The 57,671-nt window shown below is 41.2% G+C and carries 54 protein-coding genes and 1 pseudogene (1 of these 55 running past the window's edge); 36 read left to right on the forward strand and 19 right to left on the reverse strand.

The annotated features are described in order from the left end of the window. The 21 genes from WC743_RS14705 to WC743_RS14805 all read left to right on the forward strand — a co-directional run. Window positions 1-375, forward strand: the 3' end of a protein-coding gene (locus WC743_RS14705; protein WP_373012939.1) for an SDR family NAD(P)-dependent oxidoreductase. Its footprint begins 384 nt before the window's first position; only the last 375 of its 759 coding nucleotides appear in the window; the start codon falls outside the window, past its left edge; it ends in the stop codon at window positions 373-375. A gap of 83 nt (window positions 376-458) precedes the next feature. Further along, window positions 459-908, forward strand: coding sequence for a GatB/YqeY domain-containing protein (locus tag WC743_RS14710; protein ID WP_373012941.1), 450 nt, complete (start codon window positions 459-461; stop codon window positions 906-908). A 119-nt stretch (window positions 909-1,027) separates the two neighbouring features. Then, window positions 1,028-1,789, forward strand: a complete 762-nt coding sequence (locus tag WC743_RS14715; protein WP_373012943.1) for an alpha/beta fold hydrolase — start codon at window positions 1,028-1,030, stop codon at window positions 1,787-1,789. A 2-nt stretch (window positions 1,790-1,791) separates the two neighbouring features. Further along, entirely contained in the window at window positions 1,792-2,454 is a 663-nt protein-coding gene (locus WC743_RS14720; protein WP_373012945.1) for a CBS domain-containing protein, read from the forward strand. A gap of 8 nt (window positions 2,455-2,462) precedes the next feature. After that, complete coding sequence (locus WC743_RS14725) at window positions 2,463-3,344, forward strand: NAD kinase (protein WP_373012947.1); 882 nt, start codon at window positions 2,463-2,465, stop codon at window positions 3,342-3,344. Between the two features lie 10 nt (window positions 3,345-3,354). Further along, window positions 3,355-4,149, forward strand: a complete 795-nt coding sequence (locus WC743_RS14730) for a DUF6089 family protein (RefSeq protein WP_373012949.1) — start codon at window positions 3,355-3,357, stop codon at window positions 4,147-4,149. A 111-nt stretch (window positions 4,150-4,260) separates the two neighbouring features. After that, window positions 4,261-4,782, forward strand: a complete 522-nt coding sequence (locus WC743_RS14735; RefSeq protein WP_373012950.1) for an ExbD/TolR family protein — start codon at window positions 4,261-4,263, stop codon at window positions 4,780-4,782. Window positions 4,783-5,124: 342 nt separating this feature from the next. Then, entirely contained in the window at window positions 5,125-5,865 is a 741-nt protein-coding gene (locus WC743_RS14740; RefSeq protein ID WP_373012952.1) for an isoprenyl transferase, read from the forward strand. A gap of 63 nt (window positions 5,866-5,928) precedes the next feature. Continuing rightward, window positions 5,929-8,481 (forward strand): outer membrane protein assembly factor BamA, encoded by a 2,553-nt coding sequence (bamA, locus tag WC743_RS14745; protein ID WP_373012953.1) that lies wholly within the window; start codon window positions 5,929-5,931, stop codon window positions 8,479-8,481. Between the two features lie 16 nt (window positions 8,482-8,497). Next, window positions 8,498-9,028, forward strand: a complete 531-nt coding sequence (locus WC743_RS14750; protein WP_373012955.1) for an OmpH family outer membrane protein — start codon at window positions 8,498-8,500, stop codon at window positions 9,026-9,028. Between the two features lie 53 nt (window positions 9,029-9,081). Beyond that, window positions 9,082-9,594, forward strand: a complete 513-nt coding sequence (locus WC743_RS14755) for an OmpH family outer membrane protein (RefSeq protein WP_373012957.1) — start codon at window positions 9,082-9,084, stop codon at window positions 9,592-9,594. Between the two features lie 63 nt (window positions 9,595-9,657). After that, complete coding sequence (gene murI, locus WC743_RS14760; protein ID WP_373012959.1) at window positions 9,658-10,500, forward strand: glutamate racemase; 843 nt, start codon at window positions 9,658-9,660, stop codon at window positions 10,498-10,500. Window positions 10,501-10,884: 384 nt separating this feature from the next. Then, window positions 10,885-11,955 (forward strand): NADH-quinone oxidoreductase subunit H, encoded by a 1,071-nt coding sequence (locus WC743_RS14765; RefSeq protein WP_373012961.1) that lies wholly within the window; start codon window positions 10,885-10,887, stop codon window positions 11,953-11,955. A 54-nt stretch (window positions 11,956-12,009) separates the two neighbouring features. Then, complete coding sequence (locus WC743_RS14770; RefSeq protein WP_373012962.1) at window positions 12,010-12,597, forward strand: 4Fe-4S dicluster domain-containing protein; 588 nt, start codon at window positions 12,010-12,012, stop codon at window positions 12,595-12,597. Beyond that, window positions 12,594-13,145 carry an NADH-quinone oxidoreductase subunit J gene (locus WC743_RS14775; RefSeq protein ID WP_373012964.1) on the forward strand — a complete coding sequence of 184 codons (552 nt, stop codon included), beginning with the start codon at window positions 12,594-12,596 and terminating at the stop codon, window positions 13,143-13,145. The genes WC743_RS14770 and WC743_RS14775 overlap by 4 nt, the downstream gene beginning before the upstream one ends. Further along, entirely contained in the window at window positions 13,142-13,447 is a 306-nt protein-coding gene (nuoK, locus tag WC743_RS14780; RefSeq protein ID WP_373012966.1) for an NADH-quinone oxidoreductase subunit NuoK, read from the forward strand. Before WC743_RS14775 ends, nuoK begins: the two co-directional genes overlap by 4 nt. Next, window positions 13,444-15,507 carry an NADH-quinone oxidoreductase subunit L gene (gene nuoL / locus WC743_RS14785; protein WP_373012968.1) on the forward strand — a complete coding sequence of 688 codons (2,064 nt, stop codon included), beginning with the start codon at window positions 13,444-13,446 and terminating at the stop codon, window positions 15,505-15,507. The genes nuoK and nuoL overlap by 4 nt, the downstream gene beginning before the upstream one ends. Continuing rightward, window positions 15,507-17,120, forward strand: coding sequence for a NuoM family protein (locus WC743_RS14790; protein ID WP_373012969.1), 1,614 nt, complete (start codon window positions 15,507-15,509; stop codon window positions 17,118-17,120). The genes nuoL and WC743_RS14790 overlap by 1 nt, the downstream gene beginning before the upstream one ends. A gap of 3 nt (window positions 17,121-17,123) precedes the next feature. Beyond that, the gene (locus WC743_RS14795) at window positions 17,124-18,623 is read left to right on the forward strand and encodes an NADH-quinone oxidoreductase subunit N (RefSeq protein WP_373012971.1); all 1,500 of its coding nucleotides are present in this window, start codon (window positions 17,124-17,126) and stop codon (window positions 18,621-18,623) included. Window positions 18,624-18,710: 87 nt separating this feature from the next. Further along, a complete protein-coding gene (locus WC743_RS14800) occupies window positions 18,711-20,018 on the forward strand; it encodes an ammonium transporter (protein WP_373012973.1) in 1,308 nt (435 codons plus the stop codon). A gap of 92 nt (window positions 20,019-20,110) precedes the next feature. After that, entirely contained in the window at window positions 20,111-22,084 is a 1,974-nt protein-coding gene (locus WC743_RS14805) for an amidohydrolase family protein (protein ID WP_373012974.1), read from the forward strand. A gap of 183 nt (window positions 22,085-22,267) precedes the next feature. Here the strand turns inward: WC743_RS14805 and WC743_RS14810 are convergent, their stop codons facing one another. After that, window positions 22,268-23,056, reverse strand: a complete 789-nt coding sequence (locus tag WC743_RS14810; RefSeq protein ID WP_373012976.1) for a carbon-nitrogen hydrolase family protein — start codon at window positions 23,054-23,056, stop codon at window positions 22,268-22,270. A gap of 5 nt (window positions 23,057-23,061) precedes the next feature. Then, a complete protein-coding gene (locus WC743_RS14815; protein ID WP_373012978.1) occupies window positions 23,062-23,904 on the reverse strand; it encodes a sugar phosphate isomerase/epimerase family protein in 843 nt (280 codons plus the stop codon). A gap of 135 nt (window positions 23,905-24,039) precedes the next feature. Here WC743_RS14815 and WC743_RS14820 point away from each other — a divergent pair, with 135 nt between their 5' ends. Continuing rightward, on the forward strand, window positions 24,040-25,947 hold the full coding sequence (locus WC743_RS14820) for an amidophosphoribosyltransferase (RefSeq protein WP_373012980.1): 1,908 nt from the start codon (window positions 24,040-24,042) through the stop codon (window positions 25,945-25,947). A gap of 193 nt (window positions 25,948-26,140) precedes the next feature. Here the strand turns inward: WC743_RS14820 and WC743_RS14825 are convergent, their stop codons facing one another. Then, window positions 26,141-26,797, reverse strand: coding sequence for a LysE family translocator (locus WC743_RS14825; protein ID WP_373012982.1), 657 nt, complete (start codon window positions 26,795-26,797; stop codon window positions 26,141-26,143). A 187-nt stretch (window positions 26,798-26,984) separates the two neighbouring features. On the opposite strand from WC743_RS14825, the gene WC743_RS14830 reads away from it, so the two are divergent. Together WC743_RS14830 and WC743_RS14835 are read left to right on the forward strand one after the other, a co-directional pair. Next, window positions 26,985-28,595, forward strand: coding sequence for an MFS transporter (locus WC743_RS14830; protein ID WP_373012984.1), 1,611 nt, complete (start codon window positions 26,985-26,987; stop codon window positions 28,593-28,595). A 96-nt stretch (window positions 28,596-28,691) separates the two neighbouring features. After that, window positions 28,692-29,150: a cytidine/deoxycytidylate deaminase family protein gene (locus WC743_RS14835; RefSeq protein WP_373012985.1), complete on the forward strand. Its 459-nt coding sequence runs from the start codon at window positions 28,692-28,694 to the stop codon at window positions 29,148-29,150. A gap of 82 nt (window positions 29,151-29,232) precedes the next feature. Here WC743_RS14835 and cmk read toward each other — a convergent pair whose 3' ends face one another. Beyond that, complete coding sequence (gene cmk, locus WC743_RS14840) at window positions 29,233-29,904, reverse strand: (d)CMP kinase (protein ID WP_373012987.1); 672 nt, start codon at window positions 29,902-29,904, stop codon at window positions 29,233-29,235. Window positions 29,905-30,028: 124 nt separating this feature from the next. Here cmk and arfB point away from each other — a divergent pair, with 124 nt between their 5' ends. Continuing rightward, on the forward strand, window positions 30,029-30,442 hold the full coding sequence (gene arfB, locus WC743_RS14845) for an alternative ribosome rescue aminoacyl-tRNA hydrolase ArfB (RefSeq protein ID WP_373012989.1): 414 nt from the start codon (window positions 30,029-30,031) through the stop codon (window positions 30,440-30,442). On the opposite strand, the gene WC743_RS14850 is transcribed toward arfB, so the two are convergent. The 3 genes from WC743_RS14850 to lon all read right to left on the reverse strand — a co-directional run bounded on the left by WC743_RS14850 (window position 30,435) and on the right by lon (window position 34,783). Continuing rightward, window positions 30,435-31,394, reverse strand: coding sequence for a lipid A deacylase LpxR family protein (locus WC743_RS14850; protein ID WP_373012990.1), 960 nt, complete (start codon window positions 31,392-31,394; stop codon window positions 30,435-30,437). The genes arfB and WC743_RS14850 overlap by 8 nt on opposite strands. 84 nt (window positions 31,395-31,478) lie before the next feature. Further along, on the reverse strand, window positions 31,479-32,225 hold the full coding sequence (locus WC743_RS14855; protein WP_373012992.1) for an ankyrin repeat domain-containing protein: 747 nt from the start codon (window positions 32,223-32,225) through the stop codon (window positions 31,479-31,481). Between the two features lie 77 nt (window positions 32,226-32,302). Then, on the reverse strand, window positions 32,303-34,783 hold the full coding sequence (gene lon, locus WC743_RS14860) for an endopeptidase La (RefSeq protein ID WP_373012994.1): 2,481 nt from the start codon (window positions 34,781-34,783) through the stop codon (window positions 32,303-32,305). Between the two features lie 490 nt (window positions 34,784-35,273). Here lon and WC743_RS14865 point away from each other — a divergent pair, with 490 nt between their 5' ends. Beyond that, window positions 35,274-35,804, forward strand: a complete 531-nt coding sequence (locus WC743_RS14865) for a tetratricopeptide repeat protein (RefSeq protein WP_373012996.1) — start codon at window positions 35,274-35,276, stop codon at window positions 35,802-35,804. Here WC743_RS14865 and WC743_RS14870 read toward each other — a convergent pair whose 3' ends face one another. Both WC743_RS14870 and gpmI read right to left on the reverse strand, forming a co-directional pair. Beyond that, window positions 35,805-36,356 carry a hypothetical protein gene (locus tag WC743_RS14870; RefSeq protein WP_373012998.1) on the reverse strand — a complete coding sequence of 184 codons (552 nt, stop codon included), beginning with the start codon at window positions 36,354-36,356 and terminating at the stop codon, window positions 35,805-35,807. Beyond that, a complete protein-coding gene (gene gpmI / locus WC743_RS14875) occupies window positions 36,343-37,896 on the reverse strand; it encodes a 2,3-bisphosphoglycerate-independent phosphoglycerate mutase (RefSeq protein WP_373013000.1) in 1,554 nt (517 codons plus the stop codon). The genes WC743_RS14870 and gpmI overlap by 14 nt, the downstream gene beginning before the upstream one ends. 63 nt (window positions 37,897-37,959) lie before the next feature. Here gpmI and WC743_RS14880 point away from each other — a divergent pair, with 63 nt between their 5' ends. The 5 genes from WC743_RS14880 (at window position 37,960) to WC743_RS14900 (ending at window position 41,635) form a co-directional block, all read left to right on the forward strand. Next, window positions 37,960-38,373, forward strand: a complete 414-nt coding sequence (locus WC743_RS14880; protein WP_373013002.1) for a DUF4783 domain-containing protein — start codon at window positions 37,960-37,962, stop codon at window positions 38,371-38,373. Window positions 38,374-38,420: 47 nt separating this feature from the next. Continuing rightward, window positions 38,421-39,269 (forward strand): carboxylating nicotinate-nucleotide diphosphorylase, encoded by an 849-nt coding sequence (nadC, locus tag WC743_RS14885; RefSeq protein WP_373013004.1) that lies wholly within the window; start codon window positions 38,421-38,423, stop codon window positions 39,267-39,269. A gap of 46 nt (window positions 39,270-39,315) precedes the next feature. Further along, window positions 39,316-39,966: a glycerol-3-phosphate 1-O-acyltransferase PlsY gene (plsY, locus tag WC743_RS14890; protein ID WP_373013006.1), complete on the forward strand. Its 651-nt coding sequence runs from the start codon at window positions 39,316-39,318 to the stop codon at window positions 39,964-39,966. Window positions 39,967-39,972: 6 nt separating this feature from the next. Next, window positions 39,973-40,773, forward strand: a complete 801-nt coding sequence (locus tag WC743_RS14895) for a M48 family metallopeptidase (RefSeq protein WP_373013008.1) — start codon at window positions 39,973-39,975, stop codon at window positions 40,771-40,773. Window positions 40,774-40,885: 112 nt separating this feature from the next. Further along, the gene (locus WC743_RS14900) at window positions 40,886-41,635 is read left to right on the forward strand and encodes a YqjF family protein (RefSeq protein ID WP_373013010.1); all 750 of its coding nucleotides are present in this window, start codon (window positions 40,886-40,888) and stop codon (window positions 41,633-41,635) included. Here WC743_RS14900 and WC743_RS14905 read toward each other — a convergent pair. The 4 genes from WC743_RS14905 to WC743_RS14920 all read right to left on the reverse strand — a co-directional run bounded on the left by WC743_RS14905 (window position 41,589) and on the right by WC743_RS14920 (window position 47,290). After that, window positions 41,589-42,872: an anthranilate synthase component I family protein gene (locus tag WC743_RS14905; protein WP_373013011.1), complete on the reverse strand. Its 1,284-nt coding sequence runs from the start codon at window positions 42,870-42,872 to the stop codon at window positions 41,589-41,591. The two genes, WC743_RS14900 and WC743_RS14905, sit on opposite strands and share 47 nt — an antisense overlap. Before the next feature lie 279 nt (window positions 42,873-43,151). After that, window positions 43,152-44,429 carry an adenylosuccinate synthase gene (locus tag WC743_RS14910; protein ID WP_373013013.1) on the reverse strand — a complete coding sequence of 426 codons (1,278 nt, stop codon included), beginning with the start codon at window positions 44,427-44,429 and terminating at the stop codon, window positions 43,152-43,154. 50 nt (window positions 44,430-44,479) lie between these two features. Continuing rightward, complete coding sequence (locus tag WC743_RS14915) at window positions 44,480-44,950, reverse strand: Fur family transcriptional regulator (protein ID WP_373013015.1); 471 nt, start codon at window positions 44,948-44,950, stop codon at window positions 44,480-44,482. Window positions 44,951-45,067: 117 nt separating this feature from the next. Then, window positions 45,068-47,290 carry a bifunctional (p)ppGpp synthetase/guanosine-3',5'-bis(diphosphate) 3'-pyrophosphohydrolase gene (locus WC743_RS14920; protein WP_373013017.1) on the reverse strand — a complete coding sequence of 741 codons (2,223 nt, stop codon included), beginning with the start codon at window positions 47,288-47,290 and terminating at the stop codon, window positions 45,068-45,070. Window positions 47,291-47,398: 108 nt separating this feature from the next. On the opposite strand from WC743_RS14920, the gene WC743_RS14925 reads away from it, so the two are divergent. From WC743_RS14925 to bshB1, 3 genes are read left to right on the forward strand one after another with little or no spacing between them, the layout of a single operon-like run. Further along, complete coding sequence (locus tag WC743_RS14925; RefSeq protein ID WP_373013019.1) at window positions 47,399-48,016, forward strand: DUF4294 domain-containing protein; 618 nt, start codon at window positions 47,399-47,401, stop codon at window positions 48,014-48,016. A gap of 2 nt (window positions 48,017-48,018) precedes the next feature. Further along, window positions 48,019-48,519, forward strand: a complete 501-nt coding sequence (locus tag WC743_RS14930; protein ID WP_373013021.1) for a glutathione peroxidase — start codon at window positions 48,019-48,021, stop codon at window positions 48,517-48,519. Between the two features lie 15 nt (window positions 48,520-48,534). Then, complete coding sequence (gene bshB1, locus WC743_RS14935; protein WP_373013022.1) at window positions 48,535-49,260, forward strand: bacillithiol biosynthesis deacetylase BshB1; 726 nt, start codon at window positions 48,535-48,537, stop codon at window positions 49,258-49,260. A gap of 91 nt (window positions 49,261-49,351) precedes the next feature. On the opposite strand, the gene WC743_RS14940 is transcribed toward bshB1, so the two are convergent. From WC743_RS14940 to WC743_RS14950, 3 genes are all read right to left on the reverse strand, one after another. Beyond that, window positions 49,352-49,798, reverse strand: coding sequence for a hypothetical protein (locus WC743_RS14940; RefSeq protein ID WP_373013023.1), 447 nt, complete (start codon window positions 49,796-49,798; stop codon window positions 49,352-49,354). A gap of 188 nt (window positions 49,799-49,986) precedes the next feature. After that, window positions 49,987-51,318 carry an L-lysine 6-transaminase gene (gene lat, locus WC743_RS14945; protein ID WP_373013025.1) on the reverse strand — a complete coding sequence of 444 codons (1,332 nt, stop codon included), beginning with the start codon at window positions 51,316-51,318 and terminating at the stop codon, window positions 49,987-49,989. Between the two features lie 277 nt (window positions 51,319-51,595). Further along, window positions 51,596-52,483, reverse strand: a complete 888-nt coding sequence (locus WC743_RS14950) for a 1-aminocyclopropane-1-carboxylate deaminase/D-cysteine desulfhydrase (protein ID WP_373013026.1) — start codon at window positions 52,481-52,483, stop codon at window positions 51,596-51,598. Window positions 52,484-52,560: 77 nt separating this feature from the next. Between WC743_RS14950 and WC743_RS14955 the strand changes: the two genes are divergently transcribed. Further along, complete coding sequence (locus tag WC743_RS14955) at window positions 52,561-53,616, forward strand: RluA family pseudouridine synthase (protein ID WP_373013028.1); 1,056 nt, start codon at window positions 52,561-52,563, stop codon at window positions 53,614-53,616. Window positions 53,617-53,760: 144 nt separating this feature from the next. Then, the gene (locus WC743_RS14960; RefSeq protein ID WP_373013030.1) at window positions 53,761-54,597 is read left to right on the forward strand and encodes an aminotransferase class IV; all 837 of its coding nucleotides are present in this window, start codon (window positions 53,761-53,763) and stop codon (window positions 54,595-54,597) included. A gap of 829 nt (window positions 54,598-55,426) precedes the next feature. Here WC743_RS14960 and tnpA read toward each other — a convergent pair. The 3 genes and pseudogenes from tnpA to fmt all read right to left on the reverse strand — a co-directional run bounded on the left by tnpA (window position 55,427) and on the right by fmt (window position 57,604). Further along, a pseudogene (gene tnpA, locus WC743_RS14965) lies at window positions 55,427-55,886 on the reverse strand (IS200/IS605 family transposase). Next, complete coding sequence (locus tag WC743_RS14970; protein ID WP_373013032.1) at window positions 55,886-56,680, reverse strand: DUF3050 domain-containing protein; 795 nt, start codon at window positions 56,678-56,680, stop codon at window positions 55,886-55,888. The pseudogene tnpA and the gene WC743_RS14970 overlap by 1 nt, the downstream one beginning before the upstream one ends. A 6-nt stretch (window positions 56,681-56,686) precedes the next feature. After that, window positions 56,687-57,604 (reverse strand): methionyl-tRNA formyltransferase, encoded by a 918-nt coding sequence (gene fmt / locus WC743_RS14975; RefSeq protein WP_373013034.1) that lies wholly within the window; start codon window positions 57,602-57,604, stop codon window positions 56,687-56,689. Window positions 57,605-57,671: the final 67 nt, after the last annotated feature.

The raw sequence follows: 57,671 nt of genomic DNA on the forward strand, positions 1-57,671 counted from the left end.
GCTAATGGATCAGGCCATATTATTAACCTGGGCTCAATTGCCGGTAAAGAGGTTTACCCCAACGGGAATGTATATTGCGCTACCAAGCACGCTGTTGATGCATTAAATAAAGGTATGCGGATGGATCTGTTGCAATACGGTATAAAAGTTACTGCTATACATCCTGGCGCTGTTGAAACAGAATTTTCTGAAGTGCGTTTTAAAGGCGATAAGGACAGGGCAAAAAAGGTTTACGATGGTTTTGACCCGCTGGCTGCACAGGATATTGCCGATACCATTTGGTTTGTAGCATCGCGCCCGGCACACGTTAATATAAACGATCTGGTAATTATGCCAACCGCGCAGGCATCGGCAACAAATATATTTAAGCGGTAGAGGTGCGGATATGCAGATTTCAGATATGCAGATAAAGCTTCAATCACTAATTCATTAAATCAGGAACTCACTAATTCAACAATATGTCACTCATCACACAAATAGACCAGGATATAAAACAGGCCATGCTTTCAAAACAGGCAGATCGTTTACGCGCATTGCGTGCTATTAAATCGGCTTTATTGCTGGCTAAAACCGAAAAAGGAGCGTCTGAAGAATTAACCCAGGAGGCCGAAATTAAAGTGCTTCAAAAACTGATCAAGCAACGAAAAGAATCGGCAGATATATATAAGCAACAAAACCGGGAGGACCTGTACGAGATTGAAATGGCAGAGATGTATGTGATAGAACCATATTTGCCGCAGCAAATGAGCCGGTTTGAGATTGAGGGTTATGTACAGGAATTAATTGAAAGGCTTGGGGTAACCTCCGTTAAAGATATGGGCAGGGTAATGGGTGTGGCCAATAAAGAGCTTGCCGGCCGTGCCGATGGTAAAACCGTATCTGAGATAGTAAAACAATTGTTAGGATAAGTATTAGTTTGCTGAGAAGTAACCCGATGAATTAAATTTAACCTAATTTTGCAATATTTAAACCGATGTTTAAAATGGTCTGCTATATTTACAATAACCAAAACTTATAACAATTATATATGGATTACGTGCTCAAGGAAGAAAACGGTTTTAATTACATCGAAGCTGGTGAAGGTGAAACGCTGTTACTTCTGCATGGTTTAATGGGTGCATTAAGCAACTGGGAAAAGGTTGTTGAGGAGTTTAGCCCTAATTACCGTGTTATATTACCTATTTTGCCTATTTATGATCTGCCGCTGTTAACCACCGGTGTGCGTAGCTTATCTAAATTTATTCATAAATTCATAAAATTTAAAAAGCTAAGTAACGTAGTACTATTAGGTAATTCATTAGGTGGGCACGTGGGGCTAATATATGTACTGGCACATCCGGGTTATGTTAAAGCTTTGGTTTTAACAGGTAGTTCGGGTTTATATGAAAATGCTTTTGGAGGTTCATTTCCGAAAAGAGAAAGTATTGACTTTGTTAGAGAAAAAGTGCAATTTACATTTTATGATCCTAATACAGCGACTGACGAATTGGTTAATGAGGTTTTTCAGACCATTAATGACAGGCATAAAGTTATACGCATACTGGCCATGGCAAAATCGGCCATACGCCACAATATGAAAAAAGATTTGCGTAAAATTACAATGCCGGTATCGTTAATTTGGGGTCGTGATGATAAGATTACACCACCGGAAGTTGCAGTTGAGTTTAACGAATTGTTACCAAATGCCGAACTGCATTGGATAGATAAATGCGGGCATGCGCCTATGATGGAGCAACCTGAAGAATTTAATAAGTATCTTGCAATGTTTTTAAATAAAATCAAAAAATAAATATGCTTGCAGTTGAGTTTATATCTACAGCGATACCACCGGTACACACCTCTGATACTATACAGAAGGTGTATGATCGTATGGCGGAGTTTCGTGTAAGCCATTTGCCAATTGTGAATGAAGAACAATTTCTGGGGTTGCTATCAGAAGATGATTTGATAGAGGAAGCAGACTATACAGTTTCAATTGGGTCGCTGGCTTTATCGCTGGTAAACCCTTATGTGCTCGAAGATCAGCATATATATGATGTTATCCGCCTGTTTTATGAACGCCAGTTAAGTGTTGTACCGGTGCTGAATGCCAAGAAGGATTATTTGGGGCTGATATCTATCAATACCATGAACGAGTATTTTGCTAAGCTGACATCGGTTTCTGACCCGGGTGGCATCATTGTGCTGGAGGTTGATAATAAAAATAATTCGCTGGCACACATGTCTCAGGTGGTAGAGTCAGACAATGCACAGGTGTTGAGCTCCTACACCCGCACTTTTCCTGATTCCACCCGGATGGAGGTTACACTTAAAGTGAATAAGCAGGATATCTCAAACATTACCGCTACCTTTTTGCGTTACGGCTATGACATTAAGGCCACCTTTAACAATACCGACCATAACGATAACTCTATGGATCGTTTTGATTCGTTCATGAATTATTTGAACTTGTAAAAGTACTTATGAACATAGCAGTTTACGGCAGGCAATTTAATGATCCATCGGTGTTTCCATACATCCGCCAGGTATTTGATTCTCTTGTATTGCATAACGTAAATATTTACCTGCATCCACAACTTAATGAAAAGTTGCAGGGCAATGTAGATACAACTGCGTATAACGTGTTGGAGTGCACCAACGCCCTTAAAGGTTTTATAGATATATTTATTACTATTGGCGGCGATGGCACCATGCTGGATATGGTAACCCTCATTCGTGATTCGGGTATCCCGGTAATTGGAATAAATTTTGGCCGGTTAGGGTTTTTAGCCAGTATCAACAAAAATGATATTGCGGCAGCCATACACGCGGTAGTAAACAAAGAGTTTACAATTGATAGCCGCGAGCTGCTGGTTATTGATTCAGACCAAAAGATCTTTGGCGATGATAACTTCGCCCTAAATGATGTTACCATACACAAGCGTGACGATTCGGCAATGATAACCACGCATGTATCCCTGAATGACGAATTCCTGAATTCTTACTGGGGCGATGGTATCATTATATCTACTTCAACAGGTTCTACAGCTTATTCGTTAAGCTGCGGTGGCCCCATCATCTTCCCGCAATCAAACAGTATAGCGCTAACCCCCGTTGCACCCCATAATTTGAATGTAAGGCCCATCGTATTGCCAGATACCAGCACATTATCTTTTGAGGTAGAGTGCAGGGGAACCAACTACATTGTATCATGCGATAGCCGTACGGTCATCATCGATAAAACCATGAATTTCAGGGTGTATAAAGCAGGTTTCCAGCTAAATTTGATCCGCTTAAATAATGAAAGTTACTTATCAACGTTAAGGAACAAGTTATTATGGGGTTTGGATGCCCGTAATTATTAAATTTGCCTTAATGCAAAAACTTTTAACAGTAATTTTTTTTATATTTATTTCTGTTAGCGCAAGTGCCCAAACCTGGGAAATTGGCGGTGCTATAGGTGGTGCCGGCTATATAGGTGATCTTAATACCAGTAACCCCATTAAGCCAGGCGGTGGATCTATAGGCGTATTCTTTAAACGTAATTTTAATGGCTACCTCGCAGCAAAACTAAACTTTACTTACGGCCAAATTAGTGGTGCCGATAGCACATCAGGCAACCAGCAGGTTCGTGAACGTAATTTAAGTTTTGTTGATCCTTTAAAAGAGCTGAGCCTGATGGCCGAGTTTAACTTTATGAAGTACATACCCGATGTCACAAAAAACAAATACACTCCTTATATTTTTGTAGGTGGGGGCATAACCTCGTACGCACCAAGGGCCAACTACAATGGAGTGAAGATAGGCCTGCGCAGTTTATTAACCGAAGGGCAGGCCAGGCCATATAAAGAATACGCTATTGTAATACCTTATGGCGCAGGCTTTAAATACAACTTTGCAGGTAAGTGGACTGTTGCCGCCGAACTAGGTTACCGCTATACTAATACCGACTACCTGGACGATGTAAGCGGTGTATATGCCGATAAAAGCAAACTCCCCAGCCAAACATCAATTATCTTGTCTGACCGCTCTGGTGAGCGTAGCGGTGGTAGCTACATAGGCTCCCCCGGTTCTCAACGTGGCGATTTTAAACCCCGCGACATTTACATGTTTGCAGGTTTTACCGTTTCTTATACTTTTGTTACTCAAAAGTGCTATTTTGAGAATTAAATTCTGAGTATATAATATATTTCAGTATTTAATTCTGCAATATGAAACAAAACATTAATTTTAAGCGTTTAATAATTAATTAACCAAATTATAAACCTTAAACTTATTGTCATGGCCGAATTAACCGCAACCCCACAAAAATCAGGCAACAAAACCCGTACAAAAAAAGCACCACTCAGGGTAGATCTTACTGCAATGGTTGATCTTGCATTCCTGCTGATCACCTTTTTTATTCTTACAACAACACTTGCCAAACCAAAAGCTATGGATGTAGTAATGCCGGTAGGTGATATACCGGGCGGCGTGTCAGACCTCAGAACCATGACCATTTGCCTGGGTAATAACAATAAGGTAGTATATTATTTAGGCGCTGCAGATAAACAAATAGTAACGGCTACCTTAACTAATTACGGCAGGCAAGGGCTGCGCAAGGCCATAGTAAATATGAGGGGCAAGGTGTTGCATGATACAGGTAAAAGTATGATAGTACTTATTAAACCCGCCCAAAGTTCTGTTTACGAAAACCTGGTGAACGCGCTTGATGAAATGAAGATAACAGGTATACAGCAATACGCCATTGCCGATATAGCAGCAGCAGATATTAATTTATTGAAAAGTAAACAGGTTTATTGATATTAGTTTTATAATTATATGGCACCATAGCATAAAAACTATGGTGCTTTTTATTTGTAAACGTAAGCAGGATTATTGCTTCCGGGAGTAGGTGACAGATAGGTGATTAAAGGCTTTATACTCAATTATTACGGCAACTTGCTACCTGTTACACATCATTTGTAACTAAAAAAACCAATTTATTTCTTTTTCACTGCATACTAAAATAATACAAAGTAAGTTTTACCTTTGTCACCTGAAAAAAATAGCATAAGTTATTGAAAGCTTTGCTTAAAAGAGGTTTAATTTTAACAAAGCAATGAATTTAATTGCCTTAAAATAGCAGTTAAAACCGCCAGGAAAATGAGTTATAAGGATCAGATTGATTTGCAAAAATTGCCCCGCCACGTAGCTGTTATTATGGATGGCAACGGCCGTTGGGCCAAAGGTAAGGGCAAATTAAGAGTATTTGGCCACCATAACGGCGTGCTATCAGTACGTGATGTTGTTGAGGGGGCAGGTGAACTGGGTATTGAATATTTAACCCTGTATACCTTTAGCGCCGAGAACTGGAACAGGCCAACGTTTGAGGTTAACGCTATTATGGAACTGCTTATCAGCACAATTAATAAAGAGATAGCAAAGCTGATGAAAAACAATGTGCGCTTAAATGCCATTGGCGATTTAAACCAATTGCCGGCAAAATGCCACAAGGAGTTAAACAATGCTATTGAAAAAACATCAGTAAACACAGGGCTGGTGCTAACTCTGGCGTTAAGCTACAGCTCGCGCAAGGAAATTATGCAGGCAGCTGTTAATCTGGCCACTAAAGTGCAAAATGGCGAATTGCAACCTGCTGATATTGATGAAAAAATGTTTGAAGATAATTTATATACAGCCGGTATGCCTAATCCTGAATTGTTAATAAGGACGAGTGGCGAATACCGCATAAGTAATTACCTGCTTTGGCAAATTGCCTACGCCGAGCTTTATTTCACATCAAAATTATGGCCCGATTTCAGGCGTGAAGATTTGTATGAAGCTATACTTGATTATCAGAAACGCGAACGCCGTTTTGGTATGATAAGCGAGCAGGTAAACTAAATTTTTTCTTTTAACACTTTTTAACAACTGTATAAATTATTTTTAGCCCACTAAAATATTCGAATGAATAAAGTTTTTTTTGCTATACTTTTCTCTTTTATAAGCGCTACAGCACTGGCACAGGTGCCTTCTGGTATCCGGCCTCCGCTTACTAAATCTATATCTGCCGATAGTTTAAGCTACCTTAATCCTAAAGATTATATTATTGGGGGCATATCAATATCCGGGGCAAAATATCTGGATAAGGATGTATTGTTACAGATCTCAAAATTAAACAAGGGCGATAAGATCAATTTGCCGGGAGAACAAAATGCCAACGTTATTAAAGATCTTTACAAGCAAGGCCTTTTTGATGATGTACAGTTGAATGTTACCCGCATAAACATGGATACCATTTACCTGGAGATTGCCGTTGTTGAACGCCCGCGTTTATCAAGGCTGCACATTACCGGTATCCGCAAAGGCGAAATTGAAGATGTAACCAAAAAGCTTAGTGATAAAACAGGGAAAATTGTAAATGAAAACCTGCTGAGTACTACCACAGCTATCATCAAAAAACACTTTAACGAAAAAGGTTACCTTAATACTACTGTAGATATCAAGCAAACAAAAGACCCGGGAGATGCCAACAGCGTTATACTGGATGTTGCCGTTGATAAAAAGAGTAAGGTAATGATCAACAATGTTATTTTTGAGGGTAACAAGGCGTTTTCAACAGCCAAGTTGCGCAAATACCTTAAAAAGACTCGTAAACGCCGTGTTTATAACATATTTGGTTCTAAGAAATTCAAACAGGATAAATACGAAGAAGATAAAGTATCACTTGTTGAAACCATGCAGGGTAAAGGTTATCGCGATGCGGAAGTATTAAGTGATACAGTTACCAAGCATGATGATAAAACTGTTGATGTTAAGCTAAAGATATATGAAGGGCCTAAATATTACTTCGGTAATATCACGTTTTCTGGTAACGCCAAGTATCCGTCAGATATTTTAACCAGGATCTTACAGATTGAAAAAGGTCAAACTTTTAGCGAAGAAGAATTGAATAAAAGGCTATCGGGCCCCACGCCAAGTAATGATGATGTATCATCGTTATATTTAAATGATGGCTATTTAACCTTTAATGCCGATCCTGTACAAACAAAAATTTATAATGATACAGTTGATATTGATGTGAGGATATATGAAGGCCCGCAGTATACTATTAACCGTGTAATGTTAAAAGGTAATGATGTTACCAACGATAAAGTGGTATTGCGTGAAATACGTACTAAACCAGGTCAGAAATTCAATAAGGAACTGTTAATACGCAGCGCCCGCGAAATTGGCCAGTTGGGTAACTTTGATGAACAAAAAACCGAACCAAAGCCAACAAACATTAACCCGGCTGATGGTACAGTAGATATTATTTATAACGTAGTTGAAAAACCTTCAGATCAGATTGAGCTGTCAGGTGGTTTTGGTGGCGGGCAGCTGGTGGGTACACTGGGTTTAACGTTCAACAACTTCTCGTTACGTAACTTATTTAATTTAAAAGCTTATAAACCGTTACCAAAAGGCGATGGCCAAAAACTAAGCTTAAGGGGCCAGTCAAGCGGCAGAACGTATCAGAACTTCTCGTTCACGTTCTCTGAGCCATGGTTAGGTGGTAAAAAACCTATTTACTTTGCAGTATCTGCTTATACCCAGGGAAGTTCAACCGGCCAGTACTATGCCAAATCAAGCCCTAACTACAATAACCTGCGTATTAATGGTGTAGGTGTAACTTTAGGTAAGCGTTTAAACTGGCCTGATAACTACTTCCAGTTAAACTACTCGTTAAACTTTGACCACTATAATTTGGACAACTATCCGGGTTACCTGTTTAATAACGGTACATCGTACAACATTAAATTAACTCAGGATTTTAGCCGTAACTCGGTTGATGCGCCTATTTATCCAACAACAGGTTCAAACATAAAATTAACGTTACAGGCAACACCGCCGTACTCGTTGTTTAACAGTACTAATTATAAAATTGCTACTCCAGAGCAACGCTACCACTTTGTTGAGTACTATAAAGTGAAGTTTGATGCACAATGGTTTACTAAAATTACCGGTAAGCTGGTATTAATGTCACAAACAAGGTTTGGTTATTTAGGAACTTATAACAGCCAGGTTGGGCAATCGCCGTTTGAGCGCTTTAAACTGGGTGGTGATGGTATGCAGAGCTACCAGTTCTTACAGGGTACTGATATAATTGGTTTAAGGGGTTACGAGAATTTCTCAATTGTGCCCGAAGGATCAAACCTTAATGCCAATACCAACCAGGGTAGTGCCATCTATGATAAGTTTACAATGGAGTTAAGGCACCCGGTTATAGCGGGCCAGTCTGCAACAATATTTTTCCTGGCATTTGCCGAAGGCGGTAACGTGTGGGATAATATAAGTAAAGTAAATCCGTTTAACGTAAAACGATCAGTAGGTGTTGGTGCAAGAATATTTTTACCGATATTTGGTTTACTTGGATTAGACTACGGTTACGGGTTTGACAGGATACCTGGTCAGCCTGATGCGAACAAGGGACACTTCCATTTTACAATTTCACAAACTTTAAGCGGTGGATTTAATTAAATTTGCTAACAGATTTATGAAGAAGATAATATTAATTCTATTTTTTACTTTTACGGCCTTTACCGCTGCGCTGGCACAACGCTTTGCTTATGTAGATTCAGATTATATTTTAAAACATATGCCTGAATATGCATCATCACAAAAGCAACTTGCGTCGTTATCAGATCAATGGCAAAAGGAAGTTGACGGCCGTTTTCAGGAAATTGACCGCTTATACAAAGCTTACCAGGCTGATCAGGTTTTAATGACAGCTGATATGCGCAAACGCCGCGAGGCCGAGATTGTTGATAAAGAGAAAGTGGCTAAAGATTTTCAGCGCTCAATATTTGGCCCCGATGGCGAACTTTCAAAGAAGAGTACTGCATTGATTAAACCAATTCAGGATAGAGTGTCTAAGGCTGTACAGGCAGTTGCCGAAAGTGATAACCTTGACATGATCTTTGATAAGAATAGCGAAGTGATTATGCTATATGCAAGTCCGCGTTATGATAAAAGTAATGATGTGGTAACACGTTTAGGGCTTAAGCCCGGTGTATTTGCCAAATAAAAATTTAAACATAAAATTGAACTATTTTTTTTAAACACCAGAGAACAACAGAAATGAAAAAACTATTTAAAGTTGCTTTAGTTGCAGCGGGATTGTTATTTGCAGGCAACTTTGCGCAGGCGCAAACAAAGGTTGGTTATATCCAATTTGAGCAATTGGTAACTACTTTGCCTGAATACAAAACACTTACATCACAAATTGATGTGTACAAAAAAACGTTTATGGATCAGCTTACTGCTTTAAATACAGAGTTGCAAAACAAAAGCAAAGAGTATCAGGACAAAAGAGCGACCATGACAGATGCTGTACGTGTTGCTAAGGAGAATGAGTTACAGGATTTAAGCAAACGTTTCCAGGATTACCAGAATACAGCTTCACAATCAGTTGAATCTAAAGGTAACGAGTTAATGAAACCATTGGTTGATAAATCCCGTGCTGCAATTACTGCCGTAGCTAAAGAAAAGGGTTATACTTACGTATTAAACTCTTCTAACACAGATTTGATTGTTGCGCCACCGGCCGATGATATGATGGCAGCAGTTAAGCTTAAATTGGGTATTAAATAAGCCAGGAATTTAATTATTTGTAAAAGCGCCCTTATACAGGGCGCTTTTTTTATTTTTGTATATATGGCATCCGGTAAACCTATAGGTGTATTTGATTCAGGTATTGGTGGCCTTACGGTTTTCCGTTCAATTGTTGAGCAATTGCCCGGTTACGACTATATTTATCTGGGCGATAATGGCCGGGCACCATATGGTAACAGGTCTTTCAAAACCATTCACCAGTACACATGGGAGTGTGTGCAATGGATGTTTAAGCAAGGCTGCCCGTTAGTTGTACTGGCCTGCAATACCGCATCAGCTAAAGCATTACGTACAATACAGCAACAGGACCTGCCAAAAGAATATGCAGATAAACGTGTATTAGGCGTTATACGCCCAACGGCAGAGGTTATTGGCAATTATACCCAAACTAAAGAAATAGGAGTAATGGGTACTACAGGTACCGTCCAGTCTGGCTCATACCTCATTGAGATAGAACATTTTTTTCCTGAACTGAAAGTACATCAGCAAGCCTGCCCGCTTTGGGTACCTTTAATAGAAAGCGGCGAATACGATAAGCCCGGCGCCGATTATTATGTGCAGTTGTATATAGACCAGCTAATGCAGCAATCGCCAAATATTGATACCATTTTACTGGCCTGCACTCATTATCCCTTATTAAAGGATAAAATAAAGGCATATTTACCGGCCCACGTTAGTGTAGTGGCCCAGGGAGATATTGTTGCCACCAGCCTGGCTGATTACCTTAACCGCCATACCGGAATTGAACAAATTCTAACAAAAAAAGGTAACCGTCAATTTTATACTACTACTGATGATACCTCCACTTTTGACCATCATGCGTCGCTGTTTTTTAACGATGAGGTAAAGAGTGAGTATGTGGATGTAAGGAAAGGGTGTGAGTAGATGTGCGGATTTCAGATGTGCAGATAAAAGACCAAAATGGGAGCCTGACAAACGGAACGATTAGCTCAAAATGCGGCATAGTGTAACGCACGGGTGGCACTCGCTCTGAAAAAGCACTAACTTAAATAGGGCGGTACCAAGCCGCGACTTTTCTTTGGTTACTTTCTTTTGAGAGAAAAGAAAGTAACAACCACTGACGCTTCATAAATCACTTCCATTACTAACGGAGCTCTGTCATCGGCGATTTAATTATCAATGCAAGGTTACAAACGTCACAGATCAGGATCATCATATAAATCCGTATTATCTCCCCCTCAAAAAAGAACTACCAAACCAGTCAACTATCCCCGGCATTTATTAAGTTTGCACCCAAAGTAAACGCCCTTGAATTTTTACGTTACATATTTTATTATAGCAGCAGGCTTATTTGCTTTTGTAGGGGCTTTTACCCTATTTGGCGTATATGCCGAACGTAAGATAAGCGCGTTCATTCAAAACCGCCTTGGCCCAACAGAAACGGGTAAGTTTGGGAGTTTACAAACCCTGGCAGATATTGTTAAACTGCTGCAAAAAGAGCTTATTATTCCGGCAGCTGCCGATAAGGTTTTGTTCCTGATGGCGCCCGGCATTATATTCATAGCCGTATACCTTGGGTTTGCGGCACTACCATGGGCCCCGGGGCTGGTGCCATCACATATTAACATTGGCTTGTATTATATATTCGCTATCATCTCCATAGAAACTTTAGGCATACTGATGGCAGGCTGGGGATCAAACAATAAGTACTCTATACTTGGTGCCATGCGGTCGGCGGCACAGATCATCTCTTACGAGATCCCTGCCGGGTTCGCCATTATATCTGCCGTAATGATAGCCCAAACCTTAAACCTGCAGGATATTGCTATGCAACAAGGTATTTTATCCGCAGAAAAAACGAAATTCCTGGGGCTGTGGGATGTATCGGCCACGGGTGGTATATTGGCATGGAATGTTTTCCAGGCACCGCATTTGCTTATTGCTTTTGTAATATATTTTATAGCATCATTGGCTGAAAGTAACCGTGCACCATTTGATATCCCCGAGGCGGAATCTGAACTGGTTGCAGGTTTCCATACCGAATTTACCGGGCCGCAGTTTGCACTGGTATTTCTGGCAGAATATTCCATGATGTTTTTAGTATCAATGGTGGGGGTGGTCTTATTTTTAGGCGCGTGGAACACACCTTTACCAAATATAGGTTCAGTAACTTTGGCCACCTGGACAACCGGTACTATTTGGGGCATTATTTGGATATTAATTAAAACCATGTCGCTGGTTGGTGTACAGATGTGGATAAGATGGACGCTCCCACGCTTACGTGTTGATCAGTTGATGAACCTGTGCTGGAAGGTATTAACCCCACTGGCATTTGCCTGTATGTTGATATCCGGCGTGTGGCGGCTGTGGGTAATGTGATAATTGATTTGGGATTTCGGATTTTCGATTTCGGATTTTTTAGAATTTAGAATTTTGTTTAAAAGAACTATAAACGGATTAACTACTGCATGGAAGGGGCTCTCTCTTACCATAAAGCATCTTTTTACGTCAAATTCTAAGCGGGAAATTGTTTCTGTTACCGATGATAATTATTTTAAAAAGCAAAACGATACCAATACCATTCAATACCCGCACCAGGAATTGCCGGTACCAGAGGTGGGCCGTTACCAGTTAGATGTGGAGATTGACGATTGTATAGTATGTGACCTCTGCGCTAAGATCTGCCCGGTTGATTGCATTGATATTGAATCTATAAAAGCTACGGAGGTAATAGGCCAAACGTCTGATGGATCAAAAAAGATGCTTTATGCAGCCAAGTTTGATATTGATATGGCCAAATGTATGTACTGCGGCCTGTGTACCATAGTGTGCCCAACCGAATGTATTGTAATGACCAACCAATATGACCGCACAGTATTTGAGCTGAAAGACCTGACCTACGAATTTTCGGATATGTCGCCCGAGGATGCTGCCGAGAAACGGATATTGCTGGAAAAACAACAAGCCGAAAAGCAGGCCGCTAAATTAGCCGCTATGAAAGCAAAGGAGGGTGGGGCATGAGTTTAGTACAAGTACTATTTTACTTCATGGGCTTTATAACGCTGGCTTCGGCGTTAATTGTGGCAACAAGTAAGAACTTGGTGCGCAGCATATTCATGTTTTTTATAACGCTGTTTGCGCTGGCTGGCTTATATGTTTTGGCCCTTGCCGATTTTGTTGCCGTTACCCAGATAGTAATATACGTTGGCGGTATTTTGGTGCTTATATTATTCGCGTTTATGTTATCAGGCAAAGAGGCATTGGCAGCTGCCCAATTGCAAAGTAACCGTTTCATTAGCCTGAGCAATTTGCCTGCCTTACTGCTTGCCTTATTGTTTTTAGTAGTAATGATAAACGTTATTTTTAAGGCCGATGTTGCTAACCTGCAATGGATAAAAGAAGCAAATGCCGTTAAAAATGTGATCGGTACTAATGAATCGATGATCAGTAATGTCGGCATTAATTTGATGACCCGGTATTTACTGCCTTTTGAAGCTATTTCCGTTTTATTGATGGTTGCTTTAGTTGGCGCCGCCCACTTATCGCGCAAGGAGGACACCAGGGTATGATATCGCTGGTTGATTTTATGATAGTGAGCGCCGTGCTTTTTTGTACCGGCATGTTTATCATCGTATCCAAAAAAAATTCAATACAAATACTTATAGGCATTGAACTAATGCTGAACGCCGCCATTTTAAACCTGGTAGCCTTTGGCAAGTATGACCGTATTAACAACGGCGGGCAAATGTTTGCCCTTTTTGCCATTGTGTTGGCCGCCGCGACAACAGCCGTAGCGCTTGCCATAATATTGAATGTTTACAAACAATACAAAACCATTGATCCTGATAAGATAAAACAACTGAAAGATTGAATAAAGCATTACCATACCAGGATATACAAACGATATACTTTGCCATTGCGGTGGTAGTATTACCTTTTGCTGCTTTTGTAGTTAATCTTTTGTTTTTTACTAAAAGTAAGTTATCCGGCTGGGTATCTACACTGGCTATACTCGTAAGCAGCATACTGGCGGTTATTATATTTACAAGGGTGTGGAATGTGCAACAAATACATGTTAAATACCTATGGTTTATAATTGGCGATAACTATTTATATACAGGTATCCTGCTCAACAACCTTTCGGTATTGATGCTGGGGCTGGTATCTGTAATTGCCTTGCCGGTGCATATCTACTCTACTGCGTACATGAAAGACGATGCAGGGTATAGTCGCTATTTCCAATACCTGAGTTTCTTTTGCTTTAGTATGCTGGCAATGGTTATAATGGATAGCCTGATATTGCTTTATGCCTTTTGGGAACTGGTGGGCTTTTCGTCATACCTACTTATAGGTTTCTGGTTTGATAGGGCAAACGCGGTGCAGGCTAATAAAAAAGCATTCATTATTAATAGAATAGGCGACATTGGCTTACTAACAGCTATCATCATCTTATTTAACCAGTTCCATACATTTGATATTGTGCGATTGTTTAAAGAGGGTGGCCTGATTGCAAATTCTACAATAAAAAATGGATTATGGATTAGCGGTAATATCCAAACACCTATAATATGGCAGTATATTGCCTGTATAGGAATATTTTTAGGCGTGGCGGCAAAATCTGCACAGTTTCCGTTGCATACCTGGCTGCCCGATGCTATGGAGGGCCCAACGTCTGTATCTGCATTGATCCACGCGGCAACAATGGTGGCTGCAGGTGTGTTTTTATTAGGCAGGGTTTATCCATTATTTAACCCGGCAGAATTAACCACCTTAGCTGTTATTGGCTGTTTTACAGCTTTTATGGCAGCAACCATTGCCCTCACCCAAAACGATCTGAAACGCATACTGGCCTATTCAACTATATCGCAATTAGGCTACATGGTAATGGCCATGGGGATAGGGGCTTATGCTACTTCATTGTTCCATTTGGTAACGCATGCTTTTTTTAAATGCTTATTATTTTTAGCGGCAGGTGTGGTTATTCATCAAATTAAACATATTAAAGAGGATAATAATTTAGACATCGATCCGCAGGATATAGCCAATATGGGTGGCCTTCGCAAAAAACTACCATTAACATTTATTACAACCCTCATAGGCGGTTTAGCATTGATAGGTTTACCGCTAACATCAGGTTATCTTTCAAAAGAGGGTATATTGGTACAAGCCTTTGAATGGGCAGAACACAAGGGGAGTATATATATGCTGCTACCTGTTTTAGCAAGCATTACCAGTTGGCTAACCGCTTTTTATGTAGCAAGGCTTATTTTAAAAGTGTTTTATGGCGATATGAATTTGCCTACACTGCACCCCGGTATAAAAATTCATATTGGCGATGGCGGCTGGCGTTATAAACTGCCGCTGGTACTGTTATCGCTTTGTTGCCTGTTTCCCTTATTTTCGTTTAACCCGTTATTGCATACTGATAGCTGGCTGCTTTATGGCTTTTCATCCTATAAAGATTATACCGAAAACATATTTGAGATAATAGTGCCTGTTCTGGTAAATGTGCTGAGCCTGGCTGTAATGTATTATGCTTACACTATTTACATTAAGCAAAGCAGATGGGTTTCATCCCAAACAGGTTTATTATACCGGATATCATTTAATGAATGGTATATTGACAAGTTTTACAACCGTGTTGTTGTGAAATCTGTACTGATACTAAGCGACGCAGTTTTTTGGTTCGACCGTAAGGTTATTGATGGTTTTGTGAATCTGCTCGAAAAAACCGGCGTGTTTATAGCCGGTATTGCCAGCTGGTTTGACCGCCATATTGTGGATGGTATATTACACCTGGCCGCTACAACAGTGCAAGCTATTGGTGGGTTTGCACGCCGTTTTCAAAACGGTAAAGTGCAATACTATTTATTCAGCATGCTGCTGGCAGTAATTGTTGTGTTTATTTTAAAAATACTGATCTGGAACTGATGAACATTTTAACCCTGCTCATATTTACCCCTGTACTGTTTGGATTGATAATCCTGCTGCTGCCATCGTCAATGAGGGCAAGCTTTAAGTATATTACACTGCTTACAACGTTACTGCAGTTGGGTTTCAGTATATGGATGTACCTGAACTTTAAAACAGGCGAGGCTTATGCGGGTATCAGTCACGAGGAGCAATTTCAGTTTGTACAAAAACTACCCTGGATAAGCCTTGACCTGGGTGGTGCGGGTAAAATGCAGATTGAATACTTTGTAGGTATTGATGGTATATCGGTAACGCTGCTGGTAATGACATCATTGGTAATGGTAATAGCAGCCATTGCATCATGGGAAATTACCAGTAACCTAAAAGGGTTCTTCGCGCTTTTCCTGCTGTTGGATATGGCTGTTGTGGGCGTTTTCTGCGCGTTAGATTTCTTCTTGTTCTATACTTTTTACGAGTTGATGCTGTTACCATTATATTTCCTGATTGGGATGTGGGGCGGCGCACGGCGCGAGTACGCGGCTATTAAATTTTTTTTGTATACCTTATTTGGTTCGGTATTTATGCTGCTGGTAATGGTGGGTTTGTACCTGTCTGTAAAAGATCCGGTAACGGGTAATCACACCTTTAACATGATACAGATGATGAACCCTAAAAATTATATTGATGGTTCAGTATTCTCTGTGTTAAGCCACCAAACTATATTAGGCATGCCTGCACGAACAGTAGGTTTTGTGGTACTATTTATCGCGTTTGCCATAAAGGTGCCCGTGGTGCCATTGCATACCTGGTTGCCCGACGCGCACGTGGAGGCGCCAACTCCGGTATCAATCATTCTGGCAGGTATCCTGCTTAAGATAGGCGGATATGGAATAATCCGGATCTGCCTGGGTATTTTCCCGGATGTTGCATATTCCGGTGCTTATTGGTTAGGGTTGCTTGGTGTGATCTCCATTTTATACGGAGCGTTCAACGCCCTTGCCCAACGAGATCTGAAACGGATGATCGCTTATTCATCGGTATCGCATATGGGTTTTGTTTTGTTAGGCATTGCTTCCCAAACAGCCGAGGGAATCAGCGGTGCCGTACTGCAAATGGTTAGTCACGGTTTCTTATCAACCATGCTGTTCTTCCTGGTTGGTGTAATTTATAACCGGGTACACGACCGCGATATTTACAACTTCCGCGGATTAGGGACTTTAATGCCAAGATATACCGTTTATGTAATGGTAGCATTTTTTGCCTCACTTGGTTTGCCCGGCTTCTCTGCATTTGTGGCCGAAGCATTTTCACTGGCAGGCGCATTCAAATCACATAATGTTAATGGCTTGCTGCCTTACTGGATGGCCGTTTGCGGTGCGGTAGGCATCTTGCTAAGTGCCGCTTATTTCCTTTGGACGCTGCAAAGAATGTTCTTCGGCACCGTATCCCTAAAAGGCGGCGAGATCTGGAAAATAGCCCTGACCGATATTAACTGGCGTGAAACCGCTACGCTATTGCCATTGGCGTTAATTGCTTTGGCATTAGGCGTTATGCCATCATTAGTGCTGGGCAAAATAAACGATTCGGTACTGGCATTAGTTCAATTTACTCAAACTGTATTTCAAAAATAATAAATGAAGTACCTGTTCCCCGAAATATCAAACCAGTTGAGTAATGCTTTAGGCAGTATCCCGTTCTTTATGCCTGAAATTTACATTACCATGCTGTTTGTACTGGTACTGGTAACCGATCTGCTATTCGGGAAAAACTCAGCCAGGCTTTGCCGTACGGTTGCCTGCGCGGGCATGGTAGTGGTTATTTTTAAAGATCTGCAGCAGTTTGAACAAATATTAAACGGTGCACATTTCCTGTTTGGCAATATGCTGTTATTACATCGCACCGCAATTGTTTTTAAGCTGATAATTGACCTGCTTAGCTTTATCCTGCTGCTTTATTTTGCCTGGGATCATCGTTTAAAGGCACATAGAAAAGGACTGTCAGATTTATATACCATCGTGATCGGTTCGGTATTAGGGCTGCACCTAATGATAATGGCGGTTAATATGCTATCTATTTACCTTGCTATTGAATTTGTTTCATTGGCATCGTATCTGTTGGTTGCCTACCGGTCTGAAAATGCTTTTAGTACCGAAGCCGGTTTGAAATACGTTTTGTTCGGCGCCGCGTCATCGGCAGTAATGTTGTATGGTATCTCTTTGCTTTATGGTTTTGGCGGTACGCTTGACCTGTTTTCGGGCCACATGGCCGAGCGGTTAGCCCAGGTTGATGCAATAAGTGTTTCATTCGCCCTGGTGCTGGTGCTTGCAGGTATAGGTTTTAAACTTTCGTTTGTGCCGGTACATTTTTGGGTGCCCGATGTTTATGAGGGCGCTGCCACACCGGTTACTGCATACCTCTCTACCTTACCTAAAATAGCAGCTTTTGCCTTGCTGGTAAATTTTGTAACGCCTTTTGTGTTTTATAACCATTGGAAAGGGTTTGATTTTAGGCTGGTGCTATCAGCAATTGGGATCCTTACCATGATAGCCGGGAATTTCGCCGCCGTTTTACAAAGCAACGTAAAAAGGATACTGGCTTATTCGGGCATAGGGCATACGGGCTTTGCTTTAATGGCATTGGTGACATTTACTCCGCAGGGGTTATCAGCCCTTACTTATTACCTGTTAATGTACGGACTGGCAAACATTGCCGCACTGGCGCTTGCCAACTATTTTGAGAATGCAGAAGGCATAACCGATGTAAAGGATTACAAAGGCCTGGGCTTTAAATACCCATTGGCATCGGTATGTTTTGTGGTGGTGCTTATATCCTTAACAGGCTTGCCGGTAAGTGCTGGTTTTACGGCTAAGCTGTTTGCATTTTCGGCGGTGTACAGTATTTATCAGCAAAACCATGATGTATGGCTGCTGGCGCTGTTAATTACAGGGGCCTTAACAACAGTGGTGTCGCTGTTCTATTACATTAAGGTGCCGCTTAACTTGTTCCTGAAACGGACGGAATTAATTGTTAGCGAAAACAAGTGGTCATACAACCTGGTAATATTATCAACAATAATTGCAATTGCCCTGATTATTTTCGGGATTTTCCCTGATATGCTAATAAAGTACATGTAATTAGTAGTATTTTTTCAATTTTAATAAAAATACGCCGAAAAATTTATAAATTCAGGCCGTTTTTAACCAATCGGCTATTGATTTTATATGAAACGTTACTTTCCCTTCTTCATCATCCTGGTAATTCTAAGTCTTACCTTTCTCTTCCCATCGGTTGAGTACGATAAAACTGTTAAATCGAATTTTAATACAGGCGATATTGCCTGGATGCTAATGTCTACCGCCCTTGTACTGATCATGACACCCGGACTAGCCTTTTTTTACGGCGGTATGGTGAATAAAAAAAATGTGATCTCCACCATGCTTCAAAGTATTGTTTGTATGGTTATTATAACCGTAATGTGGGGGATATTTGGTTTCAGTTTGGCCTTTGGCGATAGTTTAGGAGGCATAATAGGCAATCCATCAACCTATTTTATGATGAAGGGCATGCTGGGTAACGCCAGCTGGAAACTTGCACCAACCATACCATTGCTGCTGTTTGCCATGTATCAGTTAAAGTTTGCCATTATTACCCCCGCGCTTATAACCGGTGCCTTTGCCGAGCGGATCCGTTTCAATTCATACATCATCTTTCTGGTGTTGTTTTCCATATTTATTTTTTCGCCGCTGGCACACGCTACCTGGCACCCTGATGGTGTTTTGTTTAAGCTGGGGGTATTGGACTTTGCCGGTGGTACAGTTGTACATATGTCTGCCGGTTGGGCTGCGCTGGCATCGGCACTATATTTAAAAAGACGTAATGAGGCCAACCATTCGCCTGCGCGTATAACTTATGTAATGATAGGTACGGGTTTATTATGGTTTGGCTGGTTTGGTTTTAACGCGGGTTCGGCATTTGGGGCCAACCATTTGGCGGTAACAGCGCTGGCTACCAGTACAACGGCATCTGCAGCAGCAGGCGTTACCTGGATATTTTTTGATATGCTACGCGGCCGTAAGCCATCCGCAATGGGTACCTGTATTGGTGCTGTTGTTGGTTTGGTTGCCATTACACCTGCCGCAGGCTTTGTAAGTGTACCCCATTCGCTGGCTATTGGTATTATATCTGCTGTGGTAAGTAACCTGGTGGTAGAGTGGCGCACCCGTACCACAATTGACGATACATTAGACGTGTTCCCTTGCCACGGTGTAGGTGGTATGGTGGGTATGCTGTTAACCGGTGTATTTGCCAACCAAAATGTTAACCCTGGCAATACTACCGGCGACGGATTGTTTTTTGGTCATACTCATTTGTTCCTGATACAGCTGCTGGCGCTGGTGGCAACATCTATATTTTCTTTCTTTGGGTCGGTGTTATTACTAAAGATCACCGATATGATCTCTCCTTTAAGGGTATCAAAAGAAGATGAAGTATTAGGGTTGGATATCAGTCAGCATGGCGAAAAACTGTAGATTTTGACAAGGCTATCATAACATTGGTCGTCTGAAACTAATGAGAGGATAGGGGGGAATTATTATATTTGAAATAATAAACCTCAATCACCATGAAAAACCTATTGTCTTTTTTCCTTCTGTTATGTGCTATCACAACCGCAAATGCGCAAGATATCCCTGCGGATAGCGGTGTTTTCTTACTGCACAAATTTGAGCAGCACATAGGCAAGGAAACTTATAAGGTTTATAATTATAAAGATTCTAAAAAGTATGTGGTCGATTTTAAGTTTACAGATCGCGGCCATCCAGTACCATTAAAAGCAACGTTGAGGGTAAACCCGGTTGCTGATCCGCTGGAACTGGTTATTAAAGGCAGCACCTCAAGGTTCTCTGCGGTTGATGACTCTATTAAAATAAAAGGCAGTTCCGTTTTTATGCGGGTTAATGATTCATCGTACACAAAAGCTATTAAGCCTTTCACTTTTCCAATTACAGGTTATTCACCGGCCACCGTTCAACAGGTGTTGCTGCAATACTGGAACAATAAAAAACAACCGGCAAGCATCAACACCTTGCCTTATGGTGCTTTACAAATAAAAAAGACAGGGGTTGATGAGCTTACTTTCAACAGTAAAAAAATTACATTTAACCGCTATACCATAAGCGGGTTAATTTGGGGTAACGAGTTACTTTGGACTGATAACGCCGGGAAACTGGTATGTATCCTCACCATTGATGCAGAGGGCGACAAAACCGAAATGATGCGTGAGCAATATGAAATATTATTGCCGGAGCTGATTAAACGCGCTGCAGGTTATGGTATGGAAGCATTTGCTAAAGTTGCGCCGAAACAGAAGGCGGGTTCAGGTATTATCGCTATTAAGGGTGGTAATATAGTTGATGTAGAAACCGGTTTTGCTTTTCCTAACGGCGTTTTGGTTGTAAAAAACGGCAAAATAGCCGGTGTTCACAAAGCGTATACATACCCCATACCCAAAGGCGCGCAGGTTATTGACGCAACCGGCAAAACCATTATGCCCGGCCTATGGGATATGCATGCCCACTTTGAACAAACAGAATGGGGCCCGGCTTACCTGGCAGCAGGCGTAACCACCGTGCGCGATTGCGGTAACGAACTGGGCTTTATTGATGCTATACAAAAAGCGATAGATAGCGGTAAAGGTATTGGGCCTAAGATATTAATGGCCGGCATTATTGATGGTAAAGGGCCAATGTCTCTTGGAATTATACAGGCAGACACTAAAGAAGAGGCCATTAAAGCGGTTGATAATTATAAAGCAAGGGGCTTTGATCAGATAAAAGTTTACAGCTCTGTAAAGCCTGCTATACTGAAAGTAATATGTGATGAAGCGCATAAGGTAGGCCTTACTGTAACCGGCCATATCCCCAGTGGAATGACCCTGAAAAGCGCTGTAGATTCGGGTTTAAACATGGTGAACCATGTGCAATATGTTTATTCGCTTATGAAAAAGAATAAAGACAGGTCTGTGAACTTTGAAGATTCTGTAAGTGTAGCGGCTATAAAATTTATTAAAGACCATAACACGGTTATAGACCCAACAATTGGTGTTTATGAACTGGCTTTCCGTAATGTTAAGGATGATATTACTAAAATGGAGCCTGCGTTTTATACCCTGCCATTACCTTTGCAAACCCAGTTTAAAACAACAGGAGAGGATTCGGCATCAGCGGCAACCAGGCGGCCAATGTTAAACAGTATGAGGCAATTGGTTAAAACGCTTTATGACGCGGGTGTGCCAATTGTTGCAGGTACGGATATGGGTTTCCCTGGTTTTAGTGTTTATCGCGAACTGGAACTTTACGTTGAAGCAGGTTTAACACCGGCACAGGCCATTAAAACCGGCACCATTATTCCCGCACAGGTTATGGGCCTGGATAAAAAGACCGGCTCTATCGCCACCGGTAAAAACGCCGACATTATTATTGTTGATGGTAACCCGTTAAACAATATCCGCGATATTAGGAATGTGCGGGTGGTTATAAAGGCAGGGAAGGTTTATGATCCTTCTACGGTACACAAAATGGTTGGGTTTAGTAAATAATAATGAACCGGGATTTAGCAGATTTTTAGGATTTAGAGATTTTAATTTGATTAGAAGTGTAGGTGTCCTGCTGAGCCTGTCGAAGCATTGCGGGCAAGGCCATTGCGCACGTCCTTCGACAAGCTCAGGATGACCCAAACAAACATATCCTGAATTTAATTCAGTATAGCTCCCGCAATGAGGCTAACTATATAGTTCTGGCTTAAACCGTTTTGCCAAATATCCTGTTGCTTTTTCAACGTCAATTTCGGCAACTACTACACCAGCTTCACCATAAGGCTGATGGGCAATACATTTCCCGTCAGGCGCTATAATGGAGCTTGTAGATTCCTGGTATTTCATCGCGTAACCCACGCTTGCAAAATAAATGGTGTTCTCCATTGCCCGCATCATCATCGCTTTTTCGTAATAGGGACTTTTGCTGTCGCCCCATTCGGTTATTGTTGTACCGTTTAAGTCGCTGCCCGTAAGGTGCGGGTGAAACACAACTTCGGCATCGTTACGTGCAGCCCACCTTACCGATTCGGGGTAACGGAACCCTTCATGACATATAGTGATGCCAAACTTTAAACCGTTTACTTCAAATAAACTGCGATTGGTACCAGCAACCCATATGTTATCCTCGGTAGGGTCAAGCTGGTTCTTGGTTTGGTAGCCCAATACTTCGCCTTCTTTTGATATTACCTGGGCTACGTTTAAAAATCTGTCGCCTTCATACCAGTCCATCGGTATAATTATAGCAATATTATTTGCCGCCGCTATCTCACATACCTTGGTTAATGCCGACTGCAACTCTTCGGGCGAAGCTTTTTCCACCTTATGGTCTGCAGCCGGATAGCCCGGGATGTATGATTCCGGGAAGCAAATTATTTCAGCCTGTTGTTCAATTGCATCCTTAACCAGCTTTTCTAACCAGTACAAGCAATCTTTGATAGATTTTGGAAATGGGGGCGAGGCTAATGCTATTTTCATATCAACTATAAACTCTTTAAATATTTAATGGTTACCGGTATTTGCGCGGCGTGGTCCGGGCTTTCATCTTCAATAAAATAATGCTTTATTCCTACCGCTTTAGCTGCCTTTAGTACTTCGGGCACATTGATTTGTCCGGTGCCTAAAGCTACATCATTTTTAATGGGGGTACCGCCGGTAAGATCATTGGCAACACCTTTGCGAATATCTTTCAGGTGCATCAGTTTCCAGCGTGATTTGTATTTGTATAACAGTTTAGCTGGGTCGGCACCACCATGAAAGGCCCAGAGCATATCCATCTCAAACGATACATATTGCGGGTTGGTGTTTTCTGCTATATAATCGAAAAGGGTACCGTTTTCATAAGGCCCAAATTCATAACCATGATTGTGGTAACAAAGGGTAATGCCGTTTTCTTTCAACACTTTGCCGGCGGCGTTAAAATCAGTAACGGCTTTTTTGGCATCATCAATAGTAAACGTTTTACCATGCGGGATCCAGGCCACCATTACATATTCCGACCCAAAAACTTTGGCAAGTCTTACAGCTCCCTGCGGGTTGCCTACTACCAAATTATAATCAAGCCCGATAGACGGCATTTTGATATTGCGCTCATCCAGTAATTTTTTAAACTCTTCCGGACTAATATTTTTTGGATTTGGCCCTTCCATTTCTGTAATGCCCAACGCCTTAATGGTATCAAGCGTAGCCACAACACTATTGGGGAAACTGGCGCGGTATGTATACGATTGCACACCTAATGGGTAGGTAAACAGCGGTTTGCCTTTTTGGGCAAAGCAGAAAGTTGATGCAATAAGAGTGAGTAAAACTAATGCGGATCTTTTCATAATGAAGCTTTGTATAGTGTAAAGTTAAAGTTTGAAATGGTGATTTTAGCACCTAAATAAAAAGTACTAATTAATGACAATCCGTTTAAGTACAATTTAAGATAATATCATACCTTTGCGGGCTCATAACAAATCATGAGCGATCAGATTAAACATGAATGCGGTGTGGCATTTATCCGCCTACTAAAGCCACTGTCATTTTACCAGCAAAAGTACGGCACTGCGCTGTACGGGTTAAACAAGCTTTACCTTTTAATGGAAAAACAGCACAATCGTGGCCAGGATGGCGCGGGGGTGGCTACCATTAAACTGGATATTGAACCGGGCAAACGCTACATTAGCAGGCACCGTTCAATGGCTTCAAACGCCGTTGCTGATATATTTGAATACATCCAGAAAAAATTTGCTGAGATCCAAAAGGAAACGCCTGAGAAAATGGCCGATGCCGAATGGCTTAAAGAACATGTTAGCTTTACCGGCGAAGTGTTGTTAGGCCACCTGAGGTACGGTACTCATGGCAAAAACAGTATTGAAAGCTGCCACCCTTTTCTTCGTCAAAACAACTGGATGACCCGTAACCTGGTTATTGCCGGTAACTTTAACATGACCAATGTTGATGAGTTACTGCAGCAGTTATATGACCTGGGCCAGCATCCAAAGGAAAAAGCCGATACTATTACTGTTCTTGAAAAAATGGGTCATTTTATTGATACCGAAAATCAGGGATTATTTGATCAGTATAAACGCGAAGGCCTTAACGATAACATGGAGATCAGTAAAATGATAGCCAATGATATGGATGTGGCTAAAATATTGCGCAAATCTGCCAAGAACTGGGATGGTGGTTACACCATTGCAGGGATATTGGGCCACGGTGATGCCTTTGTAATGCGCGACCCTGTTGGTATACGCCCGGCGTTTTATTATTATAACGACGAGATTGTAGTTGCCGCCTCTGAACGCCCTGCTATACAAACCGCCTTTAATATCCCTATTGAAGAGATTAAAGAAATTAAGCCCGGCCATGCGCTTATTGTTAAAAAGAACGGTAAGATCACTGAAGACATGTTTAGCGAACCATTGGAGAAAAAAGCATGCTCGTTTGAGCGTATCTATTTCTCTCGTGGCAGCGATGCTTCTATTTACCGCGAGCGTAAGCAATTAGGCAGGTTACTTTGTCCGCAGATATTAAATTCGATTAACAACGATATCAAAAATACGGTATTCTCTTATATCCCTAACACTGCCGAAGTTGCTTTTTATGGCATGGTAGAGGGAGTGCATAAGTATATTAAAAAATACCAGCGCGACAGGCTTCTGAACCGCGAGGATAAGATAAGTGAAGAGGAATTAACGGAAGTATTATCTCTTGCACCACGTGTAGAGAAAATAGCTATTAAAGATGTTAAGCTTCGTACTTTTATAACCCAGGATGCCGACCGCAGCGAAATGGTTGCCCACGTATATGATACTACTTACGGGTTGATCAATAAAGATGCCGATACACTGGTTGTGCTTGATGATTCAATTGTGCGTGGTACTACATTAAAACAAAGCATCCTGAAGATACTTGACAGGCTTGGCCCTAAAAAGGTAGTAGTGGTATCGTCAGCCCCGCAAATCCGTTATCCGGATTGCTATGGTATTGATATGTCACGTATGGGTGAGTTTGTTGCTTTTGAAGCAGCTATCAGCTTGCTGAAAGAGCAAGGCAAAGAGAATATTATTACTGAGGTTTACCAAAAATGTAAGGATAGCTCTAAACTGGCCAAGGAAGATGTTGTTAACTATGTAAAGGCTATTTATGCTCCATTTACAGATCAGGAAATATCTGACCGTATAGCTAAGATCATTACACCAAAAAATATTAAGGCTAAGGTTGAAGTGCTTTACCAAACATTAGACAATTTACACATTGCGTGCCCTGACCATACCGGCGACTGGTACTTTAGCGGCGACTACCCAACCCCCGGCGGTAACAAGGTTGTTAACCGTGCTTTTGTTAACTGGATGGAAGGTAAGAACCAAAGAGCCTATATGTAAGCGTTTAGGGATTAGAGAATGGTGATTAGAGATTAGTTGCCGGTTCCTTAAAATATAAAGAGCGATAGATTTTCTATCGCTCTTTTTTTGTGTTGATTTCTTGCGTTAGGGATAAAAGCGGATACCGGCCTGTGCCTAATGCCTGTGCAGTATGAGTGGATAGCCCGGCCGCAGGCAACGCCCAGGATACAACTTAACTACCTGCCGGTGCCGAAAAAATGAAATGGGTAACCAGCCTGTCTATTAATACCAATGAGGCTATGATGAGTGCTATACCTGCAACCTCGTTAAGGCGGTGTACTAATTTAGGGGATATACGGTCACGGAGTTTATTGGCATAAAATGCCTTAGTGGTATCAAGCCCAAACTGTACTATCAGTATGGTGATGAACATAGTGGCTATTTTAAGCGACCTGTTATGTACCCCCTGATGGTATACTGTACTGGCAGCACCAATAACAACCGTCCAATGGAAGAGGATGGTTGGGTTAAATATGCACATCACAAAGCCCTTAAAGAAATAACCTGCACGGTTTATTTTGTTAGGTATTACATTTTTATAATTAACATCGGCTTTTTTAAAGATGTAATAAACACCTATAGTGAATAATACAACGCTGCCAACCACGCCGGCAACAGTCTTATCGTTGGCGGATACGTCAAAATATTGCGACCCGAATAGGATGGCGCCCACAAAAACCATATCACTGCAAACCACGCCAAGTGCTAAAGCAACGCCCGCGTGGAAGCCTTTTTCAATGCTGGTTTTTATTAATGCGAAAAAAACCGGGCCGGTAATAAACGTAAGCACTAAACCAAACCCAATTCCCGAAATAATAGCTTCTATCATTAATTAAGGCTTATATCCCTTGTTTTTGTCCTGGTAAAAAATCAGGACACTAATATGCAACTTTTATATGTTAACTAACAAACTTTAAAATTGTGATTTATATTTTGAAAAATTTATGGCCATAATTATAAAAATTAATTTAAGTTTAGTGTTTTAAACACACCAATATTAATAACCTAATTAAGTAATGGAACAAAACAATACTAAAAGCTATGGTTCAGCACTGTATACACTGGCAACGGTGTTTTTCTTTTGGGGCTTTTTAGCTGCCTCTAACGGTATTTTTATACCTTTTTGCAAGGCACATTTTAGTTTAACACAATTTGAATCGCAATTAATTGACTTTACTTTTTACGGAGGGTACTTTATTGGGTCATTAGGACTATATTTTGCATCAGCAGTTTCCCGTGTCGATATCTTAAACAAGTTAGGTTACAAGAACGGTATTGTAATTGGTTTAGTAATATCAGCTATTGGTGCCTTAATAATGGTGCCTGCTATTAACTCAGGCTCATTTGCTTTTATATTGGCCACTTTCTTTGTAATAGCATTAGGTTTCTCTTTACAACAAACCGCTGCCAACCCGTTTGTGGTGGCATTAGGTACGCCTGAAACAGGCTCAAACCGCCTCAACTTTACCGGTGGTGTAAATAACTTTGGCAGTATTATGGGCCCGGTTGTGGTAAGTATCGTTTTGTTTGGTTCGGCCAGCAAACTGATAAAACCAGAGGATGTACAAATATCATCAGTAAATAATCTCTATTATATATTGGCAGGCTTGTTTCTGGCAGTGGCATTATTCTTTTGGATATCAAAACTGCCAAGCGTAACCAGCGACGAAAAAATAGAACCAAGCCACAAAGCGAACCTTCCATTAGGGATCATATTTATCGCTTTCCTTTTAATTTTGATTGCAGGGCCGGCAAGCATAGCTACAGGTATTCCGCAATCATACTATGTTTATGCATCGTTGATCATTATTCTTGCGTCGCTTATCGGTTCGGTATCGGCAGCAGGCAAAAGCAAGGCTGGTTGGGGCGCTATGCAGTACCCACAATTGGTTTACGGTATGATAGCCATATTTACCTACGTAGGTACCGAAGTTACCATACAAAGCAACATGGGGGCTTTATTGGAAACACAGGCTTTTGGCGGCTATAAAGCATCAGAAATTGCACCATTTATTTCCCTGTACTGGGGTAGTTTAATGATAGGCCGCTGGACGGGCGCTATCGGTGCTTTCAACTTATCAAAAACAACCAAGATACTTTTAACCGTAATTGTTCCTTTTGTAGCATTTGGCGTTGTATTGCTGGTTAACCATTTAAGTGGTACCAATGTAGGCAATCTGTACGTTTACGCGGTTTGTGTGGTTGTATTAATCATCGGTTTCCTTTATGGCCAGCAAAAACCTATCCGCACACTGGCGGTGTTTGGTATTTTAGGAGTGATATTTATGCTTATTGGTTTAATGACAACCGGTATGGTAGCCATATTCGCTTTTATTAGCGGTGGTTTATGCTGCTCAATTATGTGGCCGTCAATCTTCTCATTATCTGTTACCGGCTTAGGTAAATACACCAGCCAGGGATCGGCATTTTTAATTATGATGATCCTGGGTGGGTCTATCATTCCGCCGGTGCAGGGTATACTGGCTGATACCAGCGGTATCCACTTATCATACATTGTGCCTGTAATTGGCTTTGCTTATCTGGCATTCTTTGCCTGGAAAGCCGGTGCTATTTTGCGGAAACAAGGTATTGATATTGACCACGTAGAGGTATCAGGAGGACACTAATCTATATTTTAGTCATTGAGTCATTTACTTCGCTGTCATTAGTTCATTGAAGTTGTTTATGAATGACTCAATGGCCTAATGACTCAATGATAAAAAATGAAACCCAGTTTCGATAATATTTTCATGAATCTGGCAACCGACCTGGCCAAACGCTCACATTGCGTTAAGGCCCAGGTCGGTGCCGTTTTAGCTAAAGACACACGCATTATATCAATAGGTTATAATGGCCCGCCCGCGGGTACCCATAATTGCGATGAGGAGTGGCCTGAGATAGGTTGCGCCCGCGATTCAAAAGGAAGTTGTTCGCTTGCGCTGCACGCCGAGGAAAACGCCATATTATATGCGGTAAAGAATGGTGCTAATTTAGAAGGCGCTACTTTGTATACTACACTATCGCCATGTTTGCCATGTGCCCGGCTCATATTTTCTGCCGGGATAAAACATGTTTACTTTGATAAATCATATGCCCAGTACAAAGGTTTGGTGAGCGATGAAGGTGTAGATTTTTTGAACAGATTTGGCGTAAGCGCGGTAAAGGTGAGCGACGCTGTCTGAATCAGAATTTTCAGGATTTTACAATTAACAGAAGGATAAGTCTATTCTGAAAATCGCTTAATTCTGCAAATTCTGATTTTGATTACAAAAGCGGCTCTACTTTATCCAGCGCAAATTGCAACTGTTGCTCGGGGGTAAGATTGGTGTTATCCAGTATAATGGCATCATTGGCCCTTACCAGCGGGCTTTCGGTACGGGTGGTGTCTGCATAGTCGCGATGGGCTAAGTTCTCAAAAACCTCTTCTAATGTTATTTCCGGGTTTTTGGTGTGGATCTCTTTGTAACGGCGTTCGGCACGTACTTTTGGGTCGGCGGTCATGAAAAATTTTAAAGAGGCATCCGGGAAAACGGCTGTTCCTATATCGCGGCCATCCATCACAATATTTTTTGATTTACCCATACGCTGCTGCTGTTTCACCATTTCGCGGCGAACTTCGCGTAAGGCAGATACTTCACTTACCTTTTCAGAAACGGGCATCAGGCGTATCTCTTCAGATACTTCCTCGTCATTAAGGGTGATATGCGTTTCATAATCGCGCGAGTGGAAATTTAAGTGGATGTTTTTCAGGGCTTCCTCAATTTGCGCGTGATCGGTTGAGTCGATATTATTTCTCAAAAAATATAATGCAACCGCACGGTACATTGCACCACTATCAACATATATAAAATGTAGCTTTTTTGCTAAAGCCTTTGCCAGGGTACTTTTACCGCATGATGAATAGCCATCAATTGCTACCACTATATTTTTGCTCATCGGGGAACGAAGTTACGGTTTTTGGCGATTAGTTGATGATATGAATAGCCCATAGTACTTATTTTTGGTCGATAAAACCTTTCATTCAAATAACCTAATCCAAGATAATCAACTAAATTTGGCCATGAACTTTAATAAAGCCGACCTGCAAAAAGAAATTTCTTATAAAACATCACGCAGCGGCGGTAAGGGCGGGCAAAACGTTAACAAGGTATCTACCAAAGTAGAGCTGTTGTTCCCTATAAATGATTCGGAATTATTTACTGATGAAGAGAAGCTGTTACTAAACGAAAAATTGCAAAACCGCTTTAATAAAGATGGCTATGTACAGGTTATATGTGATGAGGAGCGCAGCCAGTATCTGAATAAAGAAATAGCGGTTGAGCGCCTTGTGGTATTACTTACCAACGCCCTGCATAAACCTAAAATAAGAAGACCCAGCAAGGTGAGCAAAGCGGCCAGGCTGGCCCGATTAGGTAATAAAAAAATGCAGGCAACTAAAAAAGATAACCGCAAACGGAACTTTGATATCAATTAAAACGGTACAATACAGTTAACGACCCCCACTGGTGGCTGTGTACCATCTGCTTAACATCTTTGGTATTAAATATAGCAGACAGGTCAAATATAAAACGGCCGCCGGCATAACTTGCGCCCAATTGATTGCTAAACATAACCGGTTTAATATCGCCGGTTACTTCTTGCGTTCCGGCTTCAGGGTGGTCCTTAAATAAACTTCCCTGCACGGTAGCATCATAAGCCACTACATTAATTTGAGGTTTGTAGTAAAAAAATAATTCGTGCTGGTGTAATAAATTTGCATTGCTGTTTTTGCTGGCGGTGCTTTGGGTACTTACCGATTGAAACAGCTGGTTAAAATTACCTAAGCGCAGCATTGGCCCAACACCCGCACCTGTAAACCCGTTGCCCAGGTTTGCATAGCTTGTTAAGCTAATATCGGCCCAGGCAGATCTTCCTAATAGCTTGTTGTACTCGGCACTCAGGTTAAGTTCTGCATCGTTCCTGATCTGGTATTGCCAGCTGTTGAGGTGATAAAAACCAAATGTATTGTGGATGAACTTTTGGATAGGGTAGCCACCGGCAGCAGGCCCTACAATCCCAATTTTAGCACTCAGTTTTAAATTACTTTCGTTTTTATACAGCAAATTTAATGATGAGCCAATATAAAGGTAGCCTGCAAAAGGCCTGTCGAGATATTCAATTGATGGTAAATAACCCGATTGCGCGTTGTATATTTTTTGCCCGATCTCAAAACCTAAAACCTTGTTGGCCAGGTTAGAATTCGCTTTGTTTACATCAAGTGCATGGCGGTAATAAATGAAAAAGCCGTTGGTATAATACCTGTCAGATCCCTGCCCCAGGAAAGAATCATTATCAGACTGAAAGCCGGCCTCGTTTCCGCGATTCTGTGCAAATGTGCTAAGGCCTGTAAAAAGGCATGCGGCTAATGCAATAAGTTTTAATTTCATGTAGGGCTCTTAATAAATAGGTTCGCTAAAATATAAAAAGCAGGGATATTTTCCCTGCTTTTTATACATGTAGTTTTATTTTAATTAATGCTGTAAATATGCATTAGGTACGTTCTTAGGCTTATAATCAATACCGTAAGCATGTTTAATAAGCAAAGACACGGTTTCGGATATGGTTTTTTCCTGCCGGTGCACTTGAGGTAAACGCCCCATCATTGCATAACTGATAGGGTTTACCGCCGGGATAAAGGTTTCCCATTCATAATTCTTGCCCCAGATAAGGCCTTTAACGGTCATGGTTAAATCTGCCGAATTTTGAATCAGGAAATTAAGCATTTCTGCAGACGCATTTCCATTCTGATTAACGGTATGAAAAACAGGAGTGTGGCCACCAAAGTCATATTCATCAATAGCGGCTTTAGCGTTTATATCGGCGCCATATTGTAACAATATTACTGCGCAGTCCAGACTGTTATATTCAGCACAAAAATGCATTAAGGTGCCGCCTGTTAAAGGAGTGTAAGCATTATTGTACAGCGAGTATGTTTTGAATATAGCTGCAGCATCGTCATTTAAAACTTCTTTAAGCCCTTTAGCATCATGAGCCAAAACCGATAGCAATGCCTTATCTTCAAATTTAAGGCCTGCGTTTATAAAAGCTCTTACGCAATCCTTAAACCTGTTGCTACGGTAATACATTTCAACCATGGTAGTAAAAAGCGGCACCCCATTATGAATTTCATTAGGGTTGCCGCCTTCTTTAAAATATTGTTGTATGCCTTCAACAGAGTGCACCTCAATGTCATAAAGCATTTGGCTAAAATCTGGCATAAATAACAGAATAAGATCGTGACCTATAATATTTTAGTCCGTTTAAAAAGGGAATCCCCATTTTTAAACGCCTGCTATTAATTTACTGCTAGGGTAACCTTCTCTTTTTCTTTAACCGTTAAATCTATCGCATCAGTTACTTTCTCATCCAATAGGGCCAGTGTAATAACTTCGCGCATATCAGTTACGTAATGGAACTGCAGATCTTTAATATAATCCTCTTTTATCTCCAAAATATCCTTTTGGTTTGATTTGCATAGAATTATCTCCTTGATATTAGCACGCTTAGCGGCCAGTATCTTTTCTTTTATACCGCCAACAGGTAACACACGGCCACGCAGGGTTATCTCACCCGTCATGGCTAAATGAGGTTTTATTTTACGCTGAGTGAATGCTGATACCAGCGCTGTTAGCATGGTAACACCTGCTGATGGGCCATCTTTAGGGGTAGCGCCTGCCGGTACGTGAACGTGCACATCCCATTGCTCAAACAGTTTTGGGTTAATATCAAAGAAACCGGCATGTGCCCTTAAGTAGGCCAGTGCAATAGTTACCGATTCCTTCATTACATCGCCCAGGCTGCCGGTTAAAGTAAGCTTACCATTACCCGGACTTAAACTGGCTTCGATGAATAATATATCGCCGCCAACCGATGTCCAGGCAAGGCCTGTTACCACGCCAGCCGTATCGTTATTTTCATACAGGTCTTTATCATAAAAAGGAGCGCCTAATATCTTCTCCACTTCTTTTTTGTTTACCTGCGGATTGTAGGGCTCTGCCATAGCTATATTTTTAGCTACACCACGGATAACAGAACCTATTCTTTTTTCCAGTGCCCTAACGCCTGATTCACGGGTATAATCTTCAATCAGTTTTTCCAGTATATCACCTTTTACTACCACATCTTTAGCCGTTAAGCCATGGGCCTCGCGTTGTTTGGGCAATAAGTGTTTTTTGGCTATTTCTATCTTTTCTTCAATGGTATAACCGTTCACCTCAATTATCTCCATACGATCAAGCAAAGCGGGCTGTATGCTGCTCAATGAATTGGCCGTGGCTATGAACATTACGTTAGACAGGTCAAAATCCATCTCTACGTAGTTATCATAAAAAGTGCTGTTCTGTTCAGGATCAAGCACCTCTAATAAGGCAGACGATGGGTCGCCCCTGAAATCAGTACTAACCTTATCTATCTCGTCCAATATAAATACCGGGTTAGCAGCGCCTGCCTTTTTTACCGATTGTATAATGCGGCCGGGCATTGCGCCAATATATGTTTTGCGGTGACCGCGAATTTCGGCTTCGTCACGCACGCCACCCAGGGCCATACGCACGTATTTACGGCCTAATGCTTTGGCAATTGATTTGCCTAAAGATGTTTTACCAACTCCCGGAGGGCCAACCAAACAAAGGATAGGGGCCTTCATGTTGTGCTTTAATTTAAGCACAGCCAGGTATTCTATAATGCGTTGTTTTACTTTATCAAGGCCAAAATGGTCTTTATCCAACACCTTTTGGGCACGTTTAAGATCGAAGTTGTCTTTAGTAAATTCATTCCATGGCAGGTCAAGCAATAGCTCCAGATAGTTGATCTGTATAGAATAATCTGCCGCGGCAGGATTGGTACGGGTCAGTTTCTCCAATTCTTTGGCAAAATGGCCTTTAACTTCCTTGTCCCACTTTTTCTTCATGGCACGCTTGCGCAGGTTCTCTATTTCCAGGTCGGGTGATGTTCCGCCCAGTTCTTCCTGAATGGTTTTTAGCTGCTGATTCAGGAAATAGTCCCGTTGCTGCTTATCCAGGTCAACCCTTACTTTGGTTTGTATCTGGTTCTTTAGCTCCAGCATTTGCAGGTCGAGCGTTAAATGCTCCAGTACAATGTTTATCCTGTCACGCAGGCTGGGGGTTTGCAACAGCACCTGTTTGGCAGCCATATCAGCATTCATATTTGACGATATGAAATTGATAAGGAACGATGTGCTTTCAATATTACGGATAGCAATCCCTGCCTCGCTCGGTATATTTGGCGATAGCTGTATAATATTCATGGCCATGTCCTTAACGGATGATACCATGGCCTTAAACTCTTTATCTTCTTTAGCTTTAACCTCTTTAAAAGGCTCTAAAGTAGCCTTTATGTATGGTTCACTTTGTACCTCGTCTTTTAAAATAAAACGCTTTTTACCTTGCAGTATCACCGTGGTGTTACCATCTGGCATTTGCAGCATTTTTATAATTAAAGCAATAGTACCTACCTTGTGTAATTGGGCAAAAGTGGGGTCTTCAATACTCACATCCTGCTGGGCAACAACGCCAATTAAGCGGCTGCCTTTATTGGCATCACGTATCAGCTTAATAGATTTATCCCTGCCAACAGTTATAGGAATTACCACTCCCGGAAACAGCACAGTGTTACGAAGCGGCAGTATTGGTAAAAATTCGGGTACCTCCTCATTGTTCATCTCCGCTTCATCTTCTGATGACATCAACGGGAAAAACTCAGAATCTTCATTAATAGAAGGCATTGTATTTTTAAAATCAAACGGATCGTAACTCATTAATCACTTGTTATGTATAATAATTAAACGTCATATTGTCAGCCATAGCGGGGCCCGGCTTAATCACATGGGTTAATTATTAATAGTTATATATTCAAATATACTGTTTCAAGAGCTATGCCAATATAAATTAATTCGGACAGGTAAATGGGTTGTATTTATAAGTTGCTCATTTATTGTGCTTTGTGTGTATGAAATAAATAAGCCAGATTTAATTAAATTTAAACGGAAGTGGAAAAAAAGTCATGTTAATTAACACGGATTTAAATTGCAAACTTCCCGAGTTCAAATTTATTGTTCACATTAAATAAATTATTAACAAATTGCAGCCCCCATATAATAATTTGCTGCAAATAGTAGTTAATGTATTGTTATAGGGTAAACTGTAAAGTACTTAATGAGGCTGTCGGCGATTATATCTCTAATTATCTTTACCTCGCTCGATTCATCGGCACAAAACGCTTATGTAAAATTGGGTCAGCAAGCATTTATGGACGGAAATTTTAAATCTGCCGTGATGCAACTGGAGAAAGCATGCCTTGTTGATTCTACCAATTCCAACGCTTACTGGATGCTGGGATACTCTTATTACCACAGCGAAAATTACCGCAAATCAATTGCGGCTTATTCAAAAGCCATTTACATTAATCCGGTTGATGCTACTGCTTACTATTACAGGGCGAGGGCCAAAGGTTATTTAGGGAAAGATGCTTCCTTATCACCACAGGAGCGGGAGAAATACTTGCTGGGTGCCATCTTCGATCTGACTAAAGCCATTGCTATTGACCCTACCGAGCAAATTAAATGCTTCCAAACACGTGGTATTGCTTACCGCGAATACGGGATATTTAAACTACAGCCTAATTCGCATACTTATGACAAGGTACGCGGCACTAATTCATTAAGGGCATCAATTACAGATCTGGAAAAAGTGTTGAACAGCAACCCGGGGCGGTCTGATATTGCTTCGCTTATTGAGCTTTCAAAAGAAAAACTGGCATCGGCTGTAGGCCATCACTAATTAAAACTCTCCTTTAATGCGGTAGCTGTTTCCGCCCATTACTTTCACCTTTTGTGTTTTTTCTATCAGGTAAAAAATGCCGGGCATGTAAGTCAGCTTTTCGGTAGTGCTGTAAAGAATGTTGTGGGTATCATTCTCAATTTCAATAGCGGTTACCTTCCCGTTTTCTCTGCATATAGTTATATAGCGGGTTTTTAACTCGGGATATTTGGCTTTGTAAGTAATATTAGTTGCTGTTGAATCAACAGAATAGCTCCTGTTCCAGGCGGGTTTGTTAATGTCGCTTTCGGTAAACAGGTTTAGTTCCCTTGCCCAATTGGGGATATTAACTTTCTTGCTTTCTGTAGTGCCATTATGGGCAACAGATTTATTTACCTGCTTATTCAGGCGGGTTAACCGGGTGGCTTCATTTTTAAAGTACTCTTTAATATCAAAGAACTTTACCTGCGCGCCGGTTTCTTTTATCGCCGGTTTACAGGCGTAGCTAAAGCATAAAAGCAATGCTACGCCTGTAACTGAGCTGTATTTTAAGAATCGCTTATACCAATACATTACCGGTCATTTCTGCAGGGATTGGTACGCCTAATATTTGCAATATGGTTGGTGCAATATCGCCCAGCTTACCATCTGCCACATGCTTAACATCGTTATCAATAATAATACAAGGCACCAGGTTGGTTGTATGCGCTGTGTTTGGCGAACCATCTTCATTGATCATATAATCAGCATTACCATGGTCGGCAATTATGATGAATGAGTAACCATGTTTTAAGCCCGTTTCAACCACTGCTTTTGTGCAGGCATCTGCTGTTTCGGCAGCCTTAACTACCGCGCTGAAAACGCCTGTATGGCCAACCATATCGGTATTGGCAAAGTTAAGGCAAACAAAATCCGGCCACCCGGCCTCCAGTTCAGGAATAATGGCATCGCGGATCCCTTCGGCACTCATCTCCGGTTGCAGATCATAAGTAGCTACCTTTGGCGATGGTACTAACAAGCGTTTTTCATTAATGAACTCTTTTTCGCGCCCGCCCGAGAAGAAGAAGGTTACGTGCGGATATTTTTCGGTCTCGGCAATGCGGATCTGATTCTTATCAGCGGCTTCTAAAACCTCGCCTAAAGTTTTGGTCAGATCATCCTTGCGAAACACCACTTTTACATTCTTAAATGTCTCGTCGTAAGAGGTCATGGTAACATAGTGCACATTCAGCGGGTGCATATTATACTCAGGGAAAGGCTTTTGCGTAAGCGCCAGCGAAATTTCGCGGCCCCTGTCTGTACGGAAATTAAAGCAGATCACTACATCGCCTTCTTTTATCACCGCAACAGGTTTGCCATCACTGTCAACACGTACTATCGGCAAAATAAATTCGTCGGTAACACCTTCGGCATATGATTTTTGGATGGATGCTAAAATATTTTGTGAGGCTTCCCCTTCGCCGTTAACCATCAGGTCGTAAGCTTTTTTAACACGCTCCCAGCGGTTGTCACGATCCATGGCATAATACCTGCCAATAGCTGATGCCAGTTTTACAGGGGTACCATAAATATGCTCCTCTAGCTCAGTAATGAATTTTAAGCCGGAATTAGGGTCGGTATCACGTCCGTCTAAAAACGCGTGGATAAATACTTTTTCCAACCCCAATGAATTGGTAGCATCTGTTAACCCTTTTAAATGGGCTATGTGGGCGTGTACGCCGCCATCACTCACAAGGCCTATAAAGTGTACATCCTTATTGTTTTGCTTAGCGTAATCAAAAGCCTCAACTAAAGCTTCGTTCTGTACAAACTCGTTATCAATAACGGCTTTATTAATACGGCCCAATTCCTGGTAAACCACGCGGCCGGCACCTAAATTCATGTGGCCTACTTCCGAATTGCCCATTTGTCCTTCTGGCAAGCCAACTGCAAGGCCCGATGCTTCGAGCTTTGAGTTTGGATACTGCGCAATCATCGAATCAAAAAACGGTGTATTGGCGGCCACAATGGCGTTTGATTTATCGTTACGGCCGTATCCCCAGCCATCAAGAATAATTAATGCAAGTTTTTTTTTGTTTTCCACAATGCAAATATAAAAGCAACGTTTAAACATTGTAATTTAAATTGGTTTATTTTTGTTGCAACATTTCTTTGGTTTATTGGTCATATACATATCATGAAGCTAAGTTATACGCCGATCCTTTTATTGTTGTTTATGGCCCCGGCCATTTGCCAGGCAGAGCCTGGTGATAAACAGGCAGGGCCTATTGATAAAATAGCCGAATTGATAAAGCAAGGTAATGTGCATGAACTTGCCAAATACTTTGCCGCTAATGTTGATATGGCCGTATTGGATAATACCAATGTGTACTCAAAAACCCAATCTGAACTTATTCTTGAGCGTTTTTTTAAAGAAAATAAACCCCTCTCTGTTAAGATATTCCATCGCGTAAGCTCAAACGCAAATTATAATTTTGCGGTGCTGATACTAAATACCGATAAGGGAAAATACCGGGTTTCTTTTACACTTAAGGAGGTGGCAAAACAAATGGTGATCATTGATCTGCGTATAGAAACGGAAAAAACCTAATTACTCGTCAATTGTTCTTACTTTTGAAACTCAAAAAATCAAAAGGTTTGGACAAAAAACTTATACACAAATTTATTACTGCTGCTTTAAGTGAAGATGTAGGCGATGGTGACCACACTTCATTAGCTACTATTGAAGCAGGCACACAAGGCAAAGCACAATTATTAGTAAAAGATACCGGGATACTGGCTGGTGTTGAACTGGCCAAAGAAATTTTCCATATAGTTGACCCTAATTTAAAGCTGGAAGTTTTTTTGAATGACGGCGCAGAAGTAAAACCAAAGGATATTGCCTTTGTGGTTGAAGGTGATGCCCAAAGCATTCTAAAAGCAGAGCGGCTGGTGCTTAACTGCATGCAGCGCATGAGCGGTATTGCTACCAAAACCAATGAAATTGCAGATATGTTGCAAGGTACCAATACTAAAGTTTTAGATACCCGCAAAACTACTCCCGGTTTGCGTTATCTGGAGAAATGGGCGGTGCGCATAGGCGGAGGGGTTAACCACCGTTTTGGTTTGTATGATATGATCCTGATCAAGGATAATCATGTCGATTACTCCGGCGGCATTCGCAGGGCTATTGAAAATGCTAATAACTACATTAAAGAAACAGGCAAAAAGCTGGCAATAGAAATTGAGGTAAGGAACATTGATGAGCTGGAGCAGGTACTGCAAACAGGCAATGTGAACCGCATTTTGCTTGATAATTTTAATTTTGACGACTTGAGGCAGGCTGTAAACATGATAGAGGGCCGGTATATTACAGAAGCATCAGGCGGTATCACCAGTGATAATGTTCGTGACTATGCAGACTGCAGGGTTGATTATGTATCTGTTGGGGCGCTTACACATTCTGTAAAAAGTTTAGACCTCAGCTTAAAGGCTGTAAAATTATAATGATATATTGCGTAGTATAACATCAATTTAATATTATTGCAGACAGATGCTATCAATCTACTCGATTTCAGCGCTTATTCTGGCTTATCTCTTTGGTTCAATCCCTACTGCGGTATGGATAGGCCAGGCGTTTTACAATGTTGATGTAAGGGAGTATGGCAGCGGCAACGCGGGTGCAACCAATACTTTCAGGGTGCTTGGCAAAAAAGCGGGCATCCCGGTTATGCTGCTTGATATTTTAAAAGGATGGACGGCAACTAACCTGGCTTATGTAATAGGGGTTGCTACCACCGGCGCTTACCATTCTATCGCGTTCACCAACTACGAACTTGCATTGGGCATAGCCGCCGTAATGGGGCACTTATTCCCAATTTTTGCGGGTTTTAGAGGGGGGAAAGGAATAGCCACACTTTTTGGAATGATATTGGCTATTAACTTACCGGCATCTTTACTTTGCGTTTTTGTTTTTATGGCAACCTTGTTTATAACCAGGTATGTATCATTAAGCTCAATAATGGCCGGTTTTGCATATCCCATCGGTGTAACATTTATCTTCCCGGTGTATATTAAATCGGTCATAATATATGGCATGTGTATATGTATATTAATATTAGTTACCCATCAAAAAAATATAGAACGTTTATTAAAAGGTAAAGAGTCAAAAGTTAACTTATTCAAAAAGAAAAAAACCGCCTGACTTACCATGAAAAAAATTAGACTATTATCCGCACTGGCTATTGCCATTACATTTTACTCATGCTCAACTGTACCGCTTACCGGCCGCTCACAATTTAACGTAGTAAGCGATGATCAGGTAAACCCTGCGGCAGCGGCCAGTTACAAACAACTGTTATCAGACCCTAAAACAAAAGTTATATCAACCGGTACCGATGCGCAGCGTGTAAAGCGTATAGGCAACCAATTGGCTGTAGCTATTGAACAATATTTAAAAGCTAATGGCTATGCCGACCAGTATAATTTTCAGTGGGAATTTAACCTGATACAAAGCCCCGAAGTTAATGCATGGTGTATGCCCGGTGGTAAGGTTGCTGTATATAGCGGCATATTACCTATCACACAAACAGATGCCGGTTTAGCTACTGTTATGGGTCACGAGATTGGTCATGCTATAGCAAAACACTCTGCCGAAAGAATGTCGCAGCAAATGCTTCTACAGGCTGGTGGTGCTGCGGTGGGCGCAGCAACAGGTAATAAATCGCAGGTTACACAAGCTGTTGTTAATCAGGCTTATGGAATTGGCGGGCAAGTTGCTTTACTAAAATATTCGCGCAACCAGGAGTCTGAAGCAGACCGTTTAGGTTTAACCTTTATGGCAATGGCCGGTTATGATCCGCATATGGCGGTTACTTTCTGGCAGCGTATGGCGGCTCAAAACAAAGGTGGTTCACCGCCGGAATTTTTAAGCACGCACCCGTCCGATGCTACACGTATAGCTAATATTCAGAAATTAATACCTGAAGCAATGAAATATTATAAACAGTAAATAATTGGTGATAATATATTGACCACAAAGGTCACAGAGATTTTCTTTGTGACCTTTGTTTTTTTATTTCTTTGTGATGATTTTATAAACTTCAATAGCAAGTTCTTAAATTATGGCTACTTCTAAATCCCGCTTTTTAACCGCTCAATGGAAAAATCTTGTAATGCTTAATTATGAAGTTGATCCCGAGATACTAAAACCCTACCTGCCTGCCGCTACTGAAATTGACCTTTGGCAGGGTAAAGCATTGGTGAGCATGGTGGGTTTTGTGTTTAAAGAAACCCGTGTGCTGGGCATTAAGTGGCCGTTCCATGTAAATTTTGAGGAGGTAAACCTACGTTTTTATGTACGCCATTTTGATGGTAAGGAATGGAAACGTGGTGCTGTATTTATTAGCGAAATAGTACCCAAAAGCATGATTGTACTGATAGCTAACAACCTTTATAAAGAACATTACCGTGCGCTGCCCATGCGGCATTCAATTACTAAAGCCGGCCCAAATCATACACAATTTTTGTATGAGTGGAAACTAAAAGGCAAATGGAATAAAATAGGGGCTACTGTAAGGAACAGCCTTGCCCAAATAGAAGCAGGCAGCCAGGAGGAATTTATATTTGATCATTACTGGGGATATAACCGACTTACCGATTATAAGACCATGCAATACCAGGTAGAGCATATTGCCTGGCAAATAGCCGAAGTAAAGGATTTTGTTTTTGAAGCGGATATTGAAGAGCTTTACGGAAAGCAGTTTGTGCCCTATTTAAGTGTGAAGCCATTCTCGGCATTTTGGGCCAATGGTTCAGATATAGCCGTTAGGATTGCGGATAAGTTGTTGCTTGACCCAATACTTCCAGGATAGCCTTGGCTTTTAATAAACATTCTTCATACTCCCGCTCCGCATCGGCATGGTAGGTAATTGCGCTGCCTACATGGAACGATAAATATTTTTTGGACGAATTGTACAGCAGCGTACGGATCACTACGTTAAAATCAAAATCATCATCCCCACTAAAATAGCCTATCGCACCTGAATATACCCCACGTTTGCTGCGTTCATACTGTTCCATCAGTTGCATGGCGCTTATTTTTGGTGCACCCGTCATGCTACCCATAGGGAAAGTATTCCTGACAGCTTCAACAGCCGTAACGTCATCCCTTATTTCACACACCACAGTTGATACCATTTGATGTACCTGCTTAAAGCTTTGTATACCAAACAGTTCTTCGGTTTTAACAGTGCCGCGTTTAGCAGAATGGGTAAGATCGTTACGTACCAGGTCTACTATCATTACGTTTTCCTGCAATTCTTTAGGGTGGTTCCTTAGTTCTTGTATAAGGGTTTGGTCGGTTGCCTCATCAGCATCACGCCTTGCGGTTCCTTTTATAGGTTGAGAGATCAGTTTCTTACCACGCTTGGCCAAAAACCTTTCGGGCGAGGCGCATATAATATAGTTGCCATCCCATTTAAAAAACGAAGAAAAAGGGGTAGGCGAGAGGCTGTTTAACTTTTGATAAATACCCAGCGGATCTATCTGCACATCAGCTGCATAAAACTCCTGGCAAAAATTGGTCACATAAATATCGCCGCGGTTTATGTGCCCCTTAATTTTGTTTACCGTATCTATATATTCCTGTTTGCTAATACGGGGAGTAAGGTTAATGGCTGTTGAGGGTATTGCCGGGCTTAACTCCTGCAGTTCGATCTGGTATGAAACTATCTCGGCATCATTACCCGTTATATTCACCTCATTACCTTTTATACCGATAACCGTTTCAGGTGCGAAAAAATACAGGTCTGGAAAATTAAGCTGGTCAGTATTTGATGAGCTGAGGCTTTCCACCTCATTCTTAAGATCATATGTAAAAAAACCGGCTATAAAACCCGGGTTTTGTTTGCGAAATATAGCAAGCTGTTTAAAAGCATCGCCAGCTTTAGCAGTAACTTCTGCTTTTATACCAATGGCTATCAGCGTATCAAACTTGCCGTAAGGGTCAGTAAAATTATTGCTATCCAGATAACACACCGTATTAAACTTAGCGGCCCATTGCAAAGCTTTTTGTTTAAAAACCTGTATATTGTTTATCTGAATTATCACGTTGTAAAAATAGGCAACTAAAAATAAAAGGCCCCGGTTATCGGAGCCTTTATTGTAACTATTGCTGGTGTTCTCATCGGCAGCTTAAACGGGCGTCCAGGTTTCGGTGAGGACACCGAAACGAAGGACACCGAAACGAAGTATACCGAAACGCGGTATTATCATATCCCATTGGCAGTGTCCCCACCGCCAAACGCTTTCCTATGTTTCGGTGAGGACACCGAAACCGGGTATATCTTATTAAAATCCCATTGGCGGTGTCCCCACCGCCAATAATTATTATTGCAATACCAAAGTCTGCTTCCTGTCTGGCCCTACAGATAAATATTTTACAGGCACATTAAGTTCGGCCTCTAAAAATTCAATGTATGATTGCAGCCTTGCAGGTATTTCATTTAGTTCGGTAATGCCGGTCAGGTCCTCGTTCCAGCCGTCAATTTCTTTCAAAACAGGGTGGGCATCAACAGAACAAATATCATAAGGCATATAATCTATCTGCTCGCCTAAGTAGTTGTAGTGCGTGCAGGCGTAGATCTTATCAAAACCGCTCAACACATCAGCCTTGGTCATTACCAGTTGGGTAACACCGTTAAGCATTATGGCGTATTTTAAAGCTGGCAGGTCAATCCAGCCGGTACGGCGGGGCCTTCCTGTGGTTGCGCCAAATTCGTGGCCTATACGGCGTAATTCTTCGCCTGTTTCATCGTTGAGTTCGGTAGGGAAGGGGCCGCCGCCAACACGGGTGCAATAAGCTTTAAAAATACCTATTACATCGCCAATTTGGCTTGGGGCAATACCTAAGCCGGTACAAGCGCCCGCAGCCGTAGTATTTGATGATGTTACAAATGGATATGAACCAAAATCAATATCAAGCATAGCGCCTTGTGCACCCTCTGCCAGTACTTTCTTTCCTTCTTTAATATAGTTGTTCACCAGGTGCTCAGAATCAACCAGCGGAAATTGTTTGATCACTTCAATAGCGTCAAAAAATGTCTGCTCGCGCTCGCTGAAATCGGCAACTTCGCCATACATGGCCAGCAACATTGATGTATGCTTGTCAACCAGTTTCTGGTAACGTTCTTTAAAATCGGGCAGGGTGATATCACCAACACGTAAACCATTACGGCCGGTTTTATCCATGTATGTAGGGCCAATGCCTTTTAAGGTAGAGCCAATTTTGCCATCGCCCATTTTCTTTTCAGATGCGGCATCAAGCAACTGGTGGGTTGGTAGAATAAGATGCGCCTTTTTAGCGATCATCAAATTCTTTTTAGCTAAAAGATCATGCCCTGCATCCTTTAGTTTATCAAGCTCTTTTTTAAGCGTGATAGGGTCAATTACAACACCGTTACCAATAAGGTTCATGGTATTGTCAAAGAATATACCCGAAGGGATGGTGTTCAACACAAACTTTTTACCTTCAAACTCTAAAGTATGACCGGCATTTGGGCCGCCCTGGAAACGGGCTATCAGATCATATCCTGCGCTAAGCACATCAACAATTTTACCTTTACCTTCATCGCCCCATTGGAGGCCTAATAATACGTCAACAGCCATTAATTAATATATTCTTGTAATAAATTGTTAAATGATTTTTTTGGATACCGTTATTGTGCTTTCCTGTCGCAGAAACCGGCACGTAATTTTGTACAGTTTCCGTATAGGTTTAACGAGTGGTGTTTAATTTCGAATTTTAAAATATCGCCCATCATGCTTTGTATCTGCTGGATACGCGGGTCGCAAAACTCCACTACTTTACCGCAGTCAATACAAATAATATGGTCATGCTGTTTGTAGCCGTATGATTTTTCAAACTGGGCCATGTTTTTGCCAAACTGGTGTTTAGTTACCAGATCGCACGATACCAGCAGCTCCAGCGTGTTGTATACGGTAGCACGACTAACACGATATTTTTTATTTTTCATGTGGATGTATAACGATTCCACATCAAAGTGATCACTTCTCGAATATATTTCTTCGAGTATGGCAAAACGCTCGGGTGTTTTCCTTAAGCTTTTATTTTCAAGGTAGGCCTCAAAAATCTTTTTTACCAATGCAATGGTTTCCTGTACAGGCATAAAATTGAATTACCCTCCAAAGGTATTAATAAAATATAATATAGAGTTAAGAGTTTAGAATCAAGAGACAAGACACTTCTTTGTCCTAAATCTTAATTCTTATATCTTGTCTCTCTTTTATGATGCTTTTTCAACGACAGAATCAAACCTGATAACGGATGTAATTCCTTTTACCTGTTGAATTTTCCTGATCAGGTTATCAAGGTGTTCGGTATCATTAACGTACACCATTATCGATCCTTCAAAAATACCGTTATCGCTATCAACCGTAATAGAGCGGATGTTTACCTTAAAATCGTTAGATATTACCGTGGTTAACTTGTTTATTAAACCAACATCATCAATACCGGTAATGCGCAGACCGGTTAAAAATGCCAGTTCCAGCTGTTTGGTCCATTTGGCTTTAACAATACGGTAACCGTAGTTAGCCATTAGCTTTGCCGCGTTAGGGCAATTTGTACGATGAATTTTGATACCATCGCTAACCGTTACAAAGCCAAATACATCATCGCCGGGAATAGGGTTACAGCAGTTAGCCAGCTTATAATCTATCTTTTGCAAATCCTCACCAAAAAGCAATACATCGCTATCTTTGGTTTTAATGTTACGCACAAGGCTTTGCAATTGTTCGGTATCAATTTTGTCTTGTGGTTTATTCTCAATTACCTTTTCTGATGCCTGGTATTCCTTCAGGTCCTTCATGTCAATAAGGCCCTTTGCCACATTAAAGAAAAGGTCCTGGGTAGAAGGGAGCTTAAAGTAATAGCTCAGCTTATGTATGTTTTCAGAATTGTAAGTGATCTTTAACGATTTCAGCTTACGTTCCAGTATTTCCTTGCCGTCATCGGCTACTTTACGTTTTTCTTCTTTTAAGGCCGATTTTATTTTAGCCTTTGCCTTTGCGGTTACCACAAAGTTTAGCCAATCCTCTTTAGGTGTTTGCTTGCCCGATGTGATGATCTCTACCTGGTCGCCATTTTGCAGTTTATAGCTTAGCGGTACCAGTTTATGGTTTACTTTGGCACCAATACAGCTTGCACCTACATCGGTGTGTATCTCAAAGGCAAAATCAAGTGCTGTAGCATTCAGCGGTAACTGTATCAGTGCACCTTTAGGGGTAAAGATGAAGATCTCGTCGCTGAAAAGGTTCATCTTAAAATCATCCAAAAAGTCAAGCGCGTTCGAGTCGGGGTTTTTAAGCATATCCCTAACCTTTTGCACCCATTGGTCTAAACCGCTGTCTGTTGATGATTCCTTATATTTCCAGTGCGCCGCAAAGCCCTTTTCGGCAATCTCGTTCATCCGTTTGGTACGGATCTGCACCTCAACCCATTGCCCGCGGGGGCCCATAACGGTAGTGTGTAATGATTCATAACCATTTGCCTTCGGCGATGAGATCCAGTCGCGCAGCCTGTCCGGATTAGGGCGATAAAGATCCGTAACTATAGAGTATGCTTTCCAGCAGTCAGCTTTTTCATTTTCGGATGTGCTGTCCAGTATTATCCTTATGGCAAACAGGTCATACACCTCCTCAAACGGGATAGCCTTTTTCTTCATCTTGTTCCAGATGGAGTGGATAGATTTTGGCCTGCCAAACAGTTCGGCATTTAAGCCCTGGCCTTCTATCACTTTATTAACCGGTTCAATAAAATCACGGATAAACTTTTCGCGTTCCGCCTTTTTTTCGTTCAGTTTATTTTTAATGAATGAATAGGTTTCGCGCTCCATGTACTTCATGGAAAGGTCTTCCAGTTCTGACTTTATGGCATATAATCCTAATCTGTGTGCCAATGGGGCATACAAGTAAACCGTTTCTGATGAGAGTTTTAGCTGCTTATCGCGCGGCATAAACTCCATTGTACGCATATTGTGCAGCCTGTCGGCCAGTTTTATGAGTATTACCCTTACGTCATCGGCAAGGGTAAGCAGCATTTTACGGAAGTTCTCGGCTTGTAATGAACTATTAGTATCAAAAACGCCTGATATTTTGGTTAAGCCATCAATAATTTTAGCTACTTTTTTACCAAATTCCAGTTCAATATCTTCAAGGGTAACATCAGTATCTTCTACTACATCATGCAGTAACGCGCATACAATAGATGTTGTACCCAAACCTATCTCTTCGGCGGCTATTTGTGCAACAGCAATGGGGTGGTATATATAAGGTTCGCCGCTTTTACGGCGCATATCTTTATGGCTCTCCAAGGCCATATCAAAAGCCTTGCGTATCATGCGTTTATCGCCTTTTTGAAGGGTAGATTTGCTTGCACGCAGGAGTGTACGGTATCTTTTTAAGATCTCTTTCTTCTCGGCTTCCAGGTCAATCACTAAATCTTTCATTATATCAGCGTTTGTGCTATAATATAATTAACCTGTAACAATATTAATTATTGCAGTTTAATATAAAATAACAAAATAAATTGCGTTAATTTTGTATCAGGTAAAAATATGAAATTTATTACTTTAATGCTTCTGTTTTGTTGTACGCTGGCGGTAGCAAATGCCCAGGACGCTAAACCGGCAGCATCGGTTATCCTTGGCAAAAATGATACCGTTAAAACGTACATGACAAAACTTGATGGCGAGCTGGTCCCCTGGATAGTATTGCCCGAGGTTGTCATTACTGATACCCGCATTTTTGCGAGTGCGCAAGACCGTGCAAATTACTTTCGCTTAAAGTATAATATAATGAAGGTTTTGCCATACGTGCGTTTTGCCGGTGCACGATACCAAAAACTACAGCGCGACCTGGCGCTTACCGGCGATAAAAAGGAACAGAAAGCCTTAATTAAAGCCTGCGAAAAAGAGGTAAAGGGTTTATTTAATAAAGATATAAAGAACCTAACCATTGACCAGGGCGAGATATTAATTATGTTAATAAACCGCGAAACCGGTAATACCAGCTATGATATGTTGAAGGAACTGAAAGGTGGTTTTAAAGCTTTTGTTTTTCAGTCTGTAGCCAAAGTATTTGGGCATAATTTAAAGGAGACCTATGACCGTGAAGAGCAGCGCGATATTGAAACAATACTGCAGCAAGTGGGTTATGTATCCATGCAAAATTGATAATGGACAATAAAAACATCTACCAGTTCAACGTTGAGAAGATAAACGGAGATCATATTACTTTAGCTGATTATAAAGATAAAGTACTACTTATAGTGAATATTGCATCGCAATGCAGTTTTACCCCCCAACTGAAAGATCTGGTAAACTTAAAAAGTGAATTTGCCGGTAAAGATTTTGAGATACTGGCTTTCCCCTCAAATGATTTTGGCGGGCAGGAACCTTTAGAGGGTGTTGCAATTGAGCAGTTTTGCAGTAATTATGGCAACAACTTTCCTGTATTTGATAAAATAAGGGTGCGCGGCCCATATGCCAACCCGCTTTATAAGTTTTTGAGCGATAAAAAAGAGAACGGTGTTTTAAGCTGCGTTCCACGCTGGAATTTTCATAAGTTTTTAATTGACCGCAAAGGCGCCGTTGTTGATTATTTTTACCCATTCACCAATCCTACATCCTCAAAGGTCAGGAAAAAGATACAGCGCCTGCTATCTGCTGATCAATAATCATTAATTCTGTTTATGTTAAAATTAGATATTTTAGTTTTACCGGTACACCCGGACGATGCCGAACTGGGTTGCGCCGGTGTTATTTTAAAACATATTGCACTTGGCCATAAAGTTGGTATAATAGACCTTACCCGTGGCGAATTAGGTACCCGGGGCACTGCTGAGATCCGCGACCAGGAAGCCGCAAAAGCTGCTGAAATACTGGGTGTAACTATACGCGAAAATTTAGAACTGCCCGATGGCTTTTTTACCAATACTAAAGAGTACCAGTTAAAGGTAATTGAAGCCATACGCAAATACCAGCCCGAAATTATTATTACAAATGCCTATCATGACCGCCACCCTGATCATGGGCGCGCTAATGAACTGGTTGAAACAGCTTCATTTTTAGCAGGCTTACGCCGGATAGAAACCAGCTTAAACGGCGAACCACAGGAAGCATGGCGCCCAGAGCAAGTGCTGCACTTTATTCAGGACCGCTACATTCAACCGGATATTGTAATTGATGTAACAGAATACTGGGACAAAAAAGTTGAAAGCATTTATGCCTATGCCTCGCAGTTTCATAACCCCGAATGGAATGAGGACGAGCCACAAACCTATATCTCGTCGCCAGATTTTATGCAAATAATTGAAGGCCGGGCAAGAGAGTTTGGTAAAAGCATCCAGGTTAAATACGCCGAAGGCTTTACATCGCGCAAAATTTTAGGTGTAGATAATTTGTTTGACCTGAAGTAGGATACGCAGGCGCTCAAAGTATAAACCCCTAACGGGATTAGTCCACTAAATCATAAAACCAAAAAGGCCCCGAATTTCGGGGCCTTTTTGGTTAAACCGCTACATATTCGAAGCGGTTGTTTTCATTGCTTCTTTCCCTTTTTAGCTTGTTTTCTTTAGCAAGCTTTAGCAAAATGCCTGATAGTTCAGATGTTTTGAAATCAGAGGCGAAGTTATCCTTGCAATAATCTGCAATGGAAGATATTGAATGCGGATGTGTAAAAAAGTCGCTGGCAAGTAACTGGTTTAATACTTTAGTAGCACCGGGTTTTTTACGATTGTGTTGTGATGGCTGATGCCTGTCATCGTTACCTGTTCTTGATCTACGGACTTTTTTATTGAAAATTTCAGATCCTTCCGTCTCTCCCTTCTCTGTTTCCATAATCTCGTCTAAAAGTCTGTCAACCACACGCACTTGTACAGCTTCAGACTGGAAAGAATTAACAACCTCAGCAATCTCTGTAAGTTGTTTTTTTAATTTTTCAATTTGTCTGTTCATTATAGATAGTATCTATTTATATATACTAATAAGTGTTTTGCCATTATGTTTTAATAATACCGCGTAACTTATTTAATAGTTAATAATATTTATATATTAACGCTACAATACAATTATAGTATATCGTAAATAAAAAAAGCACCTGTTTAGTTTTAAACAGGTGCTTGTAGCGATATTATTACATTTTACTATAGCATAGGTAATATTTTTTGGATCATTTCTAAGCCTTCATCAATATGTTGGGGCTCAATAATAAGTGCCGGCCTAAAACGGATAGTACGTTCACCGCAGCCTAAATACATGATATTATTTTGTAACCCATAATTAATAAAAGAATCGCGGGTGCTTTTATCAGGAAAGTCAAAAGAAGTTAGCAAACCTTTCCCCCGTACGTTACTAACGATGTTATTTTTAGCCGCAATATTTTTTAATCCGGTTTGTAAGTATTCACCGGTTTGGGCGGCTTTTTCACACAGGCCGTCTTCTTCAATTATCTCCAATATTTTTGATGAGCGTACCATATCAACCAAACTGCCTCCCCATGTGGAGTTAATGCGCGATGATACTTTAAACACATTGTTCTCTATCTCGTCAACTTTTTTACCGGCCAGTATACCGCATACCTGCATTTTTTTACCAAAGGCTAAAATATCAGGCCTTGCTTTTTCGCCAAAGTGCTGATGCAGCCAAAATTTACCGCTTAAGCCAACACCGGTTTGTACCTCGTCATAAATCAGCATGGCTTCGTTCTCATCAGCCAATACACGCAATTGTTCTAAAAACTCCTGGCGCACGTGCTTGTCGCCGCCTTCTGATAATACGGGCTCAATAATAATGGCACATACATCATCCTTGTTATCGGCAAAGGCTTTTTTAATTTCTGCTATGGATTTTGCCTCTCGGCTTAATAGATCATCTATATTGCTTTCGTTAAGCGGGAAATAAATTTCGGGTGTTGATACCCTGGGCCAATCAAATTTGGCAAACCATTTGGTTTTAACGGGCAGGGTATTAGTAAGGCTTAAGGTATAACCAGACCGGCCATGAAAAGCATGCTCAAAATGGATCACCTTAAAACCTTTTTCGCTGGTATGGCCTTTTGCAAAGTTCTTTTGTACTTTCCAATCCATTGCCACCTTTAAAGCGTTCTCAATTGCTAAAGTGCCGCCAGATATAAAGAAGGCGTGGGGCAGATAGTCGGGTATGCCTACCCGCGAAAAAGTTTCCAGGAACTGGGCATACTGTTCTGTATAAATATCAGAGTTAGATGGGTTGGTTAACGCGGCCAATAAAAGGTTCTTTTTAAAAACCTCGTCGTTAAGCATTTGGGGATGATTATAACCCAACGGGACAGATGCAAAGCAAGTGAAAAAATCTAACAGCGTGCGGTTATTTTTAGCATCGTAGATATGAACGCCCTGGCTTTTTTCCATATCAAACGTGAGGTCGAAACCATCGGCCAAAATATGTTTACTTAAAGTAGCCTGAACGTTTTGCGGAGTTACTTGCAATTTATACATAGGGAACTGGTTTGTTACAAATCTACTAAAAAGCCCTAAATATCAATAATTTAAAGGTTTTTGAACCGATTGGCAAAAAAGTAACTTTAAATAAACTAAACATAGTTTTTGAACTCTACCAGCGAATGGTATAGATGTTGTTGATGTGCAAATGCGCAAAAATAAGCGCGTCATTGCGAGGTACGAAGCAATCCCAAATAGAAAAGTAAGCAACATGCATATCGGGGATTGCTTCGTACCAAAATCCCGTCAATCGTAAAAATCTGCTTAATCCCGGTTAAAACTTCTCTTTCATTCCCAGCAAACCCCAAATACCGCCGGTATGGATGGCCAGTATTTTACTGCCGGGCTTGAAATGATCTTTTGTGGCAAGGTCATATAATGCATAAAGCATTTTGCCTGTGTACACCGGCTCAATGAGGATGCCGGTATCGGTTACAAATTGTTTAATGAACCTTATTAACTCATCGGTAGTTTTGCCATATCCGCCAAAGTGATAACCCGTGTGCAATTGATAATTTATGGGTACGGTTAAAAGCTTATCTATCTCATCCTTTATAAAATCACCATTTTTAAACACGGGTATTGCGTTGAATTGGGTAGGTGAATTATGCTGTACAATGCCATTGATTATTCCTGCTGCTGTTGTGCCGGTTCCGCAGGCGCAAAATATGTGGTCATAAGTTTGGGTAAGCTCATTTACCAGTTCGCTGCATCCCTTGGCAGCCTCGGGCGATGCGCCACCCTCATCAATGAAAAAGGCGTCGGTATCATCAGCAAAGTATTTATTAAATAATGCAGGTTTATCGCGGTAGCTTTCGCGGTTAGTAAATATTAGTTGCATGCCATGCAAACGGCATAAAAACAGGGTATCATTCTGTACTTCTTCCCCGCGTACTATCCCTGTTGCCTTAAAACCAAACCTTGCTGCCGCCGCCGCGGTTGCCAGTAAGTGGTTGGAATATGCGCCCCCAAATGTAACCAGGCGGGTTTTGCCTTCGGTTTGTGCCCGTTGCAGAATGTATTTTAGTTTACGCCATTTATTGCCTGATATAACGGGGTGTATCATATCATCCCGCTTGATAAAAACCTCAAGCCCTTTATCATCAAACAATATATTTTTAATTTGATGAACAGGGCTAAACAAGTCAAGGCTAATATCCATACCACAAATTTAAAATAATTTCTCCCGCTACGGTCAGTTAGGGGGATTAAGGGAATAAGCTTACTTTTGCCCCTGAAATGATAGAGGAAAACGACTTATTTGAACAGGACGAACAGGACTTATATGAGCACTTGCGTGTGGTGGTTGATAAGGGCCAGTCTTTATTGCGCATTGATAAATTTTTAATGCACCGTGTTGAGAATGCATCACGTAACCGCATCCAAAATGCCATTGAGCTGAATAATGTACTTGTAAATGATAAGCCCGTTAAATCCAGCTATAAAGTTAAACCGCAGGATGTGATATCGGTTGTGCTGCCACATCCGCCGCGTGATACCGAGGTTTACCCGGAAAACATCCCCATTGAAATTGTTTATGAGGATGATGATGTGCTGATAGTGAACAAGGCTGCCGGCATGGTGGTGCATCCCGGTTATAATAACTATACGGGTACACTGGTTAATGCTTTGGTATACCATTTTCAGCAATTGCCAACCTTGCCTGGTAACGATGGCAGGCCGGGACTGGTTCATCGTATTGATAAGGATACATCGGGATTGCTGCTAATAAGCAAGAACGAACGCAGTATGAACTGGCTGGCCAAGCAATTTTTTGACCATACTATTAGTCGTAAGTATATTGCTTTGGTTTGGGGTGATATAGAGCAGGATGGCACTGTTAGCGGCTATATTGGCCGCAGCGTGAACGACCGCAGGGTAATGTCGATATATGATGATCCGGAGAAGGGTAAATGGGCCGTAACGCATTACAGGGTGTTACAGCGCATGGGCTATGTTACCCTTATTGAGTGTAAACTGGAAACCGGCCGTACGCACCAGATTCGTGCGCACATGCGGCATATTGGGCACCCGTTATTTAGTGATGCCATGTATGGCGGCGATAAAATTTTAAAGGGCACAGTGTTTAGTAAATACCGGCAGTTTGTTGAAAATTGCTTTGAGATTATGCCGAGGCAGGCGCTGCATGCGCAATCGCTTGGGTTTTTGCATCCCACACAAAAGAAGATCCTGAATTTTGAAGCGCCCCTGCCTGCAGATTTTAAAGGTGTTTTGGAAAAATGGCGTAAATATACCAGCGCAAGCTCGGAGATAGGAGACGAAGCACAAGGTTAGATGTAAAAACAAATAACCCGTTAGGGAGTTTCAAATCAATATAAGTTAAGATTATTAATAATTTTTTAAGTTTATAAAAGTTGATAGTGAGAAAAGGTTGTAATAAGTATAGCTCAAATCTAATATCTCATATCTAAAATCTATATGACGCCGAACTACATCAACTTTAACGGGGAGATATTACCTGCAGATAGCTTGCTGCTTACCATTGCCAACAGGGGATTCAGGTATGGTGATGGTTTGTTTGAAAGTATGCGCCTGATGAAAGGCAAGCTCAAATTTCCGGAGTTACACGCCGAACGCCTGCAAAAAGGGATGAAGGCGCTTAAGATAGATGGCTACTCGCAAACAGATAGCTGGTTTTTAAAAGAAAAGGTTGAAGAGCTTGCCCGCAGAAACAAAATTAAACACGGCCGCTTACGCCTAACGGTTTACAGGGATGCCGAAGGTTTATATGCACCTTCTCAAAATAAAATGGGCTATTGCCTTGAGGTGACCGAAATTGATGAGCCCCGCTATTTTCTGAATGAGCGCGGTTTGATAATGGATGTTTACACCGAATTGCCCAAGCCTTTAAACTGGTTGTCGAATATTAAAACCTGTAATTCCCTTATTTACACCATGGCTGGGATATACAAGCAACAGAACAAGCTGGATGAGGTATTTTTGCTGAATCAAAATGGATTTTTATGCGAGGCCGGTAGTTCAAACCTGTTTGTTTGGTATGAAAATCATTTATATACCCCTGCATTAAGTGAAGGCTGTGTTGAAGGTGTAATGAGGCGGATAGTAATAAAATTGGCCCTTGATAACAATATCCCGATAACCGAAGCCCAGATAAACGCCGAAATTTTGAACCAGGCCGACGAGGTGTTTTTAACCAATGCCACCAAAGGCATACAATGGGTGATGGGATATGGCGTAAAGCGTTATTTTAACCGCGTAAGCAAAGGGTTAATGGACGAGTTGAATAAGTTGTAAGCAGACTGATATTGTATACCGGGTAGCCCTTAACAGGGCATAAATTTGCTCTCACCTTTTTCTACAAAGCGGTTACCCCGCTGGGGTATATTGCATAGGGTCGATAGGATTTATTTAAAAAAATAATAGTGTAAACTATAAGTTATACTGGGTGTAGTTAATAATGTTCCGTAGGAACTAACGCTTTGTAGAAAAAGGAAGAAAATAATTTTTTGCTCCGTTAGGAGCTGCCCTTTTAGAGTTATATCCGATGTTTGTAGCATAAGGGGTAGCCTTTAACAGGGCAAAATTTGCTATTGTTTTTCTACAAAGCGATTACCCATCTGGGGTATTTTATTGTTATAGCTAATATTTCTAATAATGTTCCGTAGGAACTAACGCTTTGTAAAAAAGGAAACAACAATCCCTTTGCTCCGTAGGAGCTACCCTTTTAGAGTTATATCCGATGTTTGTAGTATAACGGGCAGCCCTTAACAGGGCATAAATTTGATCTCATCTTTTTCTACAAAGCGGTTACCCCTCTGGGGTATATTATCTTATTGGTTAAAATCAATATTTCTAATAATGTTCCGTAGGAACTAACGCTTTGTAGAAAAAGGAAACAACATTCTCTTTGCTCCGTAGGAGCTACCCTTTAGGGTTATATCCGGTGTTTGTTGAATAATATTCTGTAGGAGCTAACGCTTTGTTGGTTGTTTTTTACAAAGCAGTTACCCGCTGGGGTGTTTTATTGTTATAGCTAATATTTTTAATAATGTTCCGTAGGAACTAACGCTTTGTAGAAAAGGAAACAACAATCCCTTTGCTCCGTAGGAGCTACCCTTCTCCACTATTCAGGCTGTTTAAATATATATTTCTCGTTAAATTCTATATCGAAGCTGGTGAGCAATTGTTTGTACTCGTCTAAGAAATCAAATTTTTTATGATGTTCTTGTTGATTGTTTATATACTTAACAACTTTGTCAAGTTGCGATTTGCTGTAACTAAATGCACCATAGCCGTCTTGCCATTGAAATCTGCCCGGAGTTAGTTTTTCCTTGTTTATCCATTCGGATGAATCACCCTTTACTAACCGCATTATATCAGAAACAGATTGTGTGGTATTTAAACCGATAAACATGTGTACATGATCATGCATGTTATTTATGGCTAATTTTGTGTCCATTGCTTTGAACGATAGCAGTAATATATAAACGTAGGCGATCATCCCATTCGTTATTCAACTGAGCAGCCCTAAATTTAACAGCAAACACAAAGTGAATATATAATTGTGTGTAGGTATTTGCCATCACCCTTCCACGCTTTCTGCTTCCTTTATACTCGTCAATATGCCATCCCACAAAGCAATTCTTGCCTGTAGTGCTTCTTTAACGGCAGTTGTTGCTTCGGCCCATTTGGTATTGTCATCGCCGCATAGCTGGGCGGTCATTTCATAGGCCAGGTTGGAGTGGTGGTCGCCGTCAACTTCAATGTGCCGTTCCAGATAGTATAAAAATGTATCTGTTTTGCCGGGCAATTGCCGGTTTAGCTTCTTAACCATTTCTATAAACATGCCGGGTATAAGATCTTCACGACCGAATGTAAATACGGCTGCCTGTATAAAGCTTTTGTTGGTGGCTATAACATCAAAGGTATGCTTTACAAAATCTCGTGTTGTTTGCGGGATCTCTGCATTTGCAAGGGCTATCTGTACATCGGCCTGGTAACTTAGTTCTTTAAATAACGAAATTATTGCTGATGCATCACAGCCTGATTGCTGCATCGCTTTCAAATACAGCTCAAAGTGACTGGTACGGATACCGTTCTCATCAACATCACTCTCCTCGCCGGTTACAATTTCATTGATAAGGTAACGGGTATTGGCATTGCCAACAGGCACCCAGGGTAGGGTGGTACAAGTTAGGTTTTGCTGCAGCGCTTTTAACAGCGACATAAAATCCCAAACAGCAAATATGTGATGCTGCATAAACACATGCAGGTCGTCGATAGTGTTTATGCTTTGATATAAAGGGTGCGCTATCAGTTGTTGGCGCAGTGGTTCAATCTCTTTTTTAAGTTGTGTTATCTTATCAGTACTATTCATTCAATTCTATAGTTTATTCCCTCTTAAAAACTCTTCAACACTCATTCGCTTTTTACCCTCCAGCTGTACATCGGTTAAGCTTACATAGCCGTCTTTGGCGGCAAATTTTAAATGGGTTTTGTTATCAGAAACAAACGCGCCCGGCGATATGCCCGGCTCAGTTACCTCAAAAGTAGCATTGTATGTTTTCAATACCTTACCGTTTAATGTAGTGTACGCTGTAGGGGAAGGGCTTAACCCGCGGATGAGGTTATAAACCTTTTCGGCAGGCTGATTAAAGTCAATTAAGCAATCTTCTTTAAATATTTTAGGGGCATGTTTTAATTCCATGCCTTCGGCCAAATGTTCCTGCGGATGCTCGCTATAGCGGCCGCTTTCTATTCCTTTTACTGTTTTTACAAGCAAGCCCGCGCCTTTGGCCATTAACCAGTCGTGCAGGTCGCCGGCGGTTTCGGTTCCTTTTAAAGTAACTTTTTCTGTAAATAATATATCTCCGGTATCAATATCATGTTTTAAAAAGAAGGTGGTTACGCCGCTCTCTTTCTCACCGTTAATTATTGCCCAGTTTATAGGGGCCGCGCCACGGTATTGCGGTAATAAAGACGCGTGCAAGTTAATGGTGCCTTTTGGCGGCATATTCCAAACCACTTCGGGCAGCATGCGGAAGGCTACCACCACCTGTAAATCGGCGTGTAGCGCTTTTAACTCTTCTAAAAATTCAGGGTTCTTTAATTTTTCGGGCTGCAGCACTTTAATGCCATTCGCTTCGGCATATTGTTTAACGGCGGATTGGTTAACCTTTTGCCCTCTGCCGGCTGGTTTATCGGGTGCGGTCACTACCGCCACAACATCGCATCCCGCAGTTATTAAGGCATCAAGCGATGCAACGGCAAACTGGGGCGTCCCCATAAATATAATTCTCATAAGCTACTAAATGTTATGATGTGTATAAAGTTAAAACTACTGTTACCTATGTATTTGCACTCCTGAA

The organism is Mucilaginibacter sp., from assembly GCF_041660805.1.
In the GTDB taxonomy this organism is placed as follows: domain Bacteria; phylum Bacteroidota; class Bacteroidia; order Sphingobacteriales; family Sphingobacteriaceae; genus Mucilaginibacter.

Bases quoted from the DNA above. Each gene is read 5' to 3' on its own strand.
- WC743_RS14710 (WP_373012941.1), top strand. From the start codon at position 459: ATGTCACTCATCACACAAATAGACCAGGATATAAAACAGGCCATGCTT.
- WC743_RS14930 (WP_373013021.1), top strand. From the start codon at position 48,019: ATGGACAATAAAAACATCTACCAGTTCAACGTTGAGAAGATAAACGGA.
- WC743_RS14735 (WP_373012950.1), top strand. From the start codon at position 4,261: ATGGCCGAATTAACCGCAACCCCACAAAAATCAGGCAACAAAACCCGT.
- cmk (WP_373012987.1), bottom strand. From the start codon at position 29,904: ATGAGCAAAAATATAGTGGTAGCAATTGATGGCTATTCATCATGCGGT.
- gpmI (WP_373013000.1), bottom strand. From the start codon at position 37,896: ATGTTTAAACGTTGCTTTTATATTTGCATTGTGGAAAACAAAAAAAAA.
- WC743_RS14915 (WP_373013015.1), bottom strand. From the start codon at position 44,950: ATGCCTGTACAGGAAACCATTGCATTGGTAAAAAAGATTTTTGAGGCC.
- WC743_RS14895 (WP_373013008.1), top strand. From the start codon at position 39,973: ATGAAAAAAATTAGACTATTATCCGCACTGGCTATTGCCATTACATTT.
- WC743_RS14865 (WP_373012996.1), top strand. From the start codon at position 35,274: ATGGACGGAAATTTTAAATCTGCCGTGATGCAACTGGAGAAAGCATGC.
- WC743_RS14850 (WP_373012990.1), bottom strand. From the start codon at position 31,394: ATGAAATTAAAACTTATTGCATTAGCCGCATGCCTTTTTACAGGCCTT.
- WC743_RS14775 (WP_373012964.1), top strand. From the start codon at position 12,594: ATGAGTTTAGTACAAGTACTATTTTACTTCATGGGCTTTATAACGCTG.
- WC743_RS14800 (WP_373012973.1), top strand. From the start codon at position 18,711: ATGAAACGTTACTTTCCCTTCTTCATCATCCTGGTAATTCTAAGTCTT.
- WC743_RS14960 (WP_373013030.1), top strand. From the start codon at position 53,761: ATGACGCCGAACTACATCAACTTTAACGGGGAGATATTACCTGCAGAT.
- WC743_RS14925 (WP_373013019.1), top strand. From the start codon at position 47,399: ATGAAATTTATTACTTTAATGCTTCTGTTTTGTTGTACGCTGGCGGTA.
- WC743_RS14750 (WP_373012955.1), top strand. From the start codon at position 8,498: ATGAAGAAGATAATATTAATTCTATTTTTTACTTTTACGGCCTTTACC.
- WC743_RS14950 (WP_373013026.1), bottom strand. From the start codon at position 52,483: ATGGATATTAGCCTTGACTTGTTTAGCCCTGTTCATCAAATTAAAAAT.
- bshB1 (WP_373013022.1), top strand. From the start codon at position 48,535: ATGTTAAAATTAGATATTTTAGTTTTACCGGTACACCCGGACGATGCC.
- WC743_RS14940 (WP_373013023.1), bottom strand. From the start codon at position 49,798: ATGAACAGACAAATTGAAAAATTAAAAAAACAACTTACAGAGATTGCT.
- WC743_RS14795 (WP_373012971.1), top strand. From the start codon at position 17,124: ATGAAGTACCTGTTCCCCGAAATATCAAACCAGTTGAGTAATGCTTTA.
- WC743_RS14790 (WP_373012969.1), top strand. From the start codon at position 15,507: ATGAACATTTTAACCCTGCTCATATTTACCCCTGTACTGTTTGGATTG.
- WC743_RS14730 (WP_373012949.1), top strand. From the start codon at position 3,355: ATGCAAAAACTTTTAACAGTAATTTTTTTTATATTTATTTCTGTTAGC.
- WC743_RS14820 (WP_373012980.1), top strand. From the start codon at position 24,040: ATGAGCGATCAGATTAAACATGAATGCGGTGTGGCATTTATCCGCCTA.
- WC743_RS14725 (WP_373012947.1), top strand. From the start codon at position 2,463: ATGAACATAGCAGTTTACGGCAGGCAATTTAATGATCCATCGGTGTTT.
- WC743_RS14815 (WP_373012978.1), bottom strand. From the start codon at position 23,904: ATGAAAAGATCCGCATTAGTTTTACTCACTCTTATTGCATCAACTTTC.
- WC743_RS14920 (WP_373013017.1), bottom strand. From the start codon at position 47,290: ATGAAAGATTTAGTGATTGACCTGGAAGCCGAGAAGAAAGAGATCTTA.
- WC743_RS14955 (WP_373013028.1), top strand. From the start codon at position 52,561: ATGATAGAGGAAAACGACTTATTTGAACAGGACGAACAGGACTTATAT.
- WC743_RS14835 (WP_373012985.1), top strand. From the start codon at position 28,692: ATGAAACCCAGTTTCGATAATATTTTCATGAATCTGGCAACCGACCTG.
- WC743_RS14830 (WP_373012984.1), top strand. From the start codon at position 26,985: ATGGAACAAAACAATACTAAAAGCTATGGTTCAGCACTGTATACACTG.
- WC743_RS14805 (WP_373012974.1), top strand. From the start codon at position 20,111: ATGAAAAACCTATTGTCTTTTTTCCTTCTGTTATGTGCTATCACAACC.
- WC743_RS14855 (WP_373012992.1), bottom strand. From the start codon at position 32,225: ATGCCAGATTTTAGCCAAATGCTTTATGACATTGAGGTGCACTCTGTT.
- murI (WP_373012959.1), top strand. From the start codon at position 9,658: ATGGCATCCGGTAAACCTATAGGTGTATTTGATTCAGGTATTGGTGGC.
- WC743_RS14870 (WP_373012998.1), bottom strand. From the start codon at position 36,356: ATGTATTGGTATAAGCGATTCTTAAAATACAGCTCAGTTACAGGCGTA.
- WC743_RS14900 (WP_373013010.1), top strand. From the start codon at position 40,886: ATGGCTACTTCTAAATCCCGCTTTTTAACCGCTCAATGGAAAAATCTT.
- fmt (WP_373013034.1), bottom strand. From the start codon at position 57,604: ATGAGAATTATATTTATGGGGACGCCCCAGTTTGCCGTTGCATCGCTT.
- WC743_RS14740 (WP_373012952.1), top strand. From the start codon at position 5,125: ATGAGTTATAAGGATCAGATTGATTTGCAAAAATTGCCCCGCCACGTA.
- WC743_RS14755 (WP_373012957.1), top strand. From the start codon at position 9,082: ATGAAAAAACTATTTAAAGTTGCTTTAGTTGCAGCGGGATTGTTATTT.
- lat (WP_373013025.1), bottom strand. From the start codon at position 51,318: ATGTATAAATTGCAAGTAACTCCGCAAAACGTTCAGGCTACTTTAAGT.
- bamA (WP_373012953.1), top strand. From the start codon at position 5,929: ATGAATAAAGTTTTTTTTGCTATACTTTTCTCTTTTATAAGCGCTACA.
- WC743_RS14810 (WP_373012976.1), bottom strand. From the start codon at position 23,056: ATGAAAATAGCATTAGCCTCGCCCCCATTTCCAAAATCTATCAAAGAT.
- WC743_RS14970 (WP_373013032.1), bottom strand. From the start codon at position 56,680: ATGAATAGTACTGATAAGATAACACAACTTAAAAAAGAGATTGAACCA.
- lon (WP_373012994.1), bottom strand. From the start codon at position 34,783: ATGAGTTACGATCCGTTTGATTTTAAAAATACAATGCCTTCTATTAAT.
- WC743_RS14880 (WP_373013002.1), top strand. From the start codon at position 37,960: ATGAAGCTAAGTTATACGCCGATCCTTTTATTGTTGTTTATGGCCCCG.
- WC743_RS14910 (WP_373013013.1), bottom strand. From the start codon at position 44,429: ATGGCTGTTGACGTATTATTAGGCCTCCAATGGGGCGATGAAGGTAAA.
- nuoK (WP_373012966.1), top strand. From the start codon at position 13,142: ATGATATCGCTGGTTGATTTTATGATAGTGAGCGCCGTGCTTTTTTGT.
- WC743_RS14720 (WP_373012945.1), top strand. From the start codon at position 1,792: ATGCTTGCAGTTGAGTTTATATCTACAGCGATACCACCGGTACACACC.
- arfB (WP_373012989.1), top strand. From the start codon at position 30,029: ATGAACTTTAATAAAGCCGACCTGCAAAAAGAAATTTCTTATAAAACA.
- WC743_RS14715 (WP_373012943.1), top strand. From the start codon at position 1,028: ATGGATTACGTGCTCAAGGAAGAAAACGGTTTTAATTACATCGAAGCT.
- WC743_RS14825 (WP_373012982.1), bottom strand. From the start codon at position 26,797: ATGATAGAAGCTATTATTTCGGGAATTGGGTTTGGTTTAGTGCTTACG.
- plsY (WP_373013006.1), top strand. From the start codon at position 39,316: ATGCTATCAATCTACTCGATTTCAGCGCTTATTCTGGCTTATCTCTTT.